General features: G+C 67.7%; 52 protein-coding genes (1 of these 52 running past the window's edge). 15 read left to right on the top strand and 37 right to left on the bottom strand.

Features of this window, described 5'->3' with window-relative positions; genetic code table 11:
• The 4 genes from pstB to BDK63_RS03435 form a co-directional block, all read right to left on the bottom strand.
• Positions 1-238, bottom strand: partial view of a phosphate ABC transporter ATP-binding protein PstB gene (pstB, locus tag BDK63_RS03450; RefSeq protein ID WP_183329931.1) — the 5' end (the start) only. The gene continues 578 nt to the left of window position 1, outside the view; only the first 238 of its 816 coding nucleotides appear in the window; the start codon lies at positions 236-238; its stop codon lies off the left edge, out of view.
• 86 nt (positions 239-324) lie between these two features.
• Entirely contained in the window at positions 325-1,857 is a 1,533-nt protein-coding gene (gene pstA, locus BDK63_RS03445) for a phosphate ABC transporter permease PstA (RefSeq protein WP_183329930.1), read from the bottom strand.
• A complete protein-coding gene (locus tag BDK63_RS03440; RefSeq protein WP_183329929.1) occupies positions 1,854-3,077 on the bottom strand; it encodes an ABC transporter permease subunit in 1,224 nt (407 codons plus the stop codon). The genes pstA and BDK63_RS03440 overlap by 4 nt, the downstream gene beginning before the upstream one ends.
• Positions 3,078-3,152: 75 nt before the next feature.
• Complete coding sequence (locus BDK63_RS03435) at positions 3,153-4,112, bottom strand: PstS family phosphate ABC transporter substrate-binding protein (RefSeq protein ID WP_183329928.1); 960 nt, start codon at positions 4,110-4,112, stop codon at positions 3,153-3,155.
• A 134-nt stretch (positions 4,113-4,246) separates the two neighbouring features.
• Here BDK63_RS03435 and BDK63_RS03430 point away from each other — a divergent pair, with 134 nt between their 5' ends.
• Positions 4,247-4,654 carry an acyl-CoA thioesterase gene (locus BDK63_RS03430; protein ID WP_183329927.1) on the top strand — a complete coding sequence of 136 codons (408 nt, stop codon included), beginning with the start codon at positions 4,247-4,249 and terminating at the stop codon, positions 4,652-4,654.
• Between the two features lie 78 nt (positions 4,655-4,732).
• On the opposite strand, the gene BDK63_RS03425 is transcribed toward BDK63_RS03430, so the two are convergent.
• From BDK63_RS03425 to hexR, 3 genes are all read right to left on the bottom strand, one after another.
• A complete protein-coding gene (locus BDK63_RS03425; protein WP_183329926.1) occupies positions 4,733-5,821 on the bottom strand; it encodes a TRAP transporter substrate-binding protein in 1,089 nt (362 codons plus the stop codon).
• Positions 5,822-5,967: 146 nt separating this feature from the next.
• Entirely contained in the window at positions 5,968-8,172 is a 2,205-nt protein-coding gene (gene uvrD, locus BDK63_RS03420) for a DNA helicase II (protein ID WP_183329925.1), read from the bottom strand.
• 51 nt (positions 8,173-8,223) lie between these two features.
• On the bottom strand, positions 8,224-9,081 hold the full coding sequence (gene hexR / locus BDK63_RS03415) for a transcriptional regulator HexR (protein ID WP_183329924.1): 858 nt from the start codon (positions 9,079-9,081) through the stop codon (positions 8,224-8,226).
• A gap of 249 nt (positions 9,082-9,330) precedes the next feature.
• On the opposite strand from hexR, the gene BDK63_RS03410 reads away from it, so the two are divergent.
• A complete protein-coding gene (locus BDK63_RS03410; protein ID WP_183329923.1) occupies positions 9,331-9,546 on the top strand; it encodes a PA3496 family putative envelope integrity protein in 216 nt (71 codons plus the stop codon).
• A 95-nt stretch (positions 9,547-9,641) separates the two neighbouring features.
• Here BDK63_RS03410 and BDK63_RS03405 read toward each other — a convergent pair whose 3' ends face one another.
• From BDK63_RS03405 to argC, 25 genes are all read right to left on the bottom strand, one after another.
• On the bottom strand, positions 9,642-10,985 hold the full coding sequence (locus BDK63_RS03405; RefSeq protein ID WP_183329922.1) for a sodium-dependent transporter: 1,344 nt from the start codon (positions 10,983-10,985) through the stop codon (positions 9,642-9,644).
• 349 nt (positions 10,986-11,334) lie between these two features.
• A complete protein-coding gene (locus BDK63_RS03400; RefSeq protein ID WP_183330014.1) occupies positions 11,335-12,156 on the bottom strand; it encodes a DUF72 domain-containing protein in 822 nt (273 codons plus the stop codon).
• A gap of 41 nt (positions 12,157-12,197) precedes the next feature.
• Positions 12,198-14,033, bottom strand: coding sequence for a glutamine--fructose-6-phosphate transaminase (isomerizing) (gene glmS / locus BDK63_RS03395; RefSeq protein ID WP_183329921.1), 1,836 nt, complete (start codon positions 14,031-14,033; stop codon positions 12,198-12,200).
• Positions 14,034-14,044: 11 nt separating this feature from the next.
• Positions 14,045-15,409, bottom strand: a complete 1,365-nt coding sequence (gene glmU / locus BDK63_RS03390) for a bifunctional UDP-N-acetylglucosamine diphosphorylase/glucosamine-1-phosphate N-acetyltransferase GlmU (protein ID WP_183330013.1) — start codon at positions 15,407-15,409, stop codon at positions 14,045-14,047.
• A gap of 104 nt (positions 15,410-15,513) precedes the next feature.
• Positions 15,514-16,587 (bottom strand): FAD:protein FMN transferase, encoded by a 1,074-nt coding sequence (locus tag BDK63_RS03385; protein ID WP_183329920.1) that lies wholly within the window; start codon positions 16,585-16,587, stop codon positions 15,514-15,516.
• A gap of 35 nt (positions 16,588-16,622) precedes the next feature.
• The gene (locus BDK63_RS03380) at positions 16,623-17,420 is read right to left on the bottom strand and encodes an undecaprenyl-diphosphate phosphatase (RefSeq protein WP_183329919.1); all 798 of its coding nucleotides are present in this window, start codon (positions 17,418-17,420) and stop codon (positions 16,623-16,625) included.
• A gap of 141 nt (positions 17,421-17,561) precedes the next feature.
• Positions 17,562-18,935 carry a magnesium transporter gene (gene mgtE / locus BDK63_RS03375; protein WP_183329918.1) on the bottom strand — a complete coding sequence of 458 codons (1,374 nt, stop codon included), beginning with the start codon at positions 18,933-18,935 and terminating at the stop codon, positions 17,562-17,564.
• A 106-nt stretch (positions 18,936-19,041) separates the two neighbouring features.
• A complete protein-coding gene (locus BDK63_RS03370) occupies positions 19,042-19,470 on the bottom strand; it encodes a F0F1 ATP synthase subunit epsilon (protein ID WP_183329917.1) in 429 nt (142 codons plus the stop codon).
• A gap of 25 nt (positions 19,471-19,495) precedes the next feature.
• Positions 19,496-20,872 carry a F0F1 ATP synthase subunit beta gene (gene atpD / locus BDK63_RS03365; protein WP_183329916.1) on the bottom strand — a complete coding sequence of 459 codons (1,377 nt, stop codon included), beginning with the start codon at positions 20,870-20,872 and terminating at the stop codon, positions 19,496-19,498.
• A gap of 66 nt (positions 20,873-20,938) precedes the next feature.
• The gene (atpG, locus tag BDK63_RS03360; protein ID WP_183329915.1) at positions 20,939-21,820 is read right to left on the bottom strand and encodes a F0F1 ATP synthase subunit gamma; all 882 of its coding nucleotides are present in this window, start codon (positions 21,818-21,820) and stop codon (positions 20,939-20,941) included.
• Positions 21,821-21,891: 71 nt separating this feature from the next.
• Entirely contained in the window at positions 21,892-23,436 is a 1,545-nt protein-coding gene (gene atpA, locus BDK63_RS03355) for a F0F1 ATP synthase subunit alpha (RefSeq protein WP_183329914.1), read from the bottom strand.
• A 16-nt stretch (positions 23,437-23,452) separates the two neighbouring features.
• A complete protein-coding gene (locus tag BDK63_RS03350) occupies positions 23,453-23,989 on the bottom strand; it encodes a F0F1 ATP synthase subunit delta (protein WP_183329913.1) in 537 nt (178 codons plus the stop codon).
• Positions 23,990-24,000: 11 nt separating this feature from the next.
• On the bottom strand, positions 24,001-24,471 hold the full coding sequence (locus tag BDK63_RS03345) for a F0F1 ATP synthase subunit B (RefSeq protein ID WP_183329912.1): 471 nt from the start codon (positions 24,469-24,471) through the stop codon (positions 24,001-24,003).
• A 72-nt stretch (positions 24,472-24,543) separates the two neighbouring features.
• Positions 24,544-24,771, bottom strand: a complete 228-nt coding sequence (atpE, locus tag BDK63_RS03340; protein WP_089682691.1) for a F0F1 ATP synthase subunit C — start codon at positions 24,769-24,771, stop codon at positions 24,544-24,546.
• 72 nt (positions 24,772-24,843) lie between these two features.
• On the bottom strand, positions 24,844-25,671 hold the full coding sequence (gene atpB / locus BDK63_RS03335) for a F0F1 ATP synthase subunit A (RefSeq protein ID WP_183329911.1): 828 nt from the start codon (positions 25,669-25,671) through the stop codon (positions 24,844-24,846).
• A 17-nt stretch (positions 25,672-25,688) separates the two neighbouring features.
• Positions 25,689-26,129, bottom strand: a complete 441-nt coding sequence (locus BDK63_RS03330; RefSeq protein WP_183329910.1) for an ATP synthase subunit I — start codon at positions 26,127-26,129, stop codon at positions 25,689-25,691.
• Positions 26,130-26,273: 144 nt separating this feature from the next.
• On the bottom strand, positions 26,274-27,188 hold the full coding sequence (locus BDK63_RS03325) for a ParB/RepB/Spo0J family partition protein (RefSeq protein ID WP_183329909.1): 915 nt from the start codon (positions 27,186-27,188) through the stop codon (positions 26,274-26,276).
• Positions 27,189-27,231: 43 nt separating this feature from the next.
• On the bottom strand, positions 27,232-28,002 hold the full coding sequence (locus BDK63_RS03320) for a ParA family protein (RefSeq protein ID WP_183329908.1): 771 nt from the start codon (positions 28,000-28,002) through the stop codon (positions 27,232-27,234).
• Between the two features lie 60 nt (positions 28,003-28,062).
• Entirely contained in the window at positions 28,063-28,716 is a 654-nt protein-coding gene (gene rsmG, locus BDK63_RS03315) for a 16S rRNA (guanine(527)-N(7))-methyltransferase RsmG (RefSeq protein ID WP_183329907.1), read from the bottom strand.
• Positions 28,713-30,608 (bottom strand): tRNA uridine-5-carboxymethylaminomethyl(34) synthesis enzyme MnmG, encoded by a 1,896-nt coding sequence (mnmG, locus tag BDK63_RS03310; protein ID WP_183329906.1) that lies wholly within the window; start codon positions 30,606-30,608, stop codon positions 28,713-28,715. The genes rsmG and mnmG overlap by 4 nt, the downstream gene beginning before the upstream one ends.
• A gap of 528 nt (positions 30,609-31,136) precedes the next feature.
• On the bottom strand, positions 31,137-31,904 hold the full coding sequence (locus tag BDK63_RS03305) for an amino acid ABC transporter ATP-binding protein (RefSeq protein ID WP_221202492.1): 768 nt from the start codon (positions 31,902-31,904) through the stop codon (positions 31,137-31,139).
• A gap of 14 nt (positions 31,905-31,918) precedes the next feature.
• Positions 31,919-32,590: an ABC transporter permease subunit gene (locus BDK63_RS03300; protein WP_183329905.1), complete on the bottom strand. Its 672-nt coding sequence runs from the start codon at positions 32,588-32,590 to the stop codon at positions 31,919-31,921.
• Between the two features lie 106 nt (positions 32,591-32,696).
• Complete coding sequence (locus BDK63_RS03295) at positions 32,697-33,485, bottom strand: transporter substrate-binding domain-containing protein (RefSeq protein ID WP_183329904.1); 789 nt, start codon at positions 33,483-33,485, stop codon at positions 32,697-32,699.
• A gap of 106 nt (positions 33,486-33,591) precedes the next feature.
• Positions 33,592-33,945 carry an iron-sulfur cluster insertion protein ErpA gene (erpA, locus tag BDK63_RS03290; RefSeq protein WP_183329903.1) on the bottom strand — a complete coding sequence of 118 codons (354 nt, stop codon included), beginning with the start codon at positions 33,943-33,945 and terminating at the stop codon, positions 33,592-33,594.
• Positions 33,946-34,043: 98 nt separating this feature from the next.
• Entirely contained in the window at positions 34,044-35,078 is a 1,035-nt protein-coding gene (argC, locus tag BDK63_RS03285) for an N-acetyl-gamma-glutamyl-phosphate reductase (protein WP_183329902.1), read from the bottom strand.
• Between the two features lie 284 nt (positions 35,079-35,362).
• Between argC and BDK63_RS03280 the strand changes: the two genes are divergently transcribed.
• The 5 genes from BDK63_RS03280 (at position 35,363) to BDK63_RS03260 (ending at position 41,127) form a co-directional block, all read left to right on the top strand.
• The gene (locus BDK63_RS03280; protein ID WP_183329901.1) at positions 35,363-37,129 is read left to right on the top strand and encodes a chloride channel protein; all 1,767 of its coding nucleotides are present in this window, start codon (positions 35,363-35,365) and stop codon (positions 37,127-37,129) included.
• Positions 37,130-37,181: 52 nt separating this feature from the next.
• Positions 37,182-37,613: a protoporphyrinogen oxidase HemJ gene (gene hemJ / locus BDK63_RS03275; protein ID WP_183329900.1), complete on the top strand. Its 432-nt coding sequence runs from the start codon at positions 37,182-37,184 to the stop codon at positions 37,611-37,613.
• Positions 37,613-38,461 (top strand): bifunctional hydroxymethylpyrimidine kinase/phosphomethylpyrimidine kinase, encoded by an 849-nt coding sequence (gene thiD / locus BDK63_RS03270; RefSeq protein WP_183329899.1) that lies wholly within the window; start codon positions 37,613-37,615, stop codon positions 38,459-38,461. Before hemJ ends, thiD begins: the two co-directional genes overlap by 1 nt.
• 108 nt (positions 38,462-38,569) lie before the next feature.
• On the top strand, positions 38,570-39,859 hold the full coding sequence (hemL, locus tag BDK63_RS03265) for a glutamate-1-semialdehyde 2,1-aminomutase (protein WP_183329898.1): 1,290 nt from the start codon (positions 38,570-38,572) through the stop codon (positions 39,857-39,859).
• 38 nt (positions 39,860-39,897) lie between these two features.
• A complete protein-coding gene (locus BDK63_RS03260; protein ID WP_183329897.1) occupies positions 39,898-41,127 on the top strand; it encodes a P-loop nucleotide/nucleoside kinase family protein in 1,230 nt (409 codons plus the stop codon).
• On the opposite strand, the gene BDK63_RS03255 is transcribed toward BDK63_RS03260, so the two are convergent.
• A complete protein-coding gene (locus BDK63_RS03255; RefSeq protein ID WP_183329896.1) occupies positions 41,120-41,836 on the bottom strand; it encodes a LuxR C-terminal-related transcriptional regulator in 717 nt (238 codons plus the stop codon). The two genes, BDK63_RS03260 and BDK63_RS03255, sit on opposite strands and share 8 nt — an antisense overlap.
• Positions 41,837-42,210: 374 nt before the next feature.
• Between BDK63_RS03255 and rdgB the strand changes: the two genes are divergently transcribed.
• The 4 genes from rdgB (at position 42,211) to BDK63_RS03235 (ending at position 45,711) form a co-directional block, all read left to right on the top strand.
• Complete coding sequence (gene rdgB, locus BDK63_RS03250; protein WP_183329895.1) at positions 42,211-42,816, top strand: RdgB/HAM1 family non-canonical purine NTP pyrophosphatase; 606 nt, start codon at positions 42,211-42,213, stop codon at positions 42,814-42,816.
• A gap of 8 nt (positions 42,817-42,824) precedes the next feature.
• Positions 42,825-43,988, top strand: coding sequence for a radical SAM family heme chaperone HemW (hemW, locus tag BDK63_RS03245; RefSeq protein ID WP_246385746.1), 1,164 nt, complete (start codon positions 42,825-42,827; stop codon positions 43,986-43,988).
• 94 nt (positions 43,989-44,082) lie between these two features.
• Positions 44,083-44,760, top strand: a complete 678-nt coding sequence (locus BDK63_RS03240; protein WP_221202491.1) for a YiaD family glycine zipper/OmpA-like lipoprotein — start codon at positions 44,083-44,085, stop codon at positions 44,758-44,760.
• A 102-nt stretch (positions 44,761-44,862) separates the two neighbouring features.
• Entirely contained in the window at positions 44,863-45,711 is an 849-nt protein-coding gene (locus BDK63_RS03235) for a 23S rRNA (adenine(2030)-N(6))-methyltransferase RlmJ (RefSeq protein ID WP_183329893.1), read from the top strand.
• A 65-nt stretch (positions 45,712-45,776) separates the two neighbouring features.
• Here the strand turns inward: BDK63_RS03235 and mnmE are convergent, their stop codons facing one another.
• From mnmE to rpmH, 4 genes are all read right to left on the bottom strand, one after another.
• Entirely contained in the window at positions 45,777-47,147 is a 1,371-nt protein-coding gene (mnmE, locus tag BDK63_RS03230; protein WP_183329892.1) for a tRNA uridine-5-carboxymethylaminomethyl(34) synthesis GTPase MnmE, read from the bottom strand.
• Positions 47,148-47,264: 117 nt separating this feature from the next.
• On the bottom strand, positions 47,265-48,959 hold the full coding sequence (gene yidC, locus BDK63_RS03225) for a membrane protein insertase YidC (protein WP_183329891.1): 1,695 nt from the start codon (positions 48,957-48,959) through the stop codon (positions 47,265-47,267).
• A gap of 185 nt (positions 48,960-49,144) precedes the next feature.
• Positions 49,145-49,573: a ribonuclease P protein component gene (gene rnpA, locus BDK63_RS03220; protein ID WP_183329890.1), complete on the bottom strand. Its 429-nt coding sequence runs from the start codon at positions 49,571-49,573 to the stop codon at positions 49,145-49,147.
• Between the two features lie 13 nt (positions 49,574-49,586).
• Positions 49,587-49,721, bottom strand: a complete 135-nt coding sequence (rpmH, locus tag BDK63_RS03215) for a 50S ribosomal protein L34 (RefSeq protein ID WP_010626003.1) — start codon at positions 49,719-49,721, stop codon at positions 49,587-49,589.
• 520 nt (positions 49,722-50,241) lie between these two features.
• Here rpmH and dnaA point away from each other — a divergent pair.
• The 4 genes from dnaA to gyrB all read left to right on the top strand — a co-directional run bounded on the left by dnaA (position 50,242) and on the right by gyrB (position 56,520).
• Entirely contained in the window at positions 50,242-51,711 is a 1,470-nt protein-coding gene (gene dnaA / locus BDK63_RS03210; protein ID WP_183329889.1) for a chromosomal replication initiator protein DnaA, read from the top strand.
• 116 nt (positions 51,712-51,827) lie between these two features.
• Entirely contained in the window at positions 51,828-52,931 is a 1,104-nt protein-coding gene (gene dnaN, locus BDK63_RS03205; protein ID WP_183329888.1) for a DNA polymerase III subunit beta, read from the top strand.
• Between the two features lie 41 nt (positions 52,932-52,972).
• A complete protein-coding gene (gene recF / locus BDK63_RS03200) occupies positions 52,973-54,088 on the top strand; it encodes a DNA replication/repair protein RecF (RefSeq protein WP_183330010.1) in 1,116 nt (371 codons plus the stop codon).
• 11 nt (positions 54,089-54,099) lie between these two features.
• Positions 54,100-56,520, top strand: a complete 2,421-nt coding sequence (gene gyrB, locus BDK63_RS03195; protein WP_183329887.1) for a DNA topoisomerase (ATP-hydrolyzing) subunit B — start codon at positions 54,100-54,102, stop codon at positions 56,518-56,520.
• Positions 56,521-56,692 lie beyond the last annotated feature (172 nt).

The raw sequence follows: 56,692 nt of genomic DNA, 5'->3' as shown, positions 1-56,692 counted from the left end.
CCTCCTCGTTGAGGTCATGGAGCCGGTTCAGCGCCCGCAGCAGCGTCGACTTGCCGCAGCCGGAGGGCCCGATGAAGGCCGTCACCCGATGCCGCGGGATCCTCAGGGTGAGATCGCGCAGCGCCGGCTTGTCGCCGTAGGCCAGGGTCAGCCCCTCGATCTCCAGGCAGCTGGCCTCGCGGTCGAAGTCGATGATCGGTCCGGACGGGGCCGGATGCGGCGTCGAGAACACGGACATCGCGGTGACACTTCTCCCCGGCGCCTTGGCGCCACTGAACATGAGCGCCTCGGCGCCACTGAACATGGGCGCCTTGGCGCCGACGTTCAGTGGCGCGGCAGCGCCCCATGACGCGCCCTCAGATGATGGCGCAGGAATATTGCAGTCAGGTTAAGCACCAGGATCACCAGCACCAGCAGCAGCGCGGTGGCATAGACCAGCGGCAGCGCGGCCTGGACATCGCCGCCGTGGAAGGCCACGTCGTAGATGTGGTAGCCCAGATGCATGAACTTTCGCTCAAGATGCAGGAAGGGGAAGTCACCGTCCACCGGCACCTGGGGCGCCAGCTTGGCCACTCCCACCAGCATCAGCGGCGCCACCTCGCCGGCCGCCCGGGCCACGGCCAGGATCAGCCCGGTGAGCATGGCGGGCATCGTCATCGGCAACACCACCCGGGTGAGCATCTCCATCCGCGTGGCGCCCAGCGCCAGGGCCCCCTCGCGCTGGTGATCGGGCACCCGGGCGAGCCCCTCCTCGGTGGCCACGATCACCACCGGCAGGGTCAGCAGGGCCAGGGTCAGCGAGGCCCACAGCAGGCCGCCGGTACCGAAGGTGGGGGACGGCAGCGCCTCGGCAAAGAACCACTCGTCCAGCGAGCCGCCGATGCCGTAGACGAACACCCCCAGCCCGAACACCCCGTAGACGATGGAGGGCACCCCGGCCAGGTTGCGTACCCCGATGCGGACCATTCGGGTCAGGGGGCCCTGGTGGGCCACCTCGTTGAGGTAGATGCCCGCCAGCACGCCGAAGGGCGTCACCACCACCGACATCAGCAGCACCATCAGCACCGTGCCGAAGATCGCCGGCCAGACGCCGCCGGCGCTGTTGGCGGCGCGGGGGTCCTCGGCGAGGAAGCGCCACACGCCCTGCCCCCAGGCGGCAAGCTTGTCGAGGGGCGACATGGCATTGGGGCGCCAGGCGCGCAGCACCTCCTCCAGCGGCTGCTCGAGACGGCGGCCATCGACGCTCTCCAGCACCAGGGTGTCACCGCCCATGCGCGCCTGCAGCGCACGAATCCGGGCGTTGGCCTCGGCCAGCTCCGCCCGGCTGCCGGCCTCCTGCTCCAGGCGCCGCACCAGCGGCACCACGACCCGGTCGCGCAGCTCGTCGCGCTCACGGCGCAACGCCTGGATCTCCGCCAGCCGCGCCTGCAGGGCCGGCCAGGCGGCCTCGCCGGCGTGGCGGCCGTCCACCCCCTCCATGGCGACCAGCCAGCCGACGAAGCTGCCCCAGCGGCGGCGCTCCAGCACCAGCAGCTCGCGGGGCGTCTCCACCCGCTCGATGGCCTCAACGGCCACCCAGGTCCAGATGCCGCCGTCGAGGTCCCGGTTGTCGGTGCGGTAGAGCCGCTCGCGGCCCTCGCCGTCGAAGCGGCGCTCCTCCCGGACCGGCTGGCCCGCCAGCAGCCGGCCGTCGGCGAGGGCCACCTGCTCCACGGCGGCGGGCCAGAAGTGGCCGAGACCGCGCACGGCCAGCAGGGCCAGCAGCCCGCCGAGCATCAGCAGCGACAGCGCCACGCTGCCCGCGGCCAGCCAGGGCCATGGCCCCTCGCCCCGCGCCCGGGGGAGCCGCCGGCTCATGCCCCCCTCCCCAGGCGACGATAGCGGTGACGCAGGCGCATCCGCACCAGCTCGGCCAGGGTATTGACCAGGAAGGTGAAGACGAACAGCAGCAGGGCGGCCAGGAACAGCAGCCGGTAGTGGGTCCCGCCCGGCGCGGCCTCCGGCAGCTCGATGGCGATGCTCGCCGCCATGGAGCGCATCCCCTCCAGCGGGCTCAGGGTCATCAGCGCGGTGTTGCCGCTGGCCATCAGCACGATCATGGTCTCCCCCACCGCGCGGCCGGCCCCGATCATCACCGCGCTGAAGATCCCCGGCCCGGCCGCCGGCAGCACCACCTTCCAGAGGGTCTGCCAGCGGGTGGCGCCCAGCGCCTGGGCCCCCTCGCCCAGGCTCGGGGGAACGCCGGAGAGCGCATCCTCGGCCAGCGCGTAGATGCCGGGGATCACCGCGAAGCCCATGGCCAGCCCGACGATCAGCGCGTTGCGGCTGGCGTAGTCGAGCCCCAGGGCGGCCTCCAGCCAGCCGCGCAGGTCGCCACCGAACACCCGGGCCTCCAGCCAGGGCGACAGCCACAGCGACAGGATCACCAGCAGCGCCAGCCAGGGCATCAGCCAGAGCCCGGCCCAGCCCGGCGGCAGCCGCTGCGCGAGGCTCGCCGGCAGCCGCGACCAGAGCAGCCCGGCCAGCAGCATGCCCAGCGGCAGGACCGCCACCAGCGAGAAGGCCCCGGCCAGGTGGCGTTCCACCCAGGGGGCCAGCACCAGGCCGGCGACGAAGCCGATGACCACGCCCGGCAGTGCCTCCATCAGCTCCAGGGTTGGCTTGAGGCGGGTGCGCAGCCGCCGCGACATGAAGGTGGCCGAGTGCACCGCGGCCCCCAGCGCCAGCGGCACGGCGAACAGCAGCGCCCAGAAGGCCGCCTTCAGGGTGCCCCAGACCAGCGGGGCCATCCCGTAGCGCGGCGACTCCTCCGCCGTCAGGGTGTCGGGCTGCCAGCGGTGCTGGGGCAGCTCGTGACCCTCGATGGGCTGCGGCAGCCAGAGCCCGCGCCAGCTCACCTGGGGGTCCTCGGCAAGGAACAGCGGCACCACCTCCAGCGCCAGGAAGACCCCGATGGCCATCACGGCCACCACCACGCCGATGCCCCCGGCGGTGATCAGGGCCGTGGCCAGGCGGTCACGGCCGCGCCGCAGCCGCTGGCGTCGGGGGACAGGCTTGGGCGGCAGGGGGTCGATCATGGCCGCTCCCGGGGAGTCATGGAACAGGGGTGGATCATCACATTACGACATTGGCGTGACAGTTGCGTGACAGGCTCAGCCGGCAGGCGGGCCGGCCGCTAGCCGGGCCCGCTGGCGCTCGCGGACCGCCTCGGAGAGCCTGACGAAGCCGATCTCCTCGACGATCTCCTGACCCTCGGGGGACAGCACCAGGTCGATGAAGGCCTGCTCCGGGCCCGGCAGCCTCCCGCCGGGGGGCAGGTTGACGTAGAGGTAGAGATCGCGCGCCAGGGGATAGTCGCCGCTGCGCACCGTCTCGGGGCCGGGCCGATGGAGTCGCCCCGCGGCGTCGCGCCTCGCCACGGCCTTCACGCTGGCCGTCAGGTGGTTGAGGCCGGCATAGCCGATGGCCGAGGGCTCGGCGGCCACCGCCGCCACCGCCGCCGCCGAGCCGGGGTGCTCGTTGAGGCGCAGCCGGAAGTGCCCGCCGCACAGCGCATCCCGGCGAAACAGGCCGTGGGTGCCGGAGGCCACGTTGCGCCCGTGCAGCACGATGCGATCGCCGGGGAGCGTCACCCCCAGCTGGCTCCAGCGGTCGATCGCCGACTCGGCCCCGCAGCGCCGCGTGTCGGAGAAGATCGCGTCCAGTTCGGTGAGGCGCAGGCTCTCCAGGGGGTTGTGGCGATGCACCACCACCACCAGGGCATCCCGGGCGATCTCCAGTTCTAGGGGAGGATAGCCATAGCGCGCCACGAAGGCCTCCCGCTCCTCCCCGGTCATCGGCCGCGACATGGGCCCCAGCCGGGTCGTGCCGGCGATCAGCGCTGCCGGCGCGCTGGCCGACCCGCTGGCCTGGAGCTGCAGCCTGATGCCGGGATGACGTTCGCCGAGGCGCTCCCCCCAGCGCAGCATCAGCCCCGCCAGGGTGTCCGACCCGACGGCCCCCAGGGTCCCGGCCACCTCCTCGGCGGCCTCCTCGGCCACCGCGGTCATCGCCGCCAGGGCCAGCAGCAGCGCGCCCAGCCAGGTTATTGCTCTCGTTCTGCCCGGAATCATGATCTCTCCCCAGACGGGTCGCGGGGCATGGTGTCGCAGCGCTGGTGACGTGGCACGACATGCGTATACCATGGCCCCCGATTTGCCATCCCACACATGGCGCCACAATAACAAGCCAGGAAGATGACAGTGTCATGACAGACCTCGACGACATCCCCGCTCCCCAGGGCCAGCTGACCCTGAAGCTGCTCGCCAGCCGCCAGGATACCAACCTTCACGGCGACATTGCCGGTGGGTGGCTGGCGGCCCACATGGACCAGGCCGCCGAACTGGCCGCCGGTCGCGAGGCCCACGGGCGCACCGCCACCGTGGCCATCGAGGCCATGGACTTCCTCTGTCCGGTACGGGTCGGCTCGGTGGTCAACATCTTCACCGCGGTCCGCGAGATCGGCCACAGCTCGGTGAAGATCGATGTCGAGGTGTGGATCCGCCAGCCCCAGGAGCGCGACCCCGACGAACTGCACAAGGTCACCGAGGCCCGCTTCGTGATGGTGGCCCTGGACGACAACGGCCGCATCCGCGCGGTGCGCCAGCGGGAGTGAGCCGGCCCGTTACACGGCCGGGAACGCAACGAGGGCGCCTGCCGGCGCCCTCGTTGCATCGCTTCGCTCGGCGTCTGATCAGGCGCCGGCCGCCGCACGGGCCTTGAGGTACTCGAACTCGCCGGCGTCGCTGAACGGGCGCACCAGGTGCTGGAAGGCCTGGTAGGACTCGTAGGCCTTGGCGGAGTCGGGGTCGCTGTCCACCTGCGCCTGGATGACCTCCTTGGAAGCCTCGAAGAGGGCGGCCATGACATCCTCCGGGAAGGTGCGCAGCTGCACGCCGTGCTCGTCCACGAGGGTCTCCAGCGCCTGGGCGTTGCGGAAGGTGAACTCGCTGATCATCGCCAGGTTGGAGGCGCGGGCGGCCTCGGTGACCACCGCCTTGAGGTCGTCCGGCAGGGCGTTCCAGGCATCCAGGTTGACGGTGCCTTCGAGGATGGCCGAGGGCTCGTTCCAGGCCGAGGTGTAGTAGTAGTCCGCCACCTGGTGCAGGCCGAAGGCCAGGTCGTTGTAGGGGCCGACCCAGTCGGCGGCGTCGAGCACGCCGGTCTGCATGGAGGTGAAGATCTCGGAGCCCGGCATGTTCACGGTGGTGACGCCGATGCGGTTCATCGCCTCGCCGGCCAGGCCCGGCAGGCGCAGCTTGAGCCCCTGCATGTCCTCGAGGGAGTTGATCTCCTTCTTGAACCAGCCGGCCATCTGCGCGCCGGTGTTACCCACCGCGAAGGGCTTGAGGTTGTGCTTGGCGTAGATCTCGTCCCACAGCGCCTGGCCGCCACCGTGGTAGATCCAGGCATTGGTCTCGGTGGTGTTCATGCCGAAGGGCACCGCGGTGAAGAACTGCGCCGCGGCGACCTTGCCCCGCCAGTAGTAGGAGGCGGAGTGGCCCATCTCGGCGGTACCGGCGGCGACCGCATCGAAGACCTCCAGGGCCGGCACCAGCTCGCCGGCGCCGTGCACGCGGATGCGCATGCGGCCGTTGGAGAGCGCCTCGATGCGCTGGGCAAACTCGTTGGCGCCGGTGCCCAGCGCCGGGAAGTTCTTGGGCCAGGAGGTCACCATGTCCCAGGTGATGGTCTCCTGGGCACTGGCGGTGGAAACAAAGGGGGCGGCGGCGACACCGGCGGCGCCGGCACCCAGGGTCTTGAGGAAGTTGCGGCGTTGCATGCGGGCATGACTCCAGGAAGCTTGTTCTGAGGTTCGCGCTCGACTCGGCGCGATGTGTCCATCGCCGAGTATGCGCCAAGGCCGAATTGGCCCACAAGTCCGGGAGCTGACGGAAACGTCAACGGAAATTCGCCGAACGCCCTCGATCAGAGCGGCGTCAGCTTGGCGAACCCCAGCACCAGCCACTTGTCCCCTTCGCCCTCGAAGCTGACCTGCACGCGGGCGCGCTCCCCCTCGCCCTCGGCGTTGAGGATCACCCCCTCACCGAACACCGGGTGCTGGACGCGCTGCCCCAGCGACAGCGAGGGCAGGTCACCACCGCCCTGCACCGAGGTCTGGCGCAGCCCGGGCACCGGCCGGCCGGCCGTCACTGGCCGCGAGATCTGGCCCCGCAGCCGCACCTCCTCGAGGAACTCCTCGGGTATCTCGCGCAGGAAACGCGAGGCGCGCTGGAAGGTCTCCTTGCCGTGCAGGCGGCGGATCTCCGCGTGGGTCAGGTAGAGCTTGCGCATGGCGCGGGTCAGGCCCACGTAGCAGAGCCGTCGCTCCTCCTCGAGGCGGCCGGGCTCCTCCAGGGACATGCGGTGGGGGAAGAGCCCCTCCTCCACCCCGGCGATGAACACCACCGGGAACTCCAGCCCCTTGGCGGAGTGCAGGGTCATCAGCTGCACGCTGTCCTCGAACTCGTCGGCCTCGTGGTCGCCGGCGTTCAGCGCCGCCTCGGAGAGGAAGGCCTCCAGCGCCGCGGCCCCCTCGCCGGCCTCCGGCGCGTCGAAGGTCTCGCCCTGGGTGAAGGCACGGGCGGCGGTGACCAGCTCCTCCAGGTTCTCCACCCGCGCCTGGCCCTTCTCGCCCCTCTCGCTGCGGTGGTGCTCGATCAGCCCGGAGGCCTCGATCACCTGGTCGATGATCTCGTGCAGCGCCAGGCCGGCAGTATCGTTGTCGAGCCGTTCGATGAGGTCGGCGAAGGCCTTCACCGCGCTGCCGGCCCGCCCCTTGAGGCCGCCGTCGGCCAGGCCGTCGTGGAGGGCCTGCCACAGCGAGACGCCGGTTTCCCGGGCGCGGGTACGCAGGATCTCCACGGTGCGGGTGCCGATGCCCCGGGCCGGCACGTTGATCACCCGCTCCAGGGAGGCATCGTCGTCGCGGTTGAGCAGCAGCCGCAGGTAGGCCAGGGCATTCTTGATCTCGAGGCGCTCGTAGAAGCGCTGGCCGCCATAGATGCGGTAGGGCATGCCCTGGCGGATCAGGCTCTCCTCGAGCACCCGGGACTGGGCGTTGGAACGGTAGAGGATGGCGATCTCGCGGCGGTTGATGCCCTCCTCGACCTTCTCGCGGATGGTATCGACGATGAAGCGCGCCTCGTCCAGGTCGTTGAACCCGCTGTAGACCGAGATCGGCTCGCCCCGGACCCCGTCCGTCCACAGCTCCTTGCCCATGCGCTCGGTGTTGTGGCTGATCAGGGCGTTGGCGGCCTCGAGGATGGCGCTGGTGGAGCGGTAGTTCTGCTCCAGGCGGACGGTGCGGGTGTCGGGGAACTCCCGCTCGAAGCGGCGGATGTTCTCGATGCGGGCCCCGCGCCAGCCGTAGATCGACTGGTCGTCGTCGCCGACCACGGTCATCGGCGTCTGCATGCCGCTGAGCAGCTTCAGCCAGGCGTACTGCAGGGTGTTGGTGTCCTGGAACTCGTCCACCAGCACGTGGGCGAAGCGCTCCCGGTAGTGGGCCAGCAGCGCCGGGTTGTCGCGCAGCAGCTCCAGGCTTCTCAGCAGCAGTTCGCCGAAGTCGACCAGCCCGCCGCGCTCGCAGGTGAGCTGATAGCGCTCGTAGAGCTCGACCATCTGGGCCAGGTAGGCGTCGCCATGGACGTCCACCTGGTGGGGACGCAGCCCCTCCTCCTTGCAGCCGGAGATGAACGACTGCACCTGGCGCGGCGGGAAGCGCTCGTCGTCGATGCCGTGGTCCTTGAGCAACCGCTTGACCAGGCGCAGCTGGTCGTCGGAGTCGATGATCTGGAAGTGCTGGGGCAGCCGGGCATCCTGCCAGTGGGTGCGCAGAAGGCGGTGGGCGATGGAGTGGAAGGTACCCACCCAGACGTGGCGCAGGGAGAGACCCAGCAGCGACTCCAGGCGGGTGCGCATCTCGCGGGCCGCCTTGTTGGTGAAGGTCACGGCGAGCACCGCATAGGGCGAGAGCCCCTCGGCCTGCATCAGCCAGGCGATGCGGTGCACCAGCACCCGGGTCTTGCCGGAGCCGGCACCGGCCAGCACCAGCATGTTGCCCTGGGGGGCACTCACCGCCTCGCGCTGGGCGGCATTCAGATGATCGAGGATCGCCGTGACGTCGTCCATGGGGAGGGCATCGCTGCTCGGAAAATGGGCGGACAGCTTAGCATATCGTGCCTACGACTCCTGCTCCGGGAAGCGCAGCGGCGTCAGGCTCTTCTTCACTTCCCTGAGCTGCTCGGCGAGTTTCGGTCCGCGGGTCTTGGCCACGCCCACCGCCAGCACGTCGACCAGCACCAGATGGGCGATGCGCGAGCTCATGGGGGTGTAGATCTCGGTGTCCTCGTGGACATCGATGTAGAGCGGCAGGGTCACCTCCTCGGCCAGCGGCGAGCCGCTGGGGCAGAGGCCGATCACCGTCGCGCCGGCCTCGCGGGCCAGGCGCACGCTGGCCACCAGCGCCCGGGTGCGACCGGTCTGGGAGATGGCCACCACCACGTCGCCCTCCTTGAGGGTCACCGCCGACATGTTCTGCATGTGCGGGTCGGCATAGGCCGCGGTGGAGATCTGCAGGCGAAAGAACTTGTGCTGGGCGTCGAAGGCCACCGCCCCGGAGGCGCCGAAGCCGTAGAACTCCACCCGATTGGCCATGGCCAGGGCATTGATCGCCCGGCTCAGCGCCTCGTTGTCGAGGCGGTCGCGCACCGACAGCAGGGTGCCCACGGTGGAGTCGAAGATGCTCTGGGAGAATTCCGCCACCGAGTCGCTGTCGTTCATGGAGAACTGGGCGAACTGGCTGCCGGTGGCCAGCATCTGGGCCAGCTTGAGCTTGAAGTCCTGGAAGCCGTTGCAGCCCAGCGCCCGGCAGAAGCGCACCACGGTGGGCTCGCTGACCTTGGCCTCGGTGGCCAGGTCGACGATGCGCATGTGGATGACTTCCTCGGGGTTGCGCAGCACGAAGCGCGCCACCTTCTGCTCGGAGCGACGGAAGTGCTCCATGCGACGCCTCATCTCATCGAACAGGGCACGGCTCACGAGGGGACTCCTTGCTTGCGGGCCGCCGCGCCAAGCGGGCGAGACGACGGATCGGATAGAGGGAACATGTCTACAGTATGCCCCAACCCGGGCAGGGATGCGCACCGGCCGCGGCATTCTGACCGGCCGGGCGGCCGATGCCCTTGCGTTGGCCCAGCGTTGTGGCGAAACGCCCACGACGTCATCATTCTGTCAAGTGCGGTATAGTAGTAATTGCAGTGTCGCGAGCAAGACACAGGAGAGTCGATCATGCGCAATGTCGAACGGTTAACCTCCCTGAAGAGCGAGCTTCTCGACATCTTCATGAGCATGGAAGTCGTCGAACACGAGCATCGCTCCCGCACCGCCGCCCAGCGCAACCTGCGCGCCCGGCGCGGCATCGAGCTCCACGAGGAGTTCAAGCGGCTGTCCCGGGACATCGCCGAGCTGCCCGAGGACGAACTGGTCGACGACGAGATGCACTGACTTCCCGGCCCGCCGACGGGCCACCGGGACCCAGACGTCGCGAGCCCCGCCGGGGCGGGGCTCGCAGGGGGTTGTCACCCTCTCGGTCAGCGGCCCTAGAGCAGGCCGGTGACGAACACCACGATCACGCCGATCGGCGCCACGTAGCGTGCCACGACGTGCCACAGCCGCTCACGCCCACCGGACAGCGCCAGCTCGTCCGCCACCCCCTGGCGGTCGAGACACCAGGCCACGAAGAGGATCGCCCCCAGGCCGGTCAACGGCAGCAGGAACTTGCTGGTGAAGGTATCCAGCAGGTCGAAGACGTTGAGGCCGAAGATCAGGAAGCTGTCCCAGACGTTGAAGGACATCAGCGCCGCGATGCCCAGCGCCCAGACCGCCGCGCCGCCCACCAGGGTCGCCGCCACGCGGGACAGCGGGGTGCGCTCCTCCATCAGCTCGACCACCGGCTCCAGCAGCGAGATCGCCGAGGTCAGCGCCGCGAAGGTCAGCAGCAGGAAGAACATCAGGCCGAGGATCATGCCGCCGGTCATGTTGCCGAAGGCCACCGGCAGGTTGATGAAGATCAGCCCCGGACCATCGGCGGGACTCATGCCGTTGGCGAAGACGATCGGGAAGATCGCCAGGCCGGCCAGCAGGGCGATCACCGTATCGAGGATGATCACCGTGCGCGCGGTGCCGATCAGGCTGACATCCTCCCCCAGGTAGGAGCCGTAGGCCATCATGATGCCCATGCCCAGCGACAGGGTGAAGAACGCCTGCCCCATGGCCGCCAGGACGACGCCGCCGGTCACCGCGCTCCAGTCGGGACGGAACATGAAGGCCAGCGCCTCGCCGAAGTGCCCGGTGGTCATGCCGTAGCCGACCAGCACGATCAGCAGCACCACCAGCCCGGGCATCAGGGTGCGCACGGCCCCCTCGAGCCCCTTGGTGACACCCCGGGCGACGATCCAGATCACCAGCGCCATGAAGGCGGTGTGCCACAGGGTCAGCATGCCGGGACTGCCCAGCAGGCTGCCGAAGATGGCGCCGGTACCGTCGGCATCCTGGCCGGTGAAGCGGCCGGTGACGGAACCCAGGGTGTAGGAGAGCGACCAGCCGCCGATCACACTGTAGAAGGAGAGGATCAGGAAGGCCGCCAGCACGCCGCTGGCGCCGACCAGTGCCCAGGCCGGCAGGTGCCCGCCCTTGCGGGCCAGGTCGGCCATGGCGTTGATGGGGTTCTCCTGGCCGCGGCGGCCGATCAGCCACTCCGCCACCAGGATCGGCAGGCCCACCAGCGCCACGCAGGCCAGGTAGATGAGCACGAAGGCCGCGCCACCGCTGTCACCCACCATGTAGGAGAACCGCCAGATGTTGCCCAGGCCCACCGCGGAGCCCGCGGCGGCGAGCACGAAGGTCATCTTCGATGACCACTGTGCATGTACGTGTTTAGACATGAATCACCCTGATTGTGCGTGTCGCCATCGACCGGTCTGGCGCGATGACGGCTTATGCTTGTAGTTGCCACGTCCAGGGCGCCGTGGGTGGCACGACACCGACCAGAGCATGACAGGATCCAGGCAGGATCACTGCCGAGTCACGTTCCCGCAGGCCGGGGGCCGGGTGGCGCCGAGCCCGGGAACGCCGGGTGCCGGAGACTCACGGAAAATGTACGGGATCGGCACAGAATCCGGGAATATCACTGGGTAATGGCACTCCGGGGCATAAAACTATCAGATCAGGCGGCGGATGGCCAGCCGAAGCCGTTACATGAGCAGGCCCGGATATCGTCGCCCGGCCGGGGGCTCAGAACAGCCGCGCCTGATCCTCGCCGGGGAAGGCGGCAAGCGGGGGGAGGGAACAGTGTTCGACCAGGCGGGCATGGAGTCGCCGAGCGAGTTCCGGGGCCTGGCGATTGTCGGGCGTATGCACAAGCAGGAAAGGGGTTTTCCCCTGATTTATCCACAGGCCGAGCCGCTCGATCCAGGCCGCGAAATAGCGCTCGTTGATCGCCGGATCGAGGTGGCCGATGAAGCGCACCAGCGGACGGCCTGCCGTGGAAAGCACGTGTAATGGGCGTCTCGGCTTCTCGCGCTGGGCCTGGAGCAGCCCGGGATGACCGCCGGGTGGCGTCGAGAAGAGCGGCCGCACGTCGAGCATGACCCGATCGGCGCCGTGAGTTATCAACAATCTGTTGAGGGCGGTCTCGGCCGCCCCCTTGTGGAAGAATTCACTGTGGCGGACCTCCACGGCACAGGGAATTCCCGCGGGCCAGCGCGCCAGCAGGGCTTCCAGCCGGGGGAGCTCCTCGGCGCCGAAATCCCTCGGCAGCTGCACCATCAGCGGACCCAGGCGGTCATGGAGCGGCGCCAGGGCATCGAGGAAGGCATCGAACGCCGCCTCCACGCCGACCAGGCGGCGTTCGTGGGTCAGCGCCGCCGGCAGCTTGAAGCAGAAGCGGAAATCCGCCGGGGCCTGGCGTGCCCAGGCCGCCACCGTCTCCGCCCGCGGCGCCCCGCTGTAGAAGGTGGTATTGCCCTCCACGGTGGTGAACACCCGCGCATACTCCTCGAGGCCGCCGCCATGGGGCGGATAGAGGGTGCCGCGCCACTCGGGATTGGCCCACATGGCCAGGCCGAGGTGCAGGCGCGGCGCGGCATCGCGAGGCGTCACTCCACCGTCACGCTCTTGGCCAGGTTGCGCGGCTGGTCCACGTCGGTGCCCTTGAGCACCGCCACATGGTAGCTGAGCAGCTGCAGCGGCAGGGTGTAGAGGATCGGCGCCAGCGCCTCGTGGACATGGGGCAGGTGCAGCACATGCACGCCCTCCTCCTCGGCCATCCCGACCTGCTCGTCGGCGAAGACGAACAGTACGCCGCCGCGGGCCCGCACCTCCTGGAGGTTGGACTTGAGCTTGTCGAGCAGTTCGTCGTTGGGTGCCACGGAGATGACCGGCATCTCGCTGTCCACCAGCGCCAGGGGGCCATGCTTGAGCTCGCCGGCCGGGTAGGCCTCGGCGTGGATGTAGGAGATTTCCTTGAGCTTCAGCGCGCCCTCCAGGGCGATGGGGAAGTGCGCCCCGCGGCCCAGGAAGAGGGCATGGTGCTTCTCGGCGAAGGCCATGGAGAGCGCCTCGATCTCGGGGTCCAGCGCCAGCACCCGCTCCACCAGCCCGGGCAGGCCGCGCAGGGCCGCCACCAGGTCGGCCTGGACGGCCTCGTCGAGCCCCCTGACACGCCCCAGCGCCAGGGTCAGCAGCATCAGCGCGGTGAGCTGGGTGGTGAAGGCCTTGGTGGAGGCCACGCCGATCTCGGGGCCGGCCTGGGTCATCAGGGTCAGGTCGGACTCTCGCACCAGCGAACTGCCCGGTACGTTGCAGATCGCCAGGCTGGCGAGGTAGCCCCGCTCCCGGGCGAAGCGCAGCGCCGCCAGGGTATCGGCGGTCTCGCCGGACTGGGAGAGGGTGACGAACAGGGTGCCCTCGGGCACCACCACCTGGCGGTAGCGATACTCGGAGGCGACCTCCACCTGCACCGGCACCCCGGCGAAGCGCTCCAGCCAGTAGCGGGCCACCATGCCGGCATGGTAGCTGGTGCCGCAGGCGACGATGTGGATCTGTCTGACCTGCCGGAAGAGGACCTCGGCCTCGGGCCCGAAGCTCTCCACCAGCACCGAGCGCTCGCCCAGGCGCCCCTCCAGGGCCGCGGCGATCACCGCCGGCTGCTCGTGGATCTCCTTGAGCATGAAGTGGCGATAGTCGCCCTTGCTGGCGGCGCCATCGCCATGCTCGAAGGTCTGCACCTCGCGCTCGACGGGGGTACCCGCGGCATCGAGGACCTCGATGCGCCCCCCCGCCGAGAGGCGCACCACGTCGCCCTCACGAAGGTAGAGGAAGCGGTCGGTGACCTGCAGCAGGGCCAGCGGGTCGGAGCCCAGGAAGGCCTCGCCGATGCCCACCCCGACCACCAGCGGGCTGCCCTTGCGGGCGCCGACGATGACGTCGGGTTCGTCGGCACTGACCACGCCCAGCGCATAGGCGCCGTCCAGGCGTGCCAGGGTGCGCTGCACGGCGGCCAGCAGGTCGCCGTCGCGGCCGAGCTCCCGCGCCACCAGGTGGGCCACCACCTCGGTGTCGGTCTCGGAGTCGAAGCGATAGCCCTCGGCGACCAGCTCGCGGCGCAGCGCCTCATGGTTCTCGATGATGCCGTTGTGCACCACCGCCAGGCGCTCGCCGGACTGGTGGGGGTGGGCATTGGCCTCGCTGGGGCGGCCATGGGTCGCCCAGCGGGTATGGGCGATGCCGCAGCGGCCGGGCAGCGGCTCGGCCGCCAGGCGCTCCTCGAGGGCCGCCACCTTGCCGACGGCACGGCGCCGCTGCAGCACTCCCTCGGGAGACTGGATGGCCATGCCCGCCGAGTCATAGCCGCGATACTCGAGCCGCTTCAGCCCCTCGAGGAGAATGCCTTCCACGTTGCGCTCGGCAACGGCACCCACGATTCCACACATGTCTTCTCTCCTCAGTCGTCCTGCTTGCCGGGCCGCGGCCAGTCGGGCTTGCTGATCTGTCGTCCCCGCGATACCGCCAGGGCATTGTCCGCCACGTCCTTGCTGATGGTGGAGCCCGCCCCCACGGTGGCACCCCGGCCGACGCTGACCGGGGCCACCAGGGCGCTGTTGGAGCCGATGAAGGCGTCATCGCCGATCTCGGTACGGTGCTTGTTGGCGCCGTCGTAGTTGCAGGTGATGGTGCCCGCCCCGACGTTGACGTCGCGGCCCAGCCGGGCATCGCCCACATAGCTCAGGTGGTTGATCTTGCTGCCCTCGCCCACCTCGACGTTCTTGGTCTCGACGAAGTTGCCCACCTTGGCACCCACCGCCAGGCGGGTGCCGGGGCGCAGCCGGGCGAAGGGACCGATGCGGTTGCGGCCGGCCGCCACGGCGCCCTCGATCACGCTGTGCGCCTCGACCACCGCCTCGGCGCCGATGTGGCTGTCACGGATCACGCAGTGGGGGCCGATACGCACCCCTTCGCCGAGTTCCACATCCCCCTCGAAGACGCAGCCCACGTCGATCTCCACGTCGTGGCCGCAGGTCAGGGTGCCGCGGACATCGATCCGGGCCGGGTCGAGCAGCGCCACTCCCTCGGTCATCAGCCGCTCGGCCTGGGCACGCTGGTAGGCCCGCTCGAGCCGCGCCATCTGCAGGCGGTTGTTGACCCCCTCGACCTCCAGCGCGTTGGCCGGCTGGACGGTGGCGATCTTCACCCCCTCGGCGGCGGCCATGGCGATGATGTCGGTGAGGTAGTACTCGCCCTGGGCGTTGTCGGCAGAGAGGCGCGGCAGCCAGCGGCGGAGCTGGGCGGCGGTCATGGCCATGATGCCGGTGTTGCACTCGCGCACCGCGCGCTCGGTCTCGGAGGCGTCCTTGTGCTCGACGATGGCCACCGCCTCGCCCGCGGCGTTGCGCAGGATGCGCCCGTAGCCGGTGGGATCCTCCAGGGTCACGGTCAGCAGCCCCAGGTGGTCGTCGTCGACCCCCTCGAGCAGCGTCGCCAGGGTCTCGCGGCGGGTCAGCGGCACGTCGCCGTAGAGCACCAGCACCTTGCCGTCGCCCAGCCCCTCCAGGGCCTGGGCCACCGCGTGGCCGGTGCCCTTCTGCTCGGCCTGGAGCGCGAAGCGCACCTCGCAGTCGGCCAGGGCCTCACGCACCTTCTCGGCGCCGTGGCCGACCACCACGTGGGTCCGCTCGGCGTCGAGGCCGCGGGCCGTCTCGATCACATGGCGCACCATGGGCTTGCCGGCCAGGCGGTGCAGCACCTTGGGGAGGGTCGAACGCATCCGGGTCCCCTGGCCCGCCGCGAGAATCACCACATCCAGCGTCATCATGACTCCTTGTCCATCATCGTCGATCACATCATTCTAGGGGGCGCGGCGCCGTCACTCCATTCATCGAGCCGCCCGGGTGCAGCGTAGAAGAGCCCCTCGTCTCACTGGACCTCCAGGCCCAGTTCCGCCACCAGCCCCTCGCCGAACCGTTCGACGAAGGCGGGGCTGACGCGGCTGCTCCAGGCACCCTCCTCCTCGCGCACGATCATCAGCACGCTGAGCCCCTGCTCGCGGGCCAGGGCCATGCCCGCCTCCTCGCCGAGCACCATCAGCGCCGTGGCCCAGGCATCCGCCCAGGCGTTGGAGGGGTGGGCCACCGACACCGAGGCCAGCCGGTGGGTGATGGGCCGCCCGGTGCGCGGGTCGAGGGTGTGGGAGAAGCGCCGGCCGTCCTGCTCGAAGTAGTTGCGATAGTCGCCGGAGGTGGCCACCGTGATGTCGTGCAGCGGCACCACGTGACGGGCCTCCTGGCGATCCTCCAGCGGCGCCTCGATGCCGATCCGCCAGGGTGCCTGCTCGGCGTCCCGGTAGCCCCGTACCCGCAGGTCGCCTCCCAGGTTGACCAGGTAGTGCTCGATCCCCTCGCCCTCCAGGAACTCCCCCACCCGGTCGGTGGCATGCCCCTTGGCCACGCCGCCCAGGTCGACGTGCAGGTCGCGCAACCGCCGCGCCTGCAGGGCGTCCGGGTCGACCTCCACCGCATCGAAGCCGACCTCGGCCAGCCGGGCCTCGAGGGTCGCGTCATCCGGCACCTCCCGGGGCCGCGCCTCGGCGCCGAAGCTCCACAGATTGACCAGGGCACCGAGGGTGGTGTCGAAGGCACCGTTGCTGGCCTCGGCCACCGCCTGGCTGATCGACAGCACCTCGATCAGCTCGTCGGAGAGCGGCTGCCACTCGCCGACCGGTGCCTGGTTGAAGGCCGAGAGCTCCGAGTCCTCGCGGTAGATCGACATGCCGGCATCGACCGCCTCGAGCACCTCGAGGATCCCCTCCTCCAGGGCCAGGGCCTGGCCCTGGGTCAGCGGGTCGGCGAGGGTCACCTGGTAGAAGCTGCCGAAGATCGCCCCCTCCAGGCGCACCGGGGAGTCGAGGGGCCGGTCGCTCTCCGAGCAGCCGGCCAGCAGCAGCGAGAGCCCCAGGAGGAGCGGCAGGGCAACGAGACGCAGGGACTTCATGATGACAGGCACTCCGTGACGGTTGAGGGCGGCGGCTACCAGAACAGCCACAGCAGCCAGGCGCCGAGCAGCAGGCGATAGACCACGAAGGGCTGCATGCCGACGCGCTTGATGACGACCAGGAAGTAATGGATGCAGAGGTAGGCACTGATGCCGGAGAGCAGGGTCCCCACGACGACGGCGGGCCAGTCGACCGTCGCGGCCTCCTGGATCAGGCCGGTGACCTCGAGGCCACCGGCCAGCACGATCACCGGGATCGACAGCAGGAAGGAGAAGCGCGCCGCGCCCTCCCGGCTCATGCCCAGCAGCAGCGCCGCGGTGATGGTGATGCCCGAGCGGGAGGTGCCGGGGATCAGTGCCAGGGCCTGGGCCAGACCGATCAGCACCACATCGCGAAGGCGCAGCTGGTACTCGCTGCGCCCGCCGCGGTGGCGCCAGTCCGCATAGCCCAGCACCAGCCCGAAACCGATCAGGCCGGCGGCGATGATCAGCGGCGAGCGCATGCCCACCTCGATGGCGTCGCGGAAGGCCAGCCCGAACACGCAGACCGGCAGGGTCGCCAGCAGCACGCCCCACGCCAGCCTGGCATCGTCGTCCATGCCACCGCCGCGCAGGGAGCCGGCCCAGCTCACGGCCATGCGCGCAAGCTCCTGGCGGAAGTAGAGCACCACGGCCGACAGGCTGCCGATATGCAGCGCCACGTCGAAGGCCAGCCCCTGGTCGTCCCAGGGCGTGAGCACCGGCACCAGGATCAGGTGGGCGGAGCTGGAGATGGGCAGGAACTCCGTCAGTCCCTGGACGATGGAGAGTACGACAACCTGTAGCCAATCCATGGGGGCTTCCCGTCAAGAGTGTGGAGACGCATGCTCCGCGCAGGCGACGCGCAGAGCATACACATCCCCCATGGCCTTGTCCGCCCCGACGGCAGGGCCACCGATCCCCGGCCACCGCCCGGCACGCGCCAGACCCGTCAATCAGACCCCGGTCAGGATCGCCGTGGCGATGCTGAAGTAGATCAGCACCCCCGAGGCGTCGATCAGGGTGGTCACCAGCGGCGCCGAGGCGGTGGCCGGGTCCCAGCCCAGGCGATCGAGCAGGAAGGGCAGGCACATGCCCAGCAGGCTACCGAACAGCACGATGGTCACCATGCTCATGGCGACCACCATGGCCACCGCCTCGCCGCCACGCATCACCCCGATGGGCGCCACGGCCAGCGCCATGGTCAGACCCAGGGAGCCGGCCACCAGCAGCTCCCGGCCCAGCAGGGTGCCCCAGTCCTTGACCCCGACGTCGCCGGTGGCCATGCCGCGCACCATCAGGGTGGCGGCCTGGGCACCGGCATTGCCGCCGCTGCCGATCAGCAGCGGCAGGAAGAACACCAGCGCCACCTGGGCGGCGATGGTGTCCTCGAAGTAGGCGATACCGGCCCCGGAGAAGAGGTTAGCGAACACCAGCAGCACCAGCCAGGTCACCCGCTTGCGATAGAGGCTCCACAGCGGCACCCGGCTGACGCCATCCTCCAGCTGGCCGATGGACATGCCCTTGTGGAAGTCCTCGGTGGCCTCCTCCTCGGCCACGTCCATGGCGTCGTCGTGGGTGACGATGCCGATCAGGCGCTCGTCGGCATCCACCACCGGCAGCGCCAGCAGGTCGTAGCGGGCCACGATCCGGGCCACCTCCTCCTGCTCCGCGTCGACGGCCATGCTGATCACGTCCTTGATCATGATGTCGTCGACCTTCGCCCCCGGGCGCGCCACCATCAGCTGGCGCAGCGACAGGGTGCCGGCCAGGCGGCCCTCGGCGTCGATGATGTAGAGCTGGTAGACCGTCTCGGCGTCGGGGGCCGTCTGGCGCACCCGCATCATCGCCTGGGAGACGGTCATGCCACTGGGGATCGCCACGTAGTCCGAGGTCATGATCGCCCCGGCGGTCCCCTCCTCGTAGCTGGCCAGGCGCTTGAGGTCCTCGCGCTCCTGGCGCGCCATGCGCCGCAGCAGGGCCTCGCGACGATCCTCGTCCAGCACCTTGAACAGGTCGGTGCGCTCATCGGAGCCCATCTCCTCGAGCAGCAGCAGCAGCGCCTCGTCGGGCATCGCCTCGGTGATCTCGAGCTGCTCCTCCCCCGGCAGGTAGCCCAGCACGTTGGCCCGCCGCTCCAGCGGCAGGCACTCCAGCAGGGCCTGGGCGACCGGCAGGTCGTCGTCCTCCTCGAGGATCTCCTCGAGGATCTCGGCGATGTCCGCCGACCGCAGCTCGGGGAGCAGCTCGCCGAGGCGCTCGTGATGCGCGTCGGCCAGCGCCGCCAGCAGCGTGTCCTTGTGTTCCTGCAGGGTCTCGTTCAGCGACATGGCATCCTCCTGACGCCGCGAGGCGCGCCGAGATGAAAGAAAACGCCCCCCGACCCCTGGCTAGCGACAGGGGGCGGGGGGCGGCGTGGCACGGCGAAGGGCAGTCTCAGCCCTTGCCGGCCTTCTTGCGCAGCTGCTGGATGGTACGCAGCTGCGCCACGGCTTCGGCGAGCTCGGCCGCGGCACGGGTGTAATCCAGTTCCGCGGACTTGTCGTTGAACGCCTTCAGCGCATGCTGTCGGGCCTCCTCGGCGGAGGCCTCGTCCAGGTCCTTGGCGCGCGATGCGGCATCGGCGAGGATGGTCACCACGTCGGGCTGCACTTCCAGGAAGCCGCCCGAGACATAGTAGTTCTCCTCACGCCCACCGTCGTGGATCACGCGGATCGGGCCAGGCTGGAGCTCGGTCAGCAGCGGAGCATGCCCCGGGAGGATGCCCAGGTCGCCCATCATGCCGGCGGCGATCACCTGCTCGACCTCGCCGGAGAAGACCGACGCCTCGGCGCTCACGATGTTGCACTTGAAGCTGTTCGCCATAGCGAAGTCCCCCTGGTGGAAAGCCTTACTTCATCTGGTTGGCTTTCTCGACGGCCTCGTCGATGGTGCCGACCATGTAGAAGGCCTGTTCCGGCAGCTCGTCATACTCGCCGTTGAGGATGCCCTGGAAGCCGCGGATGGTGTCCTTGAGGGACACGTACTTGCCGGGCGACCCGGTGAACACCTCGGCCACGAAGAACGGCTGCGACAGGAAGCGCTGGATCTTCCGCGCCCGGGACACGGCCAGCTTGTCCTCGTCGGACAGCTCGTCCATGCCCAGGATCGCGATGATGTCCTTGAGCTCCTTGTAGCGCTGCAGCACGTTCTGCACGCCGCGGGCGGTGTCGTAGTGCTCTTCGCCGACCACCAGCGGATCCAGCTGACGCGAGGTGGAGTCCAGCGGGTCGATGGCCGGGTAGATGCCCAGCTCGGCGATGGAACGCGCCAGTACCACGGTGGCGTCCAGGTGCGAGAAGGTGGTCGCCGGGGACGGGTCGGTCAGGTCATCCGCGGGCACGTAGACGGCCTGCACGGAGGTGATCGAGCCGGTCTTGGTGGAGGTAATGCGCTCCTGGAGCACACCCATCTCCTCGGCCAGGGTCGGCTGGTAGCCCACCGCGGAGGGCATGCGGCCCAGCAGGGCGGACACCTCGGTACCGGCCAGGGTGTAGCGGTAGATGTTGTCGACGAACAGCAGCACGTCACGGCCTTCATCGCGGAACTTCTCGGCGATGGTCAGGCCGGTCAGGGCCACGCGCAGGCGGTTGCCGGGCGGCTCGTTCATCTGACCGTAGACCAGCGATACCTTGTCGATAACGTTGGATTCGGTCATCTCGTGGTAGAAGTCGTTACCCTCGCGGGTACGCTCGCCCACGCCCGCGAACACCGAGTAACCGCTGTGCTCGGTGGCGATGTTGCGGATCAGCTCCATCATGTTGACGGTCTTGCCCACGCCGGCACCGCCGAACAGGCCGACCTTGCCGCCCTTGGCAAACGGGCAGACCAGGTCGATGACCTTGATGCCGGTCTCCAGCAGCTCGTTGGACGCCGCCTGGTCCGCGTAGCTCGGCGCCTTGCGGTGGATCGGCATGCGCTCCTGCTCGCCGATCTCGCCGGCCTCGTCGATGGGGCGACCCAGCACGTCCATGATGCGACCCAGGGTCTCCTTGCCCACCGGCACGGAGATGGCCGCACCGGTGTTGACCACTTCCATGCCGCGCTTCAGGCCCTCGGTGGAGCCCATGGCGATGGTACGCACCACGCCGTCGCCCAGCTGCTGCTGGACCTCGAGCACTGTCTCGACATTCGAGACGTTCAGCGCGTCGTAGACCTTGGGAACGTCGTCCCGCGGAAACTCTACGTCAATCACCGCGCCGATGATTTGTACGATACGTCCGCTCATCTTGCGATCCTCTCAAATACCTGCAAATGAAGCCTGTGTGCCGGGAGGGCCGCGCCCTCCCCGGCGCTATACGGCGGCGGCGCCCCCGACGATCTCGGAGATCTCCTGGGTGATGGCGGCCTGGCGGGCCTTGTTGTAGACCATCTCCAGGTCGTCGATCAGGCCGCCGGCGTTGTCGGTGGCATTCTTCATGGCGATCATCCGCGCGGCCTGCTCGCAGGCCGCGTTCTCGACCACCGACTGGTACACCTGCGACTCGATGAATCGAACCAGCAGGCTGTCCAGCAGCGCCTTGGCATCCGGCTCATACAGGTAGTCCCAGCTACCGGGACGCTTGTCTTCTTCGTCGTGCGACTCCGTCCCCATGTCGGGGGACAGGGGCAACAGCTGCCTGACCACCGGCTTCTGGGTCATGGTGTTGACGAACTCGTTGTACACCACGAAAAGCCGATCCAGGCGCCCCTCGTCATAGGCGTCCAGCATGACCTTCACGCTGCCGATCAGATCCTCGACCTCGGGCGACTCGCCCAGGCCGCTCTTCGCCGCGACGAGGTTGCCCCCGTAGCTCTTGAAGAAGCCGCCGGCCTTGCTGCCCAGGGCACAGAAGTCGAGCTCCGCGCCCTCGTCGCGCCATGCCTTGGCATCCCTGAGCACGGCCTTGAACAGGTTGACGTTCAGGCCGCCGCACAGGCCGCGGTCGGTGGAGACCACGATGTAGCCGACCCGCTTGACGTCACGATCGATCATGTAATCGTGCTTGTACTCGGGGTTGGCGTCGGCGATATGGGCAACGACATTACGGATCTGACGCGCGTAGGGCTGGCTGGCCTTCATCAGATCTTGCGCCTTGCGCATCTTCGACGCAGCGACCATTTCCATGGCGCTGGTGATCTTCTGCGTATTCTTGATGCTCCCGATCTGGGTGCGTATCTCTTTTGCAGCTGCCATAGCGATCTACTCCGTTCGTGGCCCTCAGAAAGCTCCTGGGCCCGCCCCGCAGGCGGGACGGGCCAGCGGGATTACCAGCTCTGAGTGGCCTTGAACTTCTCGAGACCCTCTTTCAACCCGCTCTGGATCTCGTCGTTGTAGTCGCCGGTCTGGTTGATCTTGTCGAGCAGCTCGGCATGCTCGGACTTCATGTAGTCGTGCAGGGCACGCTCGAAGTCCAGCACCTTGCTCACGTCGACGTCATCCAGGAAGCCTTCGTTGGCGGCATACAGGGTCACGCCCATCTCGGCCACGGACAGCGGCGAGTACTGCTTCTGCTTCATCAGCTCGGTGACGCGCTGGCCGTGCTCCAGCTGCTTGCGGGTGGCCTCGTCCAGGTCGGAAGCGAACTGGGAGAAGGCCGCCAGCTCGCGGTACTGGGCCAGGGCCAGGCGCACGCCGCCGCCGAGCTTCTTGATGATCTTGGTCTGGGCCGAGCCACCCACGCGGGACACCGACAGGCCGGCGTTGATGGCCGGACGGATGCCCGAGTTGAACAGGTCGGTCTCGAGGAAGATCTGACCGTCGGTGATGGAGATCACGTTGGTCGGAACGAAGGCCGAGACGTCGCCGCCCTGGGTCTCGATGATCGGCAGCGCGGTGAGCGAGCCGGTCTTGCCCTTGACCTCGCCGTTGGTGAACTTCTCGACGTAGTCGGCGTTGACGCGCGCGGCGCGCTCCAGCAGGCGGGAGTGCAGGTAGAAGACGTCACCCGGGTAGGCTTCGCGGCCCGGTGGACGACGCAGCAGCAGGGAGACCTGGCGGTAGGCCCAGGCCTGCTTGGTCAGGTCGTCATAGACGATCAGGGCGTCTTCGCCGCGGTCGCGGAAGTACTCGCCCATGGTGCAGCCGGCGTACGGGGCCAGGAACTGCATCGGGGCCGGGTCGGCAGCGCCGGCGGCAACCACGATGGTGTGCTCCATGGCGCCGTGCTCCTCGAGCTTGCGCACCACGCTGGCAATGGTCGACTGCTTCTGACCGATCGCCACGTAGATGCAGGTGACGCCCTTGCCCTTCTGGTTGATGATGGCGTCGACGGCGATGGCCGACTTGCCGATCTGGCGATCGCCGATGATCAGCTCACGCTGGCCGCGACCGATCGGCACCATGGCATCGATGGACTTCAGGCCGGTCTGGATCGGCTGGTCCACCGACTGGCGGGTGATGACGCCCGGGGCGACCTTCTCCACCGCGTCGGTGAGCTTGGCGCCCACCTCGCCCTTGCCATCGATGGGGTTGCCCAGCGGATCGACCACGCGGCCGACCAGTTCGGGACCCACCGGCACCTCGAGGATACGACCGGTACACTGGGCGGTCATGCCCTCCTCGAGCTGCAGGTAGTCGCCCAGCACCACGGCACCCACGGAGTCGCGCTCGAGGTTGAGCACCATGCCGTAGATGCTGCCGGGGAATTCGATCATCTCACCGAACATCGCCTCCTCGAGGCCGTGAATCTTCACGATGCCGTCGGAGACGCTGACGATGGTGCCCTGGTTACGGGCTTCGGATGCGACATCAAGCTTCTCGATCCGCTGCTTGATGATGTCGCTGATCTCGGAAGGATTCAGTTGCTGCATGCCATGTCCCTCAGACTCAGGCGGAAAGGGCTTCGGAGAGGCGGTTCAGTCGACCGCGTACCGACCCGTCGATGACGGTATCGCCGGCACGCAGGATGACACCGCCGAGAAGCGTCGGGTCCACCTGAGTGGTAATGGAGATTTCGCGATTCAGGCGCTTCTTGAGCGCACCGGCGAGCTTCTGCTGCTGCTTGTCGTCGAGTTCGAAGGCCGAGACCACGGTGACGTCGACACGCTTGTCATGCTCGGCGCGCAGCCGCTCGAACTGCTCGGCGATGGCCGGCAGGGCCGCCAGGCGCCCCTTGTCGCTCAGCGTATCGAGGAAGCGGCGTGCCGCGTCGTCGACGCTGGCGTCCGCCACCTCGAGCACCAGAGCCACCTTGCGCTCGTCGTCAAGCTTGGGGCTGGAGAGCAGCTTCTGCACGTCCTGGCTGGCCACGACCATGCCGACCTTGCCCAGCCACTCGGACCAGGCATCCAGCGCCTTGTGATCGCGTGCGTACTCGAATGCCGCCTTGGCGTAGGGTCGAGCGACGGTTGACGTTTCCGCCATGGATCACCTCCTCACAGTTCGGCCGCAAGCTTGTCGAGCAGCTTGCGATGGGCCTTCTCGTCGATGGAGGCTTCCAGGACACGCTCGGCACCGGTGACCGCCAGGGTGGACACCTGGGCGCGCAGCTCGTCCTTGGCGCGATTGATTTCCTGCTCGATCTCGGCACGGGCGCTGGCGACAAGACGCTCGCCTTCGGCGCGGGCCTGCTCGCGGGCTTCCTCGATCATCTGGGAAGAGCGCTTGTGGGCCTGCTCGAGGATCTGGGAGGCCTGCTCCTTGCTGTCGCGCAGGGTGGCTTCCGCCTTCTCCTGGGCGAGCTCCAGGTCACGAGAGGCACGGCTGGCCGCATCGAGGCCATCGGCGATCTTCTTCTGACGCTCGTGGAGCGCATTGCTGATCGGAGGCCACACATACTTTATGCAAAACCAGACAAAGATCGCGAAGGCGATCGTCTGCCCGATAAGCGTCATGTTGATATTCACAGGGATGTACCTCTGACTGATTCGTGGCGACCGGAAACAAGCAAACCGAGCGCGTTGCGCTCGGTGCTGTCATTAACCGGCGACGACGAAGATCAGGTACATCGCGATACCGACACCGATCATCGGCACGGCGTCGAGCAGGCCGGCCATGATGAAGGTCTTGGTCTGCAGCTGGTCACCCAGCTCCGGCTGGCGAGCGGTGGACTCGAGCAGCTTGCCGCCCAGCAGGGCGAAGCCGATACCGGTAGCCAGAGCGCCCAGACCGATGATGATGGCAGCAGCAATGTAGACCATTTCCATGATAGTACTCCTGATTTCAAGTTTTGGTTCAAGGGGTTACGGGTTAATGGAGTTGCAAGCGTTGCTCGGTTCTCAGTGGTGCTCATGCGCGGCGCTCAGGTACACGATGGAGAGCACCGTGAAGATGAAGGCCTGCAGAGTCACGACGAGGATGTGGAAGATCGCCCACGGCACGTCCAGCAGCCAGATGGCCCAGAAGGGCAGCAGGGCGATCAGGATGAAGATGACCTCACCGGCGAACATGTTGCCGAAGAGTCGCAGACCGAGGCCCAGCGGCTTGACCAGCAGGCCGATGACCTCGAGAACCAGGTTGAAGGGGATCAGCGCCCAATGGTTGAAGGGCGTCAGCGAGAGCTCCTTGGCGAAGCCGCCGGCCCCCTTGACCTTGATGCTGTAGTAGATGATCAGGAAGAACACGCCCAGCGCCATGCCCAGGGTGGCGTTGGGATCGGTGGTCGGGACGATCTTCATGTACTCGACGCCCAGGCGCGCGAAGAGCTCGGGGAAGTAGTCCACCGGAATGATCTTGAGGGTGTTCATCAGCAGGATCCACATGAACAGCGTCAGCGCCAGCGGGGCGATGACCGGATTCCTGCCGTGGAAGGCGGAGCGGGTGAGGTTCTCGATGAACTCGACGACCATCTCGACGGCGTTCTGCAGCCCGCCCGGCACGCCGGTGGTGGCCATGCGCCCGGCCTTGCGGAACAGCCAGATAAACAGCGCCCCCATGGCGATGGACCAGCCCATGGTATCCAGGTGGATCGCCCAGAAGCCCATCTCGGTGGCCTCGGCGGACGTGCTGGCCAGGGACCAGCCGTTCTGCGGGTGATAGCCGAAGGTCAGGTTCTGGAGGTGGTGCTGTATGTAATACGTCGCCGTGACTTCATTGCCTGCTGCCATGCGGTGCTTACCTCGGTTCAGGGGGTCGGCCGTTCACGCAGCAGCCAGGGAGCCAGCCAGTGCATGAGTTGAGCCGCCACATATGCGCTGAAGAAAAAAATCGGGTTTGAGGGGGGTACTGTGACGAACACCATCACGAACAGTGCCACCGTCAAACCGAACTTTCCCGCCTCCGCGCGGTAAAAATTCGCCACATACTGCCTGGCACGCCTGCCACCACGAACGCCGCCGAGCCGCCAGACGAAATAGGCCTGGGGAATCAGGCAGACCAGCCCTCCGGTCAGAGCCGACAGCAGGGAGGCAGGTCCCGAGGCCGCGGCCGCCAGCAGGGTCACCGCCAGCACCATGGCTCCCTGCAGCGCCAGCAGGCGCCGAAGGGGTGGGCGTGGCCGGGCGGGCGAGGTTCCGCGCCGGTTGCCGATCCCGCTGCCCACGTCAATCGAACCGCCCCGCCGCATCCTTGAGGGCGCAGGCAAACCACCGCGGATTATAGGGAACCCCCCCCGGGCCTTCAACCGACGTCACGCCTAATTGCCGCCCGCAACGGTCAGATTTCGACCAAAGGTGCAGGGATTGTCGACAAGTCGCGGAGCCACGCAGCGTCACTGGATGTGCTCGAGAATGCCGTCCAGCTCGTCGAGGCTGGCGTAGCGGATGGTCAGGCGACCCTTGCCGCCGCGTCCGTGCTGGATCTTCACCGGGGCGCCGAGCAGCTCGCCCAGGCGGGTCTCAAGTCGGGCCACGTCGGGGCTGGGCGACGCCTTCTCGGCCTTCTTCGGCTCCCCCGCGGCGAGGCGCTTGACCAGCGCCTCGGTGTCGCGGACGGTGAGGTCCTTGTTGACCACCTCGTGGGCCGCACGGCGCTGCTTCGCCCCGGAGAGCGCCAGCAGCGCCCGGGCGTGGCCCATGTCCAGGTCGCCGCGCTCGAGCAGGGTCTGCACCTCGGGGTCCAGCGCCAGCAGCCGCAGCAGGTTGGCGACCTGGGCGCGGGACTTGCCCACCGCGTCGGCCACCTGCTGCTGGGTGAGCGCGAACTCCTCCAGCAGCCGCTTGAGCGCCAGCGCCTCCTCCACCGGGTTGAGGTTCTCGCGCTGGATGTTCTCGATCAGCGCCAGGGCCAGGGCCACCTCGTCGCTGACCTCGCGGATCACCGCCGGGATGGTATCCAGCTCGGCCAGCTGGGCGGCACGCCAGCGCCGCTCCCCGGCGATGATCTCGTAGCGGTCCTCGCCGCTGGGGCGCACCACGATGGGCTGCATCACCCCCTGGGCACGGATCGAGTCGGCCAGTTCCTCCAGCGCCTCGGGCTGGATATCGCGGCGCGGCTGGTACTTGCCCCGGGAGAGCTGGCCCAGCGGCAGGCGCTCCAGGCGCTCGCCGGCATCGGGGGCCTGGGCGGCCGGCGCCTCCTCGTTCCCCTCGATGGCGATCTCGGGCAGGTCCAGGCTATCGCGGCGACGGGCACCGGCACCGATCAGGGCATCCAGTCCACGTCCCAGGGCGCGTTTACGCGTCATCGACATTCCCTCATCACAGCGGTTACAGCAGGATCCCCCCGGCCTACAGCGAAAGCCGGCGGATCAGCTCCTTGGCCAGCACCCGATGCGCCTGGCTGCCCCGCGAGAAGCGGGCGTACTTGGTCACCGGCAGGCCGTGGCTGGGTGCCTCGGCCACTCTCACGTTGCGCGGGATGGTGGCCTTCAGCAGGGTGTCGCCGAAGTAGTCGCGCAGCTGCTTGGTGACGTCGCGGGTCAGGCTGTTGCGGGCATCGAACATGGTACGCAGGATGCCGTAGACCTCGAGGTCGGGGTTCACGCTGTCCTTGATCTGTTCCACGGTGTCGAGCAGCGCCGAGAGCCCCTCCAGCGCGTAGAACTCGCACTGCAGCGGGATCAGCACGCCATGGGCCGCGGTGAGGCCGTTGACGGTCAGCATGTTGAGCGAGGGCGGGCAGTCGATCAGCACCACGTCGTACTCGCCGGCGACATCGGTGAGCGCACGGTCGAGGCAGCGCTCGCGGCCGGCCTCGCGATCCAGCAGCGCCACCTCGGCAGCGGTGAGGTCGCCGTTGCCGGGCAGCAGGGTGTAGCCGGCCTCGGGGCAGTCGAGGATCACCTCCGCGGCGGCCCGGTCGCCCAGCAGCACGTCCAGCACACTGCCCTCCAGCTCGTGCTTGTCCACCCCGCTGCCCATGGTGGCATGGCCCTGGGGATCCAGGTCGACCAGCAGCACGCGACGATCCAGCGCCGCCAGGCTGGCGGCGAGGTTGACGGCGGTGGTGGTCTTGCCGACCCCGCCCTTCTGATTGGTCAAGGCGATGATCTTGGTCACGGGCAACTCCCTTGCTGGGAAACACGGATTGTCATTCGGTGCTCCCCACGAGCGAACATCTCACGGGCGAGCCCGGGGGTCAGCCTGGCGCTCCAGGATCACCAGCAGCCGACTGCCGACATCGTAGGGAACCGTCAGCGTGTGTCGGGCCACCGGCACGACCTCATCCGGCACGCCGGCCAGCTCATCCTCCACCGCCGGGCCCTTCATGGCCAGCCACTGTCCGCCGGGGGCCACCAGGGGCAGCGTCAGGGAGACGAAGTCGCCCAGGCTGGCGAAGGCGCGCGAGATGACCTGGTCGAACTGTCCCGAGAACGCCTCGACCCGAGCCTGCACGGGGGTGACGTTGGTCAGGCCCAGCTCCATCACGGCCTGCCGCTGGAAGCGCACCTTCTTGCCGTTGCTGTCGAGCAGGGTGACCGCCACCTCCGGCCTGAGGATCGCCAGCACCAGTCCCGGCAGCCCCGGCCCCGCGCCCACGTCGAGCAGCGTCGGTCCGGCGATATGGGGCAGCACGGCGGCGCTGTCGAGCAGGTGGCGGGAGACCATCTCCTCGGGCGACCGTATCGCGGTGAGGTTATAGGCGCGGTTCCACTTGTGCAACAGCGCGAGCAGCGCCAGCAGGCGGCGGTGCTGTTCGGCATCGACGGGAATGGCGAGGCGTTCGAGGCCCTGGTCGAGACGCGCGGCGACGGCCGGCTCCACTGCCGTCATGCGCTGGCCGCCTTCTGGTCATCGAGCAGGCGGCGCTTCTTGAGGTGGATCAGCAGGATCGAGACCGCCGCCGGTGTGACCCCGGAGATGCGCGAGGCCTGGGCCAGGGTCTCGGGGCGCGCCTCGGCGAGCTTCTGGCGAATCTCGTGGGAGAGCCCCTCGACATGCCGGTAGTCCAGGTCAGCGGGCAGCGGCATGGCCTCGTGGCGCTTGAGCCGGTCGATCTCGTCCTGCTGGCGATCGATGTAGCCCTGGTACTTGGCCTGGATCTGCACCTGCTCGGCCACCGCCTCGTCCTCCACCGGCTCGCCGATGAGGCCGGCCAGGTCGCCATAGCCGAGTTCCGGGCGCTTGAGCAGGTCCATCAGGCTGTACTCGCGGGCCAGCGGCTTGCCGGTCTTCTCCTCGACGGAGGCCGCCGCCGCGCTGCCCGGCTGGACCCAGCTGGCCTTGAGCCGGGCGCTCTCCCGCTCGATCGCCTCGCGCTTCTCGCTGAAGGCAGCCCAGCGGGTGTCATCCACCAGGCCCAGTTCGCGGCCGGCCTCGGTGAGGCGCAGGTCGGCGTTGTCCTCGCGCAGCAGCAGGCGGTACTCGGCCCGCGAGGTGAACATGCGGTAGGGCTCCTTCGTCCCCAGGGTGATCAGGTCGTCCACCAGCACGCCCAGGTAGGCCTCGTCGCGACGCGGGCACCAGGCTTCCAGGTCCTGGGCCCGGCGGGCGGCATTGAGCCCGGCCAGCAGTCCCTGGGCGCCGGCCTCCTCGTAGCCGGTGGTGCCGTTGATCTGCCCGGCGAAGAACAGGTTGTGGATGAATTTCGTCTCCAGCGAGTGCTTCAGGTCCCGCGGGTCGAAGAAGTCGTACTCGATGGCATAGCCGGGGCGGGTGATGTGGGCGTTCTCCAGCCCCTTGATCGAGCGCACCACCTGCAGCTGCACGTCGAAGGGCAGCGAGGTGGAGATGCCGTTGGGGTAGAGCTCGTGGGTGTCCAGCCCCTCGGGCTCGACGAACACCTGGTGGCTCGCCTTGTCGGCGAAGCGGTGCACCTTGTCCTCGATGGAGGGGCAGTATCGCGGCCCGACCCCCTCGATCACGCCGGAGTACATGGGCGAACGGTCGAGGTTGGCGAGGATGATCTCGTGGGTGCGCTCGTTGGTGTGGGCGATATGGCAGCTCACCTGCCGGGGATGCTGCGCACGGTTGCCCAGGAAGGACATCACAGGGGTCGGGGTATCGCCGGGCTGCTCCTCGAGGAGCGAGAAGTCGAGGCTCCGGGCATCCAGCCGCGGCGGAGTGCCGGTCTTGAGCCGGTCGACCCGGAACGGGAGGGCCCGCAGGCGCTCGGCCAGGCGATTGGAGGGCGGGTCACCGGCACGGCCTCCGCGGCTCTGGTCGAGCCCGATGTGGATCACCCCGCCGAGGAAGGTGCCGGTGCACAGCACCACGGTCTCGCCGAGGAAGCGGATGCCGGTCTCGGTGACCACGCCGCGGACGGTGTCGCCCTCGACGACCAGGTCACCGGCGGCCTGCTGGAACAGCGTCAGGTTGGGCTGGTTCTCCAGGATGCCGCGGATGGCCGCCTTGTAGCGAACGCGATCGGCCTGGGCCCGGGTCGCTCTCACCGCCGGCCCCTTGCGGGCATTGAGCACGCGGAACTGGATGCCACCCAGGTCGGTGGCAACGCCCATGGCACCGCCCAGCGCATCGATCTCCTTGACCAGATGGCTCTTGCCGATGCCGCCGATGGCGGGATTGCAGGACATCTGGCCCAGGGTCTCGATGTTGTGGGTCAGCAGCAGGGTCTGACAGCCCATGCGGGCGGAGGCCAGGGCGGCTTCGGTTCCCGCATGGCCACCGCCGATGACGATGACGTCAAAGCGGTCGGGGTAATCCAAGGTGCACCTCGTTGGCGCCGGGCGCCTGTCTCGCGGTCAGGATGAAATCAGCCCGCCAGTATAAACCCCCTGTGGGTAATCGTCAGGGTTTTCCACATGCCGATTTCGGGTCTCCACCACGCCGGCTTCCCTATCAGTTAAAACAGAATATAAAGAGAGAAGTTCTGTTGTGGTTGTTACTACTGGTGTGGACAGTTTCCGTGGATAACTAAATAATCCAGATTATTATCAACAGGATGCATTGTTGACCAAAGCCAGGACAAGCGGGTGACTGCCTGCGGAGGGAGCCGCCGGAGCCTGTGGATGGAATCGCGACCTGTCCACAGCGTGAGGCCTGCAAGGCTTGTCCACCGGCGGCTACAAGGCTTGTGCCCGCGGCTGTGAACAACCGCCCCTGGCTGTCCACAACGCCTCTGGCATGGGGCCCCTGGGGCATTATCGCGATATCTGGCCGATCTCTTGTCCACAGGCAAAAAAAAAGGCCCTGTCGCAGTCGACAGGGCCCGATCTGGCGGCGCCGAGCGGGGGTCAGTGCTTGAGGACGCGCGCGAGGAAGCTGCGGGTGCGCTCGTCCTCGGGGGTGTCGAAGATCTTCTCGGGCGGCGCCTCCTCGGCGATCTCCCCCTTGTGGATGTAGATGACCCGGTCGGCCACCTCCCGGGCGAAGCCCATCTCGTGGGTGACGATGATCATGGTCATCCCCTCCCGCGCCAGCTCGCGCATGGCATCCAGCACCTCGCCGATCATCTCCGGGTCGAGCGCGGAGGTGGGCTCGTCGAAGAGCATCAGCCGCGGCTCCATGGCCAGCGCCCTGGCCAGCGCCACCCGCTGCTGCTGGCCGCCGGAGAGCTGGCTGGGGTACTTGGCGGCCTGGTCGCTGATGCCGACCCGTTCCAGCAGCCGCTGGGCCGTCTCCACGGCGTCGGCACGGCTCCAGCCGCGTACCTTCATGGGCGCCAGGATGACGTTGTCGAGCACGCTGAGGTGCGGGAAGAGGTTGAACTGCTGGAACACCATGCCCACCTCGGTGCGGATCTTCTGCAGCGCCTTGCCGCTCTTGCCGTGGGGGGTGAGCTCGTTGCCGTCCACCTCGATGTGGCCGTCCTGGAATTCCTCCAGGCCGTTGATGCAGCGGATCAGCGTCGACTTGCCGGAGCCGCTGGCGCCGATGACCACGACCACCTCGCCGGTAGCTACCTCGAGGTCGATGTCCTGGAGCACGTGCAGGCTGCCGAAGTGCTTGTTGACCTTCTCCATGCGCACGATGGGAGCGGTCGAGTTCTCGTTCTGTGTCATGCGTGGGCTCCCTCTCATTGGCCGACCAGGCCGCGCTTCTCGAGCTGGCGCAGCAGCAGCGACAGGCTCCAGGTGATGGCCAGGTACATCAGTGCCACCATGAAGTAGACCTCCAGGGCGGTGAAGGTGGTGGCGATGTAGATCTGCCCCTGGCGGACCAGCTCGCCGACGCCGATCACCGAGAACAGCGAGGTGTCCTTGATGCTGATGATCCCCTGGTTGCCCAGCGGCGGGATCATGCGGCGGAAGGCCTGGGGCCAGATCACGTAGCGGAAGGCCTGGGTGCGGGATAGCCCCAGCGACAGCGAGGCTTCGCGCTGGCCGCGCTCGATGGACTGCACCCCGCCGCGCACCACCTCGGAGATGTAGGCGCCGGAGTTGACCGCGATGGCGGCGATGCCTGCGGTCAGGGCGTTGATGGGGCCGCCCAGCAGCTGGGGCAGGCCATAGAAGATGAACAGCACCTGCACCAGGATGGGCGTGCCGCGGAACACCTCGATGTAGACGATGGCCGGCAGGCGCAGCAGGCGTGACGGGCTGATGCGCATCAGCCCGAAGATGATGCCGATGACAAACCCGATGGCCAGACCGCCGAAGGAGATCAGCAGGGTCCAGGGAATGCCCGGCAGCAGGTGTGGGATCGAGCGGAACGCGGCCGCCCAGTCGAATTGAAAGGTCACTTCCACGGGCGTCTCTCCGGGATAGCTGGAAACGACGCGGGGCCGGGAGGCAGTACCGCCCGGCCCCGCTGGTCATCCCGCCATGGCGGGAGGTTCAGGGCACATCGGGGATTCAATCTTCCTCGGGTGCCTCGCCGAACCACTTCTCGTAGAGCTCGGCGTAGGTGCCGTCCTCGCGCATCTCGGCGAGCGCCTCGTTGACCGGCTCGACCCACTGGCTGCCCTTGTGGAAGACGATGCCGTACTGCTGGCCCTCGTAGAGAGGCCCCACCACCTTGGTGCGGCCTTCGCCACGGGTCTGGGAGAAGTAGGCCACGTTGGGGGCATCGTAGAAGGCGGCATCGACGTTGCGGCCGAGCAGCGCCATGTACATGTCGCTGTTGCCCGGGTAGGGGGTGATGTCCGCGCTGTCGCCCAGGTTCTCCTGGAGGAAGTCGTAGCTGGTGGAGCCGATGCGGGTGGCCACCGCGAGGCCCGCGAGGTCCTCGAGGGTCTCGACGCTGTCGTTGTCGGCACGCACGATGATGCGCAGGCCGGAGTCGTAGTAGGGATCCGAGAAGTCGACGATCTCGGCGCGCTCCTCGGTGATGGTCACGCCGGCGATGGCGATTTCCTGGCTGCCGGTCTGCACGGCGGGGATGATGCCGGCGAACTCCATGGTAGTCAGGTTGATCTCGAACCCGGCACGCTCGGCGAGTTCGTTGATCATGTCCATGTCGAAGCCGATCATCTCGCCGGTCTCGGGATCCATCATCTCGAAGGGCACGAAGCTCGGGTCGGTGACGACGTTGACGGTGGGATTCTGGGCGCTGGCCGAGGCGGATATGCCGAGGCCGAGTGCCAGGGCGGCGGCCAGCGTGGATTGCTTCAGCCGCGGTGAAGCGCAGGTGGATGCTTTCATGAGACTCCCCGTTCTTGGGTATTTTCTGATGGGATTCGCCTTTTCAACCTTGGCGAGAATCCCCCAGAGCGTCAAGTCGGGGCTGTCAGCGCTGCGCGGGAAGCGATCACACCATGAAGGAGGCGCCACAGCCGCAGGTGGTGGTGGCGTTGGGGTTCTGCACCAGGAAGCGGGCGCCGGCGAGCCCCTCCTCGAAGTCCACCGTGGAGCCGACCAGGTACTGGTAGGAGAGCGGGTCGACCACCAGGGCCACCTCACCGAACTCGATCACGGTGTCATCCTCGGCGACCTCCTCGGAGAAATCGAAGCCGTACTGGAAGCCCGAGCAGCCGCCGCCGGTCACGAAGACCCGCAGCTTGAGGTGGCTGTTGCCCTCCTCCTCGATCAGCGACTGGAGCCGCGTCCGGGCGCTGTCGGAGAGCAGCAGGGGCGTGGGAACAAAGGATTCGGCACCGCTCATGGAGAGCTCCCTGAAGGGAAATGGGGATTTCGATCGACCATTATCCCCAATCCCCAGCAAAAGGGTCAACTTTTGCTGGGGGAGAAGGTGAGCGGGATTCAGGGCATCAGCGCCGGGGCGGCGAGGCCGGCGTTCTCGGCGAAGCCGAACATCAGGTTGAGGTTCTGGATCGCCTGGCCGGAGGCGCCCTTGACCAGGTTGTCGATCACCGCCAGCACCACCACGGTGTCGCCGTTGCCCGGGCGGTGCACGGCGATGCGGCAGAGGTTGGCGCCCTTGACGCTGCGGGTCTCCGGGTGGCTGCCGGCGGGCATCACATCCACGAAGGGCTCGTCGGCGAAGCGCCGCTCGAAGAGCGCCTGCAGGTCGCCCGGCTCGCCCGTGAGCCGCCCGTAGAGGGTGGCATGGATGCCGCGGATCATCGGGGTCAGGTGGGGCACGAAGGTCAGCCCCACCGGGCCGCCGGCGGCGTCGCCCAGGCCCTGGCGGATCTCCGGCAGGTGGCGGTGGCCGGCGGCGCCGTAGGCCTTCATCGACTCGCTGGCCTCGGCCAGCAGCGAGGGGACCTTGGCGCCGCGCCCGGCGCCGGTGACCCCGGACTTGCAGTCGGCGATGACGTGGTCCGCATCGATCAGGCCGGCCTCGAGCAGCGGCAGCATGCCGAGCTGGACGGCGGTGGGATAGCAGCCGGGCACGGCGATCAGCCGGGCCTCGCGGATCCTGTCGCGGTTCACCTCCGGCAGGCCGTAGACCGCCTCGCCGAGCAGCGCCGGTGCGCCGTGGGGCTGGCCGTACCACTCGGCCCACTCCTCGGCGTCGCGCAGGCGGAAGTCCGCGGAGAGATCGATCACCCGGGTGCCGCGCTCGAGGAGCTCGCCGGCCAGGGCGTGGGCCACGCCATGGGGCGTGGCGAAGAAGACCGCGTCGCAGGCGCCCAGGCGGTCGGCATCCGGCTCGCTGAACGCCAGGTCGTCGTAGTGGCCACGCAGGTTGGGGTACATCTCGGCGACCCCCATGCCCGCCTCGGAGCGGGAGGTGATGGCCTCCACCTCCACCTCGGGATGCTGGGCCAGCAGCCTGAGCAGTTCGACCCCGGTGTATCCGGTGCCGCCGACGATTCCGACCTTGATCACGTTCCACTCCTTCCGCCTGGTCTCGGGCTGGGCTCGGTTGTGACGAATATGATACACAAGAAGGCGGGGGCCGACCCATAGGCTCCAGGAAGCTGTGCAGTCCTGCCGGGGGACGAGGGGCGCCGGGGACAGGCCGAAGAGGAGGTCCTATGCCAGGGATGGCATCGGTAGCGCCCAGGGATGGGTTCACAGCGCCTCCTCGAAGGCCTGTCGACGGATCAGCCCCGAGTCAACACCAGCGGTGACAGTGCAGGCCATGGAACCGGTAGAACAGGACTCTTGCCGTGCCGCGTTTCTCACTACCCGACCTCAGCCTGGAGGGCTTTCGCCAGCGCCTGGCCAACGTCGATGCCCTGCCCCAGCTCTGCGTGCTGGGCGTGGTCTCGGGGCTGATCACCGGCGGGTTCATGGTGGGGTTCCGGCTGCTGCTCGACCTGGGCGGGCTGGCCTTCATGCCCGGGGGTGATCCCGAGGCCTTCGAGGGGCTCTCGCCGCTGGTGCGATCCCTGCTGCCGATCCTGGCGGTCATCCTCGTCGGCGTGCTGCTGTGGCGTCAGCCCCAGGCGGCACGCAAGCTGGGCGTGGGCCATGTGGTGGAGCGCCTGACCTACCACCAGGGGCGTTTTCCGCTGCGCAACTGGCTCAACCAGTGGTGGGTCGGCGTGGTCACGGTGCTGGGCGGCCTCTCTGCCGGCCGCGAGGGGCCGGCGATCCATCTCGGCGCCGCCGCCTCCAGCGGCCTCGGCCAGCAGCTGCGCCTGCCCCACAACAGCCTGCGGGTGCTGGTGGCCTGCGGCACCGCGGCGGGGATCTCCGCCTCCTTCAACACGCCCATCGCCGGCGTCATCTTCGCCATGGAAGTGGTGATGATGGAGTACACCATCGCCGGTTTCATGCCGGTGATCCTCGCCTCCACCATGGGAGCCGTGGTGGCCCAGCTGGTCTATGGCTCCGAGCCCGCCTTCCAGGTGCCCACGGTGAGCCTGGGTTCCCTCTCCAACCTGCCCTGGCTGGTGGTGACGGCGCTGGTGATCGGCCTGCTGGCCGGGCTCTTCATCCACGTGGCGCGCAGTGCCTGGATCACCCGGCTGCCGGTGTGGCTGCGCCTCTCGCTGGTGGCCGTGGCCACGGCCGGCGTGGCCTGGTGGTATCCCGAGGTCCAGGGCATCGGCTATGACAGCCTGAGCGCCTCGCTGACCGGTGACCTGGCGGTGGACGTGCTGCTGGCGCTGGTGGTGGCCAAGCTGCTGCTCACGGCGATCACCGTGGCCAGCGGCATCCCCATCGGCATCATCGGCCCGGTGCTGGTGATCGGTGCCGCGGCGGGGGCGCTGATGGGGCTGCTCGGCGGCTGGATCTGGCCCGCGCGGGGCGCGGATCCGGGGGTCTATGCCATGCTCGGCATGGCGGCGATGATGGGGGCGGTGCTGCAGGCGCCGCTGGCGGCCCTGATGGCCCTGCTCGAGCTGACCCACAACCCCAACATCATCCTGCCCGGCATGCTGGCGGTGGTGGTCTCCGGGCTCACCTCCCGCCAGCTGTGTCGCTGCGACGGCTTCTTCATCAGCACCACCCGCCATGGCCTGCATCCGCTCCAGCAGCCGCTGATGCAGGCGCTGTCGCGGGTCTCCGTGCCGGCGGTGATGGAGCGCAGCCTGGTCCGCACGCCGCGCCTGGTGAGCCGCGACCGGGCCCGGGCCCTGCTCGAGGCGAATCCGGTCTGGGTGCTGATCGAGCGCTCCCGCGACGACAAGCCGACCCTGGCGCTGAAGGCGGCGGACCTGGCCCGCTGGCTCATGGAGGACGAGTCCCGAAATGCCGAGGTGGAGGTCGACGAGGCGCCGTTGATCGACCTGCTGGAGATCCCCGGGGTGCGGCTGGAGATGGCGCCCATCCACCTGCAGGCCACCCTCTCTGAGGCCTTCGAACGGCTCAATGACCAGGCGGTGGATGCGCTCTACGTGGAGCATGGCAACCGCCCGAAACAGAAGCGGATTTCCGGTATCATCACGCGTGGCGCCATCGAGCGCTACTACCGTCTCAGCGACTAGTGCCACCCGCCCGGGGCACCGGCCACGTGCCCCTTCCTGCCGAGGAGCCCTCATGTATCTGTCGATCAAGGCCCTGCACCTCATTGCCATGGTCACCTGGTTTGCCGCGCTCTTCTACCTGCCGCGGCTCTATGTCTACCACGCCATGGCGCGCGACCGCGGCGAGCAGCAGGCCATCGACCACTTCCTGGTGATGGAGCGCAAGCTCTACCGCGGGATCATGACGCCCTCGATGGTCGCCGTACTGCTGTTCGGCGGCGTGATGCTCTACCAGATGCCCTTCTGGCTGAGCCAGGGGTGGCTGCACGCCAAGCTGTTGCTGGTGGCGCTGCTGGTGGCCTACCACCATGTCTGCCTGATCTACCTAAAGCAGTTCCGCGAGGGACGCTGCACCAGGAGCCACGTGTTCTTCCGCTGGTTCAACGAGCTGCCGGTCATCGCCCTGCTGGTGATCGTCTTCCTGGCCGTGCTGAAGCCCTTCTGATGGCCGACGAGACCTCCCTCACCCGACACCTGCCGGCGGTGCTGGTGCTCGCCGGCCATGACCCCACCGGGGGAGCCGGCCTGGTGGCCGATGCCGAGGCGATCGCCGCCTGCGGCGGCTGGGCGCTGACCATCCCCACGGCGTTGACCGTGCAGAACTGCCGGGATGTCACGGCGGTGTTCCCCGGCGATCCCGATGCCATGCGTGCCATGGCGGCCGCCCTTGGCGAGTTCGAGATCGCCGCCATCAAGGTCGGCCTGGTGGCCGACCTGGCGACCCTGGACGCGGTCACCGACATCGTGCGGCGCTTTCCCGGGGTGCCGCTGGTGGTGGACCCGGTGCTGCGGGCCGGCGGCGGCGGTGAGTTATCCACAGCCGAGCTGGTGGACGCGTGCCGGTCCCGCCTCCTTCCTCTTGTGGATATCCTGACGCCCAACCGGCACGAGCTGCGCCGGCTGTCGGTCTCGGAGGAAGAGGACACCGAACGCGCCGTGGAGCTGATGACGCTGGGCTGTCAGGCGGTGCTGGTGACCGGCACGGATTCGCCGGCTGCCGGTACCCCCGGAGACCGAGTGGCCCACACGCTGCATACCCCCGACCAGAGTCGCCAGTGGTCCTGGCCGCGGCTACAGGGCAGTTTCCATGGGTCCGGCTGCACCCTGGCAGCGGCGCTGGCGGCGCGGCTGGCGGCAGGCGAGTCGCTGGTGGCTGCCTGCGAGCAGGCCCAGGCCTTTACCTGGCAGGCCCTGGCCCACGGCTGGCGACCCGGCAGCGACCAGGCCCTGCCGCGGCGTCTCTGGCAGCTGCCCTCGCCGGCCGAACCACGCTGGGCTCGCCCCGATGCATGAGGGCGGGCTGGCCATCGCGTGCCCCAGCATCGAGAATGGGGGCAACGGGAGAACCATGAAAAGGTTATCCAGAGAATTATCCACATGCTTTTCGAGGACCCGATCCACATGACCACATCCGCACAGCTCTTCGAACAGGCCTGCCGGCACATCCCGGGTGGCGTCAACTCTCCGGTGCGCGCCTTCAAGGGACTGGAGCGTCCACCGGTGTTCATGGAGCGTGCCCGGGGTGCCTACCTCTTCGACGTCGAGGGCAAGCGCTACGTCGACTACGTCGGCTCCTGGGGGCCGATGATCACCGGCCATGCCGATCCGGAGGTGCTGGAGGCGGTTCGCAGCCGCCTGGATCACGGCCTGTCGTTCGGTACCCCCACGGCCATCGAGACCACCATGGCCGACCTGATCTGCGAGATCATCCCCTCCATCGAGATGGTGCGGATGACCAGTTCCGGGACCGAGGCCACCATGTCGGCGATCCGCCTGGCCCGCGGGGTCACCGGCCGCGACAAGATCGTCAAGTTCGAGGGCAACTACCATGGCCACTCCGACTCCCTGCTGGTCAAGGCCGGTTCCGGCGCCCTGACCCACGGCGAGCCCAGTTCGCCCGGCGTGCCGGCGTCCCTGGCCGAGCACACCGTCACCCTGCCCTACAACGATCTGGATGCCGTGGAGCAGTGCTTCGAGGAGATCGGTGACCAGATCGCCTGCATCATCGTCGAGCCGGTGGCCGGCAACATGAACTGCATTCCCCCGCAGCCGGGCTTCCTGGAGACCCTGCGCAAGCTGTGCGATGCCCATGACAGCGTGCTGATCTTCGACGAGGTCATGACCGGCTTCCGGGTCGCCCTGGGCGGTGCCCAGGCCCACTACGGCATCCACCCCGACCTCACCTGCCTGGGCAAGATCGTCGGTGGCGGCATGCCGGTGGGGGCCTTCGGGGGCAGCGAGGCGATCATGTCCAACATCTCGCCGCTGGGGCCGGTCTACCAGGCGGGGACCCTGTCGGGGAATCCCCTGGCCATGGCCGCCGGCATCGCCCTGCTCACCAAGCTGCGCCAGCCCGGCTTCCATGATGCCCTGGCCCAGCGCGTGGAGACCCTCTGCCACGGGCTTGAGGAGCGTGCCGATGCCGCTGGCGTCGACATGATCACCCAGCGTGCCGGGGGCATGTTCGGGCTCTTCTTCACCCGCCAGAGTCGGGTCGACAACTTCGCCCAGGCCACGGCCTGCGACGCCGGCGCCTTCCGGCGCTTCTTCTCGGCGATGCTCGACGAGGGGGTCTACCTGGCACCCTCGGCCTACGAGGCGGGGTTCATGTCCAGTGCCCATGCGCCTGAGGACATCCAGCTGACCCTGGATGCGGCCGAGAAGGCCTTCGTGACCATGCAGCAGGCGTGACCGTCGCCTGACCGATCGACTATCCCCGGAGATGCACGATGGGCCAAAGACAAGAGGATGAAGTCCTGGAGCTCGAGGCGCTGATCGCCGACCTGGTGGCCTTTCATGCCGATGCCGAGCCCTCGCCTGGCGCGCCCGGGGCCGCCGCCGTCCGTGCCCTGGCCGATGGTGAGATCGCGGCGCTCCGCGAGCGGCTCCCCGGCGACGAGGACCGTGAACGCCTGGCTTACCTCGAGGCATGGCTGGAGCAGGACATGGCCCGGCTGGGGCCGCTGCTGGAGGCGCGTGCAGCGCTGCCCAGCTGGGCCCTCTCGCATCCCGGCAGCCGGCTTGCTCATCAGGGCCGGGTGCTGATGGCCAATGCCATCGGCCGCGACCCCGAGGCACCCGGGGCCGACCTGCCGGCGGACCCGGCCAGTGACCTGGCGGCCCTGATGGTGGGGCTGGAGATCCGCGGCGAATCGGCCCTGACGCGACAGGCGCTGGACCTCTACCTGCGGCTTTCCGGGGACTACGAGCTGGCCAGGCTGCTGTCGCTCTACGGCACCTGCCATGCGCTTTCCGGTGCCCGCCGCTCGCTGCGCCGGCGGCCCGGCAACGGCCAGGATCCGGAGCACCCGGCCCTGCTGGCCGAGTGCATGGGCGAGTGCCGCCGCTACCTGGCGCTGGCCGAACGCATCGCCGAGTTCCGGTTCCCCCCGCTGGTGATCGCGGTGGGCGTGTCGGGCAGCGGCAAGAGTCGCTTCACCAGTGGCCTGGTCGCCCGGCTGGGGGCCATTCGGGTCTGTTCGGATGCGGAGCGGCGCCGCCTCCATGGCCTCGACCCCGTCGCCATCCATCCACAGGGGGGCGGCGACGGAGCGGCTGTGGATATCTTCTCCGACGAGGCCACCGACCGGACCTACCGCCGGCTGGCGAGCTGTGCCGGGGCCCTGCTCGATGCCGGTATCCCGGCCTGCGTGGATGGGACCTTCCTCTGCCGCTGGCAGCGGGACCTGCTGCGCCAGCAGGCCGAGGCGCGGGGCCTGCCCTGCCTGCTGGTCAGCTTCGAGGCGGATGATGCCACGCTCAGGCGGCGCATCGAGAAGCGCGCGCGTCGCCAGGGCAGCGACGTGGCCCGGAGCCTCCGCGTGCTGTCGCGGCAGCAGGTGGCCTTCGAGTCATTTGCCGACGAGGAGCGCCTGCACCTGGTCCACCTGGACACCACGGCGGACAACGCCGTCGAGACCCTGGTCGGCCTGATCGAGGAGCATGTCAAGCTTACCTGAAGCCGTCGCGGGGCTCCGACTTCGCCGCCGATGAGGTGGACCCCCGTCGCCGACAGAGGTCAGGCGGTGGAGGAACCCCCAGGTTCTGGCGCGCCCAGTTCACCGCCTGGACCCGGTTGTGTACCTGGATCTTGCGGAAGATGTTGTAGAGGTGCGACTTGACGGTGTGTTCGCTCACGAAGAGCCGGTCGGCGATGTCGCTGTTCGAGGCCCCCGACCCCAGCAGGCCGATGATCTCGAGCTCGCGGTGGGTCAGCCCGCATACGGGCCGGTAGGAGTTGAGCTGTTGCCGCCTCAGGAAGGAGATCATTCGGGTCATCAGCGAGCGCGACATCCAGAGCTCACCGGCCAGCAACGCTTCCAGCCCCTTGCAGATCATGGGCAGGCTGTCGCTGCCGTAGAACACCCCCTGCAGGTGCAGCGCCGACATGGCCCTGAGGGCATGGTCCTCGTCCTTCAGGTTGAAGGCCGCGAGGGTCAGGTTCTCGTCCTCGGTGGTGCGGGCATGCCACTGCTGCATGGTTTCCTCGCTCATGTGGTCCGCATCCAGCAGGATGAGTGCCTGCCGCGCGTCGCGGGGCTTCCACTCGATGCCGGGGGAGAGCACGGAGACCGGACAAGCCAGCTGCTTGTGGAGGTAGTCGATGAAGAGCTGAGTCTGGGGGTTGCTGGCCGTGACCAGCAGGACCATGCCTTTTGATTGGTTCATGGGTAGCCTCCCAGGGAAGCTTCGTGAATCCCCTGGCGTCTGTAGGGATGATAAAAATAAGATGACTTCGGTGAAGTGTTGGCGACAATGTAAGATTCTGTTACTAACTTTTTGGTCTTTAGCTATGGTTTTTTATTCGAAAATGCCATAAACAAATCATGTTTCCACATGGAATCAATCCGTTGCCGCCATCGGGACGCTTTGTCGCTCCTCCACTCGCAGTGAAAATCACCATGGCCGGCTCAGTGTCCTGATACCCTGTCGTCCTCCCCGACTGACCTTTCTCATACCCGTCCTCGGCCGCGCCGGCACACATTTCCATCGGCAGGGGTGAACCGTAGAATGTGCACCCACCCGCTTCCCGGAGTAGAGACATGACCCCGACCCCCCTGGTGCTGGCCAGCGGCAACGCCGGCAAGCTCCGCGAATTCCACCAGCTGCTGGCGCCGCTGGGATTCGAAGTGCGGCCCCAAGCCGACTTCGATGTCCCCGAGGTCGACGAGACCGGTCTGACCTTCGTCGAGAATGCCCTGCTCAAGGCCAGGGAAGCGAGCCGGGTGAGTGGTCTCCCCGCGCTCGCCGACGACTCCGGCCTGGAGGTAGATGCGCTCGGCGGCGCCCCCGGAATCTACTCGGCGCGTTTCGCCGGCGAGCCGAAGAGCGATGCGCGCAACAATGCCCGCTTGCTGGAGGCCCTGGCCGAGGTCCCCGAAGGCCAGCGGACTGCCCGCTACTGGTGCGTGCTGGTCCACCTGCGCCATGCCGAGGACCCGGTGCCGCTGATCGTTCAGTGTAGCTGGGAAGGGGAAGTGCTGGCCCACCCCCGAGGCGAGGGCGGCTTCGGCTATGACCCGCTGTTCTGGCTGCCGGACCAGGCCATGAGCGTGGCCGAGCTTGCCGCCGAGGAGAAGAATCGGCTGAGCCATCGCGGCCGGGCCCTGCGGGCCCTGGTAGAGGCCCTGGGTCCGGCGCCGCGATGAAGGGCCCGATGCTGCCGCCCCTCTCCCTCTATGTGCATGTGCCCTGGTGCGTGCGCAAGTGCCCCTACTGCGACTTCAACTCCCACGGGGTGGGGCGTGGCGCCGCGCTGCCCGAGGCGGACTACCTGGAGGCCCTTGTCGCGGACCTGGACCAGGAGCTCGAGCTTGCCGCGGGGCGTGAGCTGGTCAGCCTGTTCGTCGGCGGTGGCACCCCGAGCCTGATGTCGGCGTCCTTCTATCAGCAATTGCTGGACCATATCGCCGCGCGTCTGCCCATGGCCTCCGATATCGAGATCACCCTGGAGGCCAACCCGGGGACCCTGGAGCGCGGGCGCTTCGCCGGCTATCGGGAGGCGGGCATCAACCGCCTGTCGCTCGGCGTGCAGAGCTTCCAGGATCCCCAGCTCGAGGCGCTTGGCCGCATCCACTCGGGTCGTGATGCCGTCGCGGCGGTGGCTGAGGCCCGCGCGGCCGGCTTCGACAATCTCAACCTGGACCTGATGCACGGGCTGCCGGGGCAGACACCGGCGCTGGCCCTCGACGACCTCGAGCGAGCCCTCTCGCTCGCCCCCGAGCACCTCTCCTGGTACCAGCTCACCCTCGAACCCAATACCGAGTTCCACACCCATCCCCCCCGATTGCCCGAGGAGGAGACGCTGTGGGACATCCAGGACCAGGGGCACGCCCGGCTGGAGGCCGCCGGCTACTCCCGCTACGAGATCTCCGCCTATGCCCGGGGGGGGCTTCGCTCGCGGCATAACCTCAACTACTGGCGGTTCGGCGACTACCTGGGCATCGGGGCCGGCGCCCATGGCAAGCTGAGTCGCGTCGAGGGCGAGGGGTCGCTGGCCATCGAGAGGCGCTGGAAGAGCCGCCAGCCGGAGGCCTACCTGAGGCGACGGGATGATCCGCGAGGGTTTGTCGCGGGCCGCAGCCGGGTCGATGGGGACGAGCTGCCGCTGGAGTTCGCCATGAATGCGCTGCGCCTCGTCGAGGGGGTCCCGCTGTCGACCTGGTCGGCGCATACCGGTCGTTCGCGGGAGGCCCTCGAGGAACGCCTGTCGGCCGCCCGGAAAAAAGGACTTCTTGTGGAAGATGCGAAGCGCCTGCAGGCATCGCCACAGGGTCTATTATTCTTGAACGAATTGCTGGCGTTGATCAGCCAGGACTGACGATCTTTCTGCTCATCGCTCATCGCTCATCGCTGATCCGCTGCCGCCAGGAGGGCGGTCCGGAACTGCCATCCCGACATCAAGGAGATACCCCATGATCAAGTTCCCACGTCTGTTCGTCCCGGTCGCCGCCGCTGCCCTGCTGGTGGGTTGCGCCACCACCGACCCCTACTCCGGGCAGACCCAGCGCTCCACGACCGGAACCGGTGCGGCCATCGGTGCCGCCGTGGGTGCCGCCGCCGGTGCGCTGAGCGGTGACGGCAGCACCAGCCGCCGCGACCGCGCCCTGATCGGTGCCGCCGTGGGCGCCGCCGCCGGGGCCGGCATCGGCGCCTACATGGATCGCCAGGAGCAGGAGCTGCGTCAGAGCACCCAGGGGACCGGTATCCAGGTCGATCGTCGCGGCGATGACATCGTGCTCAACATGCCGAGCAGCGTGACCTTCGGCTTCGACTCCAGCGAGCTCACCATGAGCGCTCGCAATGCGCTGAACGACGTGGCGTCGATCCTCACCCAGTACGACGACACCCGGGTCAACATCGGCGGTCACACCGACAGCACCGGCAACGCCGACTACAACCAGCGCCTCTCCGAGCGGCGTGCCGAGGCCGTCGGCAACTACCTGGCCCAGTCCGGCGTGGCGCGCAACCGCCTCTACATGACCGGCTATGGCCAGAGCCAGCCTGTCGACAGCAACGCCACCGAGCAGGGGCGTGCACAGAACCGCCGTGTCGAGATCACCCTCTCGCCCATCGAGAGCCAGTTCCAGTAATCGCCGGGTAGCTTCCCGCGACCCTGCCTCCGGGGCCCGTCACTGCGAAGTGGCGGGCCCCTTTCCTTGTCGACCGCCTTGCCGATTCACGGACCGTCTTCCATGCTTTCCTATCAGCACGCCTACCATGCCGGCAATTTCGCCGACGTTCACAAGCATCTGACGCTGTTCGCCGTCATCGATCATCTATTACGTAAGAAATCCCCTGTTACGTATATCGATACCCATTCGGGCCGCGGCCTCTATCCGCTATCGGCCGAGGAGACCGCCAGGCTGGGGGAGTACCGCCAGGGCGTGGCGCCGCTCTGGCAGGCCCGGGAGGCGCTGCAGGCGACGCCGCTGCTGGGACCCTGGCTCTCCTCACTCGCCGCCGCCCAGGAGTGCGCGGCGTCCCTGGCATGCTATCCAGGATCCCCCTGGTGGCTCTCCCACCGGCTGCAACCCCGCGATCGGCTGGTGCTGTTCGAGCTGCATCCCGGCGAGTATCGGCACCTGGAGGACCAGGCGCTGGGGACCAACGTGCAGCGCATCCAGGGGGATGGCCTGGCGGGCCTGCTGCGGCGGCTGCCGGTCTCGACCCCCCGCCTCTGCGTGCTGATCGATCCCAGCTACGAACGCAAGACGGAGTATCGGGAGGTGGCCGAGACGGTGCTGTCGGCGATGGACAAGGCGCGGCACGCGGTGGTGCTGGTGTGGTACCCGCTGTTGCCGGCCGCTCGCCACCACGAGCTGCTGGATACGCTGCGCGACGGCGGTCTTCGCAAGATCTGGCGCAGCGAGCTTCGGCACCACGAGCCTGCCGAGGACGAGCGCGGCATGGTCGGCAGCGGGATGCTGGTGGTCAATCCGCCCTGGGGGCTGGGCGAACGGCTGGAGGAGGCCATGTCCCGGGTCTGCCCCCTGCTGGACAGGACGAGCCGCCATACGGGCGGCTGGTGGGTCGAGGAGTAGCCTCGCTGCCGACGCTCACGCCGAGCGGGGGTGATACAGGCCGTGCGGATGCGCCGTGATCCTTATCACTTGCCGATGCAGAAGCTGCCGAAGATCTCGCCGAGCAGATCATCCGCACTGAACTCGCCGGTGATCTCTCCCAGCGCCTGCTGGGCGTCACGCAGGTCCTCGGCCAGCAGCTCGCCGGCACCGTAGCCGACCAGCTGGGCCTCGCCGCTCTCGAGCGCCTGGCGGGCCCGATCCAGGGCATCCAGGTGGCGCCGCCTGGCCGAGAAGCGGCCCTCCGGAGTGGCGGCATAGCCCATCACCGCCTTGAGGTGCGTCTTGAGGTTATCCACACCCTCGCCGGTCCTCGCCGAGAGCCTGACGATCGGCGTGGCTGTGGATAACTCGATTCCCGGGGCTTCCCGGCTGGTGTCGATCTTGTTGCGGACCAGGGTAAGCCGGGAGGCATCGGGCAGGCGTGCGACGAACTCCGGCCAGATGGCCATGGGGTCGGTCGCCTCGGTGGTGCCGGCATCGACCAGCAGCAGCACGCGGTCGGCCTTCTCGATCTCGGCCCAGGCCCGGGCCACGCCGATCTTCTCCACGGCGTCCGGGGTGTCGCGGAGGCCGGCGGTATCGATCACGTGCAGCGGCATGCCGTCGATATGCACATGCTCGCGAAGCACGTCCCGGGTGGTGCCCGCGATATCCGTGACGATGGCCGTCTCCTGCTCGGTGAGAGCATTGAGCAGGCTGGACTTGCCGGCGTTGGGTCGGCCGGCGATCACCACGCTCATGCCCTCGCGCATCAGCGCCCCCTGGCCGGCGGCCGTGCGGACCGCATCCAGCTCAGCCTTCACTTCGGCGAGCATCGCCGCGACCTTGCCGTCGGCCAGGAAGTCGATCTCCTCCTCGGGGAAGTCGATGGCCGCCTCCACGTACATGCGCAGCTCGATGAGACGCTGGACCAGCCCCTCGACCCGGCGCGAGAACTCGCCCTGCAGCGAGCGCAGGGCGTTCTCCGCCGCCGCCCGTGAGCTGGCGTCGATCAGGTCGGCGATCGCCTCGGCCTGGGCCAGGTCGAGCTTGTCGTTGAGGAAGGCCCGCTCGGAGAACTCGCCGGGACGCGCCAGCCTGGCCCCCAGCCGCACGCAGCGTTCGAGCAGCAGGTCCATGATCACCGTGCCGCCGTGGCCCTGCAGTTCCAGCACGTCCTCGCCGGTGAAGGAGTGCGGACCGGCGAAGAACAGCGCGATCCCCTCGTCGATCACCGCCGAGTCGCCGTGGAAGGGCCCATAGTGGGCGCGGCGTGGCGAGGGGCAGTGACCCACCATGGCCTCGGCGATCGCCGTGCACAGCGGCCCGGAGACGCGAATGATGCCGACGCCACCCCGTCCCGGCGGGGTGGCGAGTGCCGCGATGGTGTCCTGGGCATAGAGGGTGCCGGGCATCGTAGTCTCCTGGTGTCCTTGGCGCGGGCTGGGTGGGGCCATTGTCCTTTTCGGGTGCCGGAAACGCCAGACCCCCGCATGGGGCGGGGGTCCGGGTTGGTGCGTGGCGGGAAGCGGCTACTTGGTCTTCATGCCCTTGCCGACGCTGGGATCGTTCTCGATCCGGCGCGTGATCACGTACTGCTGGGCGATCGAGATGATGTTGTTGACCACCCAGTAGATCACCAGGCCGGCCGGGAACCACAAGAAGAAGAAGGTGAAGACGATCGGCAGCATGCGCATGATCTTCGCCTGCATCGGGTCCGGCGGCGTCGGGTTCAGCAGCTGCTGCACGAACATCGAGGCGCCCATCAGGATCGGCAGGATGAAGAACGGGTCCTTCACCGACAGGTCCTGGATCCAGAACATGAAGGGCGCATGGCGCAGCTCCACGGACTCGAGCAGCATCCAGTACAGGGCGATGAAGACCGGCATCTGGACCAGGATCGGCAGGCAGCCGCCCAGCGGATTGATCTTCTCCTTCTGGTAGAACTTCATCATCTCCTGGGACATCTTCTGGCGATCGTCGCCGTACTGCTCCTTCAGGCGCTGCATTTCCGGGCCCAGCTTGCGCATGCGGGCCATGGACTTGTAGGCCTTGGCGGAGAGCGGCCACAGGGCCAGCTTGACCACGATGGTCAGGAAGACGATGGACCAGCCCCAGTTGCCGATCAGGCTGTGGATCTGGTCGAGCAGCCAGAACAGCGGGTTGGCAATGAACCACAGCCAGCCGAAGTCGACGGTCAGACGCAGGTTCGGGGCCACGGCTTCCAGGTAGTCCTGGACCTTGGGGCCCACATACAGGGTGGCACCCAGGCGGGCCTCGCCATCGGGGGCCAGAGTGCTGACCGGGCCGGCGAAGGCAGCCACGTTGCGGTTCTGGGAGTCGGTGGTGGCGTAGAAGAGATTCGGCTGGTTCTGGGACGGCGCCCAGGCGGAGACGAAGTAGTGCTGGATGATCGCTACCCAGCCGCCCTGGGAGTCGCGGTTCTCGAAGCGGCCGCGCTGGATATCGTCGAAGTCGACCTTCTCGTAGCGGCTCTCCTCGGTGGAGAAGGCCGCCCCCAGGTAGGAGCTCATGCCCATGGCGACGCCGCTCGAGGGGTCGGGGCTGTTGTCGCGGGCGAGCTGGCCGATGAAACGGGCCGTGACCGGCTCCTCGGTGTTGTTGGCCAGGTAGTAGTTCACGTCGACCGCGTAGCTGCCGCGCTCGAAGGCGAAGCGCTTGATGATGTCGACGCCGTTCACCTCGGCGGTGAGGTCGACTTCGAGACGGTTATCATCCTCGGCCAGGCGGTACTCGGTATTTCCCGGGGTGAAGGCGATGCGACCGGCGTGGCCATCGAGCTGCAGGCCGGAGCGGGCCACGTAGCTGCGGGACTCGCTGTCCGACAGCAGGACGTAGGGACGGTCGGAACCGAGCGTCAGCTTGTGCTGCGGCAGGGCCGCATAGACGATGTCGCCGCCCTGGGGATCGATGCGCAGATCGAGGACATCGGTGACCACCGCGATCAGGTCGCGGCTGCGGGCCGCACCGGCGCTGTCGCCGGGCATGGCTTCGCCCATGTCACCCTCGGCGCGCGGGGCGCTGGGGACCGCCAGGCCATCACCGCTGTCGGCCTCGGCAGCGCCCTCGGCTTGTGGAGCGCTGCTGGTGAAGGAGGGGGCTTCTGGTTCAGGGGCTACCTGACCGTAGTCCTGATTCCACTGAACGACGATCAGGTAGGCGAGCACCGCCAGTGGAATCAGCAATAGGAGTCGTTTTACGTCCATGAGGGTTCTGCCCGATGGGTAGTGAAGATGCCAATGGCGCGAAAGGGATCGCACGCCCGATATAGACAAAAGCCTGCCGAAGGCAGGCTGGATTCCGGACACGGACTGTCGGCGGTCGTTGCGGCGGCGTCAATGATCACCCGGAGAGGAAGTCGTGGCATCGTGCTGACTCCTTGGCTGGCCGGTCACCCGCCGTGGCCGACGGTCCCGCAGGTGCTTTCGGCTGGCGCACTCCGTTCCGGCGTCGTGGCCAGGACCTTCCCGGCATCTCGAGTGAGACGTCGCCACATGCCTTGCAGCTGGCGGTGCAGGGTGGGGTTGTCCAGCTCACCCACACCACGCCTGGCCAGCAACACGATATCCACAGGGGGAAGCTGCTGCTGATGCAGGCGGACGGACTCTCGTGCGAGACGCTTGAGACGGTTGCGATCGACGGCGCGGCGGAGATTCTTCTTGCTGACCACCAGCCCCAGACGGGGGTGCCCCAGATCGTTGGGCACCGCCAGGACCAGGAGTCCCTCGCCGTGCACCTTGAAGGCCGCCGTCTCGAAGACGCGCCGATAGTCCCCCGCCGTCAGCAGGCGCAGACGGCGGGGAAAAGCCTGACGGGACACGTGCAGTCCGTGATCAGGCGCTCAGGCGCTTGCGACCCTTGGCGCGACGACGCGCCAGGACGGCACGACCGTTCTTGGTGGCCATGCGGGCACGGAAGCCGTGCACGCGCTTGCGCTTGAGAACGCTGGGCTGAAAAGTGCGTTTCATAACTCGTTATTCCCACGTGGTTTTTAGGACGAATCGACAATTTCGAGGCGTCCGGATTCCGCTGGGGAACCCGGTGGTATTCGGCTCAAGACCGGAAATTGTAGTGATTTCGGGCCTCCGGTGCAATTTTTCCGTTCCGTCATCGCCGCGAAGCCTGACGAGGGTTCGCGACCAGGGAGGGACTACCATCACTATTGGTTAAGGTCTTCCTGTAGATGCTGTTATTAATACTGGGGACAGGTTCTGTGGATAACATGATTTTTTAAATGTGAAACAACCGGTTGTATTCAGTGAAAATCTGTGGGGAAGTGGCGTGAAAGGCGTGTCGAAGCTGTTGGCGACCGGTGGACCCTATCGGCAGCGATCCACAGGCCGCAGATATCCCCAGGGCCGGGGGGTGGCTGTCCTGCCGGAAGACGCGGAGTTTTCCACAGCCACCAAGGTCGTGGGCAAGGGTGTGGATAACCCGTGCCGTCAACGATACAATATGCGGTCGTTTTCCAACCGATGGTGAGGTCGCGTGTCGCTAGCTCTCTGGCAACAGTGTCTGGACACCCTGCAGGATGAATTGAGCTCCCAGCAGTTCAACACCTGGATTCGCCCGCTGCAGGCGGAGGAGGGGGAGTCGAACGAGCTGTGTCTGCTGGCACCCAACCGCTTCGTGCGGGACTGGGTCAGCGACAAGTATGCCAAGCGCATCGGGGAGCTGATGCGTGAGCTCTCGCCGGCCAAGCCCCCCAAGGTGGTGCTGTCGGTGGGCAGCCGCCGCACGGCTCCCAGGCCCCAGCCACGGGAGCTGGGCAACCCGGTATCGGCGAGCCCCAGGCGCCCTGCAGCCCCGGCGGTGCAGGTGCCGCCGCGAGGTGACGTGGGGGACGAACGCGAGATCGAGGCGCTGCGCGAGGAGGGGGCAGCCAGCCGGCGCGCCGGCGGCGAGCGTCAGGTGCAGGTCGAGGGCAGCCTCAAGCACAACAGTGGCCTCAACCCCAACTTCACCTTCGAGACCTTCGTCGAGGGCAAGTCCAACCAGCTGGCCCGGGCGGCCTCTCGGCAGGTCTCCGAGAACCCCGGAGGGGCCTACAATCCGCTGTTCCTCTATGGCGGCGTCGGCCTCGGCAAGACCCACCTCATGCACGCCGTGGGTAACGCCCTGGCCGGGCGCCGCGAGAACGCCCGAGTCGTCTACCTGCACTCCGAACGCTTCGTGGCCGACATGGTCAAGGCGCTGCAGCTCAATGCCATCAACGACTTCAAGCGCTTCTACCGTAGCGTCGATGCGCTGCTGATCGATGACATCCAGTTCTTCGCCGGCAAGGAGCGCTCCCAGGAGGAGTTCTTCCACACCTTCAATGCCCTGCTGGAGGGTGGCCAGCAGATGATCCTCACCTCGGATCGCTATCCGAAGGAGATCAGCGGCGTCGAGGAGCGGTTGAAGTCGAGGTTCGGCTGGGGGCTGACCGTGGCCATCGAGCCACCCGAACTCGAGACGCGGGTGGCGATCCTGATGAAGAAGGCCGATCAGGCCAAGGTCGAGCTGCCCCATGATGCCGCCTTCTTCATCGCCCAGAAGATCCGCTCCAACGTGCGTGAGCTCGAGGGCGCGCTGAAGAAGGTGATTGCCGACTCCCACTTCATGGGCAAGCCGATCACCCAGGACTTCATCCGGGAATCCCTGAAGGACCTGCTGGCGCTCCAGGACAAGCAGGTGGGCGTCGACAACATCCAGCGCACCGTGGCCGAGTACTACAAGATCAAGCTCTCCGACCTGCTCTCCAAGCGTCGCTCGCGCTCTGTGGCGCGGCCACGCCAGGTGGCCATGGCCCTGGCCAAGGAACTGACCAACCATAGCCTGCCGGAGATCGGTGATGCCTTCGGCGGTCGTGACCACACCACGGTGCTGCACGCCTGCCGCAAGGTCCAGGCGCTGCAGGAGGAGAGCGCGGATATCCGCGAGGACTACAAGAACCTCCTCCGACTGCTGACCAGCTAGCGCTGCGAGCGTAGCCACCTGCCCCTGTTCCTGCTCGCCTGTGTTTAAATAACCGCCATGCCGTTCGGCCAGAGCCGCGCCGGCTGCAACCCTTCAGGACAAGACGTGGAGCCGACATGAAATTTTCCATCTCCCGCGAAGCTCTGCTGCGACCGCTGGCGCTGGTCGCCGGCGTCGTCGAGCGGCGCCAGACCCTGCCGGTCCTCTCCAACGTGCTGATCCAGGTGGACCAGGATCAGCTGGCACTGACCGGGACCGACCTGGAGGTCGAGCTGATCGGTCGGACCGTGGCCAGCCAGGTCGACGAGCCGGGTGCCGCCACGGTGCCGGCGCGCAAGCTGATGGATATCTGCAAGTCCCTTCCCGACCAGGCCGAGATCCAGCTCTCCCTGGAGGAGGGCAGGGCGGTGCTGCGCAGCGGTCGTTCGCGCTTCACGCTTTCGACCCTGCCGGTGGCGGAGTTCCCCAACATCGAGGATAGCCAGGGCAGCATCGAGCTGAGCCTGCCGCGGGGAGTCCTCAAGCAGCTCATCGATGCCACCTCCTTCGCCATGGCCCAGCAGGACGTGCGCTATTACCTCAACGGGATGCTGCTGGAGATACGCTCGAACCTGGTGCGCGCGGTGGCCACCGATGGCCATCGCCTGGCGGTCTGCTCGCGCCCGGCCGAGGTGCAGGTCGAGCCCGCCCAGAAGCTCATCGTCCCCCGCAAGGGCATCCTCGAGCTGGTGCGCCTGCTCGATGACGGCGAGGAGCCGGTCAGCCTGACCCTGGGGGCGAGCCATGTGCGCGCCCACACGGGCGACTTCACCTTCACCTCCAAGCTGGTGGACGGCAAGTTTCCCGACTACGAGCGGGTGGTGCCGCGGGGTGGCGACAAGGTCTTCATCGCCGACCGTGCGGAACTGCGCCAGGTGCTGTCGCGAACCGCGATCCTCTCCAACGAGAAGTATCGCGGCGTCCGGCTCAACCTGGAGGAGGGCAACCTGAGGGTCATGGCCAACAACCCCGAGCAGGAGGAGGCCGAGGAGAACATCGCCATCGAGTACAGCGGTCCGGCCATGGAGATCGGCTTCAATGTGGGCTATCTGGTCGACGTGCTCAATGCCATCGATGAGGACCGCGTGCAGATGACCCTGGCGGACCCCAACAGCAGCGCGCTGATGGAGGAGCCGGGGGGCGGCGACGCCCTCTATGTCGTCATGCCGATGCGCCTCTGAGACCCGGGTGGCACCCCGCGGGGTGCTGCTCCCCTGTGAACATGCCTCTAGATCGTCTCGTCTTCCAGGGCCTGAGGAATCTGCAAGCCATTGATTTTGAACCGGGATCCCGGATCAACCTGATCAGTGGCGCCAACGGCAGCGGCAAGACCAGCCTGCTGGAAGGCATCCATATCCTCGGCATGGGCCGTTCGTTCCGCACCCGCAACATGCGCCATGTCATTGCCCATGACGGCGATGGCCTGGTGCTTCACGGTCGCCTGGCCGGTGAACCCCCGGTGCCCTTCGGCGTGCGCCGCCTGCGCAGCGAGAGCGAACTCGAGATGCGGCTGGCCGGCGAGCGTATCACCCGTGTCACCCGCCTGGTCGAGACCCTCCCCCTGCAGTTGATCAACCCCGATGCCTTTCGCCTCCTGGAGGGGGCGCCGGCCGGTCGGCGCGAGTTTCTCGACTGGGGTGTGTTTCACGTGAAACACGACTTTCTCGACGCCTGGCAGCGTGCCCGGCGGGCACTGAAACATCGGAATGCCCTGCTCAGGCATGGTAGAATGGACGATGCTTCCCTGTCGGCCTGGGAGCAGGAGCTGGTGCAGTGGAGCGAGCGGATCGATGCCCTGCGCAGCGCCTGGGTCGAGGCCTTCCTTCCGGTCTTCGAGGAGACGCTGGATGGCCTGCTGCCGATCAGCGGGCTGCGGCTGCGCTACTCGCGCGGCTGGGACAAGCGCCGTGATCTCGCCGAGATCCTGCGCCAGGGGAGGGAGACCGACAGGCAGATGGGGTTTACCCAGCAGGGGCCCCAGCGGGCGGACCTCGCGATACGACTCGATCGGCGACCCGCGGTGGAAGTGCTCTCCCGCGGCCAGCAGAAGCTCGTGGTCAGCGCCCTCAAGCTGGCCCAGGGGCGACTTCTGGAGGCCATCACCGGACGTACCTGCATCTACCTGATCGATGATCTCCCGGCGGAGCTGGACAGCGCACATCGACGCGTGTTCTGTCACTGGCTGGAAAGCATGCACTGCCAGGTGTTCATCACCAGCGTCGACCACGATGCCCTGGCAGATCTGTGGCAACCCGATACGCCGATCTCGGTGTTTCACGTGAAACGTTCGAGTGACGGGGCGGGGCACCTGGAGCCACTGGAACGACAGACTTCATGACGGAGCAGTCAATGAGCGAACAGGCCTACGATTCATCGAGCATCAAGGTACTCAAGGGGCTGGATGCCGTACGCAAGCGTCCCGGCATGTACATCGGTGATACCGATGACGGCACGGGCCTGCACCACATGGTGTTCGAACTGGTGGACAACTCCATCGATGAAGCGCTGGCCGGTCACTGCAGCGAGATCCGGGTGGTGATCCATCCCGATGAATCGGTCACCGTCAGCGACAATGGACGGGGCATTCCCACCGATATCCACGAGGAGGAGGGCGTGTCGGCGGCCGAGGTGATCATGACGGTCCTGCATGCCGGCGGCAAGTTCGACGACAACTCCTACAAGGTCTCGGGTGGCCTTCACGGCGTCGGTGTCTCGGTGGTCAACGCCCTCTCCGAGGAGCTCAAGCTCACCATCTGGCGGGCCGGCGAGGTCTTCGAGCAGGTCTATTACCATGGCGTTCCGGCGGCGCCGCTGGCGGTCGTGGGCAAGACCGAGAACAGCGGGACACGGGTGCATTTCCGCCCCTCTCCGGAGACCTTCGCCAATATCGAGTTCCACTACGATATCCTCGCCAAGCGCCTGCGTGAGCTCTCCTTCCTCAACTCCGGTGTCGCCATTCGCCTGATCGACGAGCGCAGCGGCAAGGAGGAACTCTTCCATTACGAGGGTGGCCTGGAGGCCTTCGTCCACCACCTCAATACCAACAAGGCGGTGCTCAACCCGGTGTTCCACTTCAACGCGGAACGTGAGGACGGCGTGAGCGTCGAGGTGGCGATGCAGTGGAACGACTCCTTCTCGGAGAACATCTTCTGCTACACCAACAATATCCCCCAGCGTGACGGCGGCACCCACCTGGCGGGATTCCGGGCCGCGCTGACCCGGACGCTGAACGGCTACATCGAGTCCGAGGGGCTGCTCAAGAAGTCCAAGGTGAACACCTCCGGCGATGATGCCCGGGAGGGCCTGGTCGCGATCATCTCGGTCAAGGTCCCCGACCCGAAGTTCTCCTCGCAGACCAAGGAGAAGCTGGTTTCTTCCGAGGTGAAGACGGCGGTCGAGCAGGAGATGGGGCGCCTGTTCTCCGAGTACCTGGTGGAGAAGCCCAACGAGGCGAAGGCGATCGTCAACAAGATGCTCGACGCCGCCCGAGCCCGGGAGGCCGCCCGCAAGGCGCGTGACATGACCCGTCGCAAGGGAGCCCTGGATATCGCCGGACTGCCCGGCAAGCTGGCCGACTGCCAGGAGAAGGATCCGAGCCTCTCCGAGCTCTTCCTGGTCGAGGGTGACTCGGCGGGCGGCAGTGCCAAGCAGGGGCGTGATCGTCGCACCCAGGCGATCCTGCCGCTGAAGGGCAAGATCCTCAACGTCGAGAAGGCACGATTCGACAAGATGCTGTCGTCTGCCGAGGTGGGTACGCTGATCACCGCGCTGGGCTGCGGTATCGGCCGCGAGGAGTTCAATCCGGACAAGCTGCGCTACCACTCGATCATCATCATGACCGATGCCGATGTCGACGGCTCCCACATCCGCACGCTGCTGCTGACCTTCTTCTTCCGCCAGATGTCACAGTTGATCGAGCGCGGCCATGTGTTCATCGCCCAGCCGCCGCTCTACAAGATCAAGCGCGGCAAGCAGGAGCTCTACCTGAAGGACGAGCAGGCGATGATCGACTACCTGACCACCACGGCGCTGGATGGCGCCCGCCTGCACGTCAACGCCGATGCGCCCGGCATCGCGGGCTCCCAGCTCGAGGCGCTGGTCAACGAGTACCGTGACGTCATGCGGCGCATCGACCGGTTGTCCCGCGTCTATCCCAATGAGGTGCTGCGCAAGGTGGTGCATGCGGCCCGCCTCGATGGGGAGGCGAGCCTTCGCGACCGGGTCACCATGCAGCACTGGATCGACCAGCTGCAGGGCGAGATGGATGCCTTGGTGGCCTACGAGGGCGGTCCACGCTACACCTTCCGGCTGGAGGAAGACGCGGAGCGCAGCCTGTGGCTGCCTGCCGTGACCCTGGCGGCCCATGGCGTGACCACCGACTATGTCTGGGGGCTCGATTTCTTCACCAGTGCGGATTATCGCGCCATTGCCGGCCTCGGCGAGACCCTCGATGGCCTGCTGGAAGAGGGAGCCTACGTGGGGCGTGGCGAACGCAAGAAGCGGGTCAGCACCTTCTACGAGGCCCTGGAGTGGCTGATGAGCGAGGCCCAGCGCGGACTTTCCCTGCAGCGCTACAAGGGGCTGGGTGAGATGAACCCGGATCAGCTGTGGGAGACCACCATGAATCCGGACACCCGCCGCATGCTGCGGGTGACGATCGAGGATGCGGTCGCCGCCGACATGATGTTCAACACCCTGATGGGTGACGAGGTCGAGCCGCGCCGTGACTTCATCGAACGTAACGCCCTGGTGGCCAACCTCGACGTGTGATTCCGTGTTTCACGTGAAACATGACTGAGCGCCAAGCGCCAAGCGCCAAGCGCCAAGCGCCAATCGCCAAGCGCCAAGCGCCAAGCGCCAAGCGCCAAGCGCCAAGCGCCAAGCGCCAAGCGCCAAGCGCCAAGCGCCAAGCGCCAAGCGCCAAGCGCCAAGCGCCAAGCAA

Source organism: Halomonas campaniensis, assembly GCF_014193375.1.
GTDB classification, from domain to species: Bacteria; Pseudomonadota; Gammaproteobacteria; order Pseudomonadales; family Halomonadaceae; genus Halomonas; species Halomonas campaniensis.
Note: the sequence above shows the minus strand (reverse complement) of the source record. Positions and strands in the feature narration are given on the sequence as shown.

Excerpts from the sequence above, each read along its gene's own strand:
- hemJ (WP_183329900.1), top strand. The coding sequence starts at position 37,182 with ATGTATCTGTCGATCAAGGCCCTGCACCTCATTGCCATGGTCACCTGG.
- mnmE (WP_183329892.1), bottom strand. The coding sequence starts at position 47,147 with ATGCCCGGCACCCTCTATGCCCAGGACACCATCGCGGCACTCGCCACC.
- hemL (WP_183329898.1), top strand. The coding sequence starts at position 38,570 with ATGACCACATCCGCACAGCTCTTCGAACAGGCCTGCCGGCACATCCCG.
- BDK63_RS03325 (WP_183329909.1), bottom strand. The coding sequence starts at position 27,188 with ATGACGCGTAAACGCGCCCTGGGACGTGGACTGGATGCCCTGATCGGT.
- BDK63_RS03430 (WP_183329927.1), top strand. The coding sequence starts at position 4,247 with ATGACAGACCTCGACGACATCCCCGCTCCCCAGGGCCAGCTGACCCTG.
- rdgB (WP_183329895.1), top strand. The coding sequence starts at position 42,211 with ATGACCCCGACCCCCCTGGTGCTGGCCAGCGGCAACGCCGGCAAGCTC.
- pstA (WP_183329930.1), bottom strand. The coding sequence starts at position 1,857 with ATGAGCCGGCGGCTCCCCCGGGCGCGGGGCGAGGGGCCATGGCCCTGG.
- glmS (WP_183329921.1), bottom strand. The coding sequence starts at position 14,033 with ATGTGTGGAATCGTGGGTGCCGTTGCCGAGCGCAACGTGGAAGGCATT.
- mgtE (WP_183329918.1), bottom strand. The coding sequence starts at position 18,935 with ATGTCGCTGAACGAGACCCTGCAGGAACACAAGGACACGCTGCTGGCG.
- hemW (WP_246385746.1), top strand. The coding sequence starts at position 42,825 with ATGCTGCCGCCCCTCTCCCTCTATGTGCATGTGCCCTGGTGCGTGCGC.
- atpD (WP_183329916.1), bottom strand. The coding sequence starts at position 20,872 with ATGAGCGGACGTATCGTACAAATCATCGGCGCGGTGATTGACGTAGAG.
- uvrD (WP_183329925.1), bottom strand. The coding sequence starts at position 8,172 with ATGGACGACGTCACGGCGATCCTCGATCATCTGAATGCCGCCCAGCGC.
- BDK63_RS03305 (WP_221202492.1), bottom strand. The coding sequence starts at position 31,904 with ATGACACAGAACGAGAACTCGACCGCTCCCATCGTGCGCATGGAGAAG.
- BDK63_RS03400 (WP_183330014.1), bottom strand. The coding sequence starts at position 12,156 with ATGTGGGCCAATCCCGAGTGGCGCGGCACCCTCTATCCGCCCCATGGC.
- glmU (WP_183330013.1), bottom strand. The coding sequence starts at position 15,409 with ATGACGCTGGATGTGGTGATTCTCGCGGCGGGCCAGGGGACCCGGATG.
- BDK63_RS03410 (WP_183329923.1), top strand. The coding sequence starts at position 9,331 with ATGCGCAATGTCGAACGGTTAACCTCCCTGAAGAGCGAGCTTCTCGAC.
- BDK63_RS03385 (WP_183329920.1), bottom strand. The coding sequence starts at position 16,587 with ATGAAGTCCCTGCGTCTCGTTGCCCTGCCGCTCCTCCTGGGGCTCTCG.
- gyrB (WP_183329887.1), top strand. The coding sequence starts at position 54,100 with ATGAGCGAACAGGCCTACGATTCATCGAGCATCAAGGTACTCAAGGGG.
- atpG (WP_183329915.1), bottom strand. The coding sequence starts at position 21,820 with ATGGCAGCTGCAAAAGAGATACGCACCCAGATCGGGAGCATCAAGAAT.
- atpA (WP_183329914.1), bottom strand. The coding sequence starts at position 23,436 with ATGCAGCAACTGAATCCTTCCGAGATCAGCGACATCATCAAGCAGCGG.
- dnaN (WP_183329888.1), top strand. The coding sequence starts at position 51,828 with ATGAAATTTTCCATCTCCCGCGAAGCTCTGCTGCGACCGCTGGCGCTG.
- BDK63_RS03350 (WP_183329913.1), bottom strand. The coding sequence starts at position 23,989 with ATGGCGGAAACGTCAACCGTCGCTCGACCCTACGCCAAGGCGGCATTC.
- BDK63_RS03405 (WP_183329922.1), bottom strand. The coding sequence starts at position 10,985 with ATGTCTAAACACGTACATGCACAGTGGTCATCGAAGATGACCTTCGTG.
- recF (WP_183330010.1), top strand. The coding sequence starts at position 52,973 with ATGCCTCTAGATCGTCTCGTCTTCCAGGGCCTGAGGAATCTGCAAGCC.
- thiD (WP_183329899.1), top strand. The coding sequence starts at position 37,613 with ATGGCCGACGAGACCTCCCTCACCCGACACCTGCCGGCGGTGCTGGTG.
- BDK63_RS03240 (WP_221202491.1), top strand. The coding sequence starts at position 44,083 with ATGATCAAGTTCCCACGTCTGTTCGTCCCGGTCGCCGCCGCTGCCCTG.
- rsmG (WP_183329907.1), bottom strand. The coding sequence starts at position 28,716 with ATGACGGCAGTGGAGCCGGCCGTCGCCGCGCGTCTCGACCAGGGCCTC.
- atpE (WP_089682691.1), bottom strand. The coding sequence starts at position 24,771 with ATGGAAATGGTCTACATTGCTGCTGCCATCATCATCGGTCTGGGCGCT.
- BDK63_RS03235 (WP_183329893.1), top strand. The coding sequence starts at position 44,863 with ATGCTTTCCTATCAGCACGCCTACCATGCCGGCAATTTCGCCGACGTT.
- erpA (WP_183329903.1), bottom strand. The coding sequence starts at position 33,945 with ATGAGCGGTGCCGAATCCTTTGTTCCCACGCCCCTGCTGCTCTCCGAC.
- BDK63_RS03380 (WP_183329919.1), bottom strand. The coding sequence starts at position 17,420 with ATGGATTGGCTACAGGTTGTCGTACTCTCCATCGTCCAGGGACTGACG.
- BDK63_RS03330 (WP_183329910.1), bottom strand. The coding sequence starts at position 26,129 with ATGCGGCGGGGCGGTTCGATTGACGTGGGCAGCGGGATCGGCAACCGG.
- BDK63_RS03435 (WP_183329928.1), bottom strand. The coding sequence starts at position 4,112 with ATGATTCCGGGCAGAACGAGAGCAATAACCTGGCTGGGCGCGCTGCTG.
- atpB (WP_183329911.1), bottom strand. The coding sequence starts at position 25,671 with ATGGCAGCAGGCAATGAAGTCACGGCGACGTATTACATACAGCACCAC.
- BDK63_RS03260 (WP_183329897.1), top strand. The coding sequence starts at position 39,898 with ATGGGCCAAAGACAAGAGGATGAAGTCCTGGAGCTCGAGGCGCTGATC.
- yidC (WP_183329891.1), bottom strand. The coding sequence starts at position 48,959 with ATGGACGTAAAACGACTCCTATTGCTGATTCCACTGGCGGTGCTCGCC.
- BDK63_RS03255 (WP_183329896.1), bottom strand. The coding sequence starts at position 41,836 with ATGAACCAATCAAAAGGCATGGTCCTGCTGGTCACGGCCAGCAACCCC.
- BDK63_RS03425 (WP_183329926.1), bottom strand. The coding sequence starts at position 5,821 with ATGCAACGCCGCAACTTCCTCAAGACCCTGGGTGCCGGCGCCGCCGGT.
- BDK63_RS03440 (WP_183329929.1), bottom strand. The coding sequence starts at position 3,077 with ATGATCGACCCCCTGCCGCCCAAGCCTGTCCCCCGACGCCAGCGGCTG.
- rpmH (WP_010626003.1), bottom strand. The coding sequence starts at position 49,721 with ATGAAACGCACTTTTCAGCCCAGCGTTCTCAAGCGCAAGCGCGTGCAC.
- BDK63_RS03370 (WP_183329917.1), bottom strand. The coding sequence starts at position 19,470 with ATGGCGAACAGCTTCAAGTGCAACATCGTGAGCGCCGAGGCGTCGGTC.
- BDK63_RS03295 (WP_183329904.1), bottom strand. The coding sequence starts at position 33,485 with ATGAAAGCATCCACCTGCGCTTCACCGCGGCTGAAGCAATCCACGCTG.